Origin of the sequence: Rhodococcus sp. 14C212 (assembly GCF_011058195.1) — a bacterium.
In the GTDB taxonomy this organism is placed as follows: Bacteria; Actinomycetota; Actinomycetes; order Mycobacteriales; family Mycobacteriaceae; genus Rhodococcus; species Rhodococcus aetherivorans.
In genome coordinates this window covers 113,556-170,196 of the sequence record NZ_JAALEH010000003.1, presented here as the reverse complement: position 1 = coordinate 170,196, position 56,641 = coordinate 113,556, and the positions used below count along the sequence as shown (strand labels likewise).

At 68.7% G+C, this 56,641-nt stretch carries 56 protein-coding genes (1 of these 56 running past the window's edge); 15 read left to right on the top strand and 41 right to left on the bottom strand.

Features of this window, described 5'->3' with window-relative positions:
• The 5 genes from G6038_RS02925 to G6038_RS02905 form a co-directional block, all read left to right on the top strand.
• On the top strand, nt 1–760 hold the 3' portion of the coding sequence (locus G6038_RS02925; RefSeq protein WP_165035829.1) for a glucose 1-dehydrogenase. Its footprint begins 35 nt before the window's first position; the window shows 760 of its 795 coding nt (coding positions 36–795); its start codon lies beyond the left edge, outside the window; the stop codon is at nt 758–760.
• A 20-nt stretch (nt 761–780) separates the two neighbouring features.
• Nucleotides 781–1,218: a hotdog domain-containing protein gene (locus G6038_RS02920; RefSeq protein ID WP_165035828.1), complete on the top strand. Its 438-nt coding sequence runs from the start codon at nt 781–783 to the stop codon at nt 1,216–1,218.
• 348 nt (nt 1,219–1,566) lie between these two features.
• On the top strand, nt 1,567–2,058 hold the full coding sequence (locus G6038_RS02915) for a nuclear transport factor 2 family protein (protein ID WP_165035827.1): 492 nt from the start codon (nt 1,567–1,569) through the stop codon (nt 2,056–2,058).
• Nucleotides 2,059–2,091: 33 nt separating this feature from the next.
• Complete coding sequence (locus G6038_RS02910; RefSeq protein WP_165035826.1) at nt 2,092–2,835, top strand: acetoacetate decarboxylase family protein; 744 nt, start codon at nt 2,092–2,094, stop codon at nt 2,833–2,835.
• 343 nt (nt 2,836–3,178) lie between these two features.
• Nucleotides 3,179–4,447: a cytochrome P450 gene (locus G6038_RS02905; RefSeq protein WP_165035825.1), complete on the top strand. Its 1,269-nt coding sequence runs from the start codon at nt 3,179–3,181 to the stop codon at nt 4,445–4,447.
• A 127-nt stretch (nt 4,448–4,574) separates the two neighbouring features.
• On the opposite strand, the gene G6038_RS02900 is transcribed toward G6038_RS02905, so the two are convergent.
• Nucleotides 4,575–5,819, bottom strand: coding sequence for a cytochrome P450 (locus G6038_RS02900; protein ID WP_165035824.1), 1,245 nt, complete (start codon nt 5,817–5,819; stop codon nt 4,575–4,577).
• Nucleotides 5,820–5,864: 45 nt separating this feature from the next.
• Nucleotides 5,865–6,698, bottom strand: coding sequence for a mycofactocin-coupled SDR family oxidoreductase (locus G6038_RS02895; protein ID WP_165035823.1), 834 nt, complete (start codon nt 6,696–6,698; stop codon nt 5,865–5,867).
• A gap of 192 nt (nt 6,699–6,890) precedes the next feature.
• Here G6038_RS02895 and G6038_RS02890 point away from each other — a divergent pair, with 192 nt between their 5' ends.
• Entirely contained in the window at nt 6,891–7,805 is a 915-nt protein-coding gene (locus G6038_RS02890) for a formylglycine-generating enzyme family protein (protein ID WP_206024203.1), read from the top strand.
• A 117-nt stretch (nt 7,806–7,922) separates the two neighbouring features.
• Here G6038_RS02890 and G6038_RS02885 read toward each other — a convergent pair whose 3' ends face one another.
• The 5 genes from G6038_RS02885 to G6038_RS02865 all read right to left on the bottom strand — a co-directional run bounded on the left by G6038_RS02885 (nt 7,923) and on the right by G6038_RS02865 (nt 14,012).
• Nucleotides 7,923–8,792, bottom strand: a complete 870-nt coding sequence (locus G6038_RS02885; RefSeq protein WP_240918264.1) for an ABC transporter permease — start codon at nt 8,790–8,792, stop codon at nt 7,923–7,925.
• 57 nt (nt 8,793–8,849) lie between these two features.
• On the bottom strand, nt 8,850–9,617 hold the full coding sequence (locus G6038_RS02880) for an ABC transporter ATP-binding protein (protein ID WP_346772733.1): 768 nt from the start codon (nt 9,615–9,617) through the stop codon (nt 8,850–8,852).
• A 75-nt stretch (nt 9,618–9,692) separates the two neighbouring features.
• Nucleotides 9,693–10,532: a mycofactocin-coupled SDR family oxidoreductase gene (locus tag G6038_RS02875; protein WP_165035820.1), complete on the bottom strand. Its 840-nt coding sequence runs from the start codon at nt 10,530–10,532 to the stop codon at nt 9,693–9,695.
• 56 nt (nt 10,533–10,588) lie between these two features.
• Nucleotides 10,589–12,874 (bottom strand): arylsulfatase, encoded by a 2,286-nt coding sequence (locus G6038_RS02870; RefSeq protein ID WP_346772732.1) that lies wholly within the window; start codon nt 12,872–12,874, stop codon nt 10,589–10,591.
• A 112-nt stretch (nt 12,875–12,986) separates the two neighbouring features.
• Nucleotides 12,987–14,012 carry an ABC transporter substrate-binding protein gene (locus tag G6038_RS02865; protein WP_165035818.1) on the bottom strand — a complete coding sequence of 342 codons (1,026 nt, stop codon included), beginning with the start codon at nt 14,010–14,012 and terminating at the stop codon, nt 12,987–12,989.
• A gap of 217 nt (nt 14,013–14,229) precedes the next feature.
• On the opposite strand from G6038_RS02865, the gene G6038_RS02860 reads away from it, so the two are divergent.
• Nucleotides 14,230–15,681: a PLP-dependent aminotransferase family protein gene (locus G6038_RS02860; RefSeq protein ID WP_165035817.1), complete on the top strand. Its 1,452-nt coding sequence runs from the start codon at nt 14,230–14,232 to the stop codon at nt 15,679–15,681.
• A 4-nt stretch (nt 15,682–15,685) separates the two neighbouring features.
• Here the strand turns inward: G6038_RS02860 and G6038_RS31780 are convergent, their stop codons facing one another.
• The 19 genes from G6038_RS31780 to G6038_RS02770 all read right to left on the bottom strand — a co-directional run bounded on the left by G6038_RS31780 (nt 15,686) and on the right by G6038_RS02770 (nt 36,544).
• Nucleotides 15,686–15,820: a hypothetical protein gene (locus G6038_RS31780; RefSeq protein WP_276613798.1), complete on the bottom strand. Its 135-nt coding sequence runs from the start codon at nt 15,818–15,820 to the stop codon at nt 15,686–15,688.
• An 84-nt stretch (nt 15,821–15,904) separates the two neighbouring features.
• Nucleotides 15,905–17,596, bottom strand: coding sequence for an FAD-dependent oxidoreductase (locus G6038_RS02855; protein WP_165035816.1), 1,692 nt, complete (start codon nt 17,594–17,596; stop codon nt 15,905–15,907).
• Between the two features lie 24 nt (nt 17,597–17,620).
• Nucleotides 17,621–18,148 carry a nuclear transport factor 2 family protein gene (locus tag G6038_RS02850; protein ID WP_165035815.1) on the bottom strand — a complete coding sequence of 176 codons (528 nt, stop codon included), beginning with the start codon at nt 18,146–18,148 and terminating at the stop codon, nt 17,621–17,623.
• Between the two features lie 41 nt (nt 18,149–18,189).
• Nucleotides 18,190–19,017, bottom strand: coding sequence for a mycofactocin-coupled SDR family oxidoreductase (locus tag G6038_RS02845; protein WP_165035814.1), 828 nt, complete (start codon nt 19,015–19,017; stop codon nt 18,190–18,192).
• Between the two features lie 255 nt (nt 19,018–19,272).
• Entirely contained in the window at nt 19,273–20,547 is a 1,275-nt protein-coding gene (locus G6038_RS02840; RefSeq protein WP_165035813.1) for a cytochrome P450, read from the bottom strand.
• Nucleotides 20,544–21,620 (bottom strand): LLM class flavin-dependent oxidoreductase, encoded by a 1,077-nt coding sequence (locus G6038_RS02835; RefSeq protein WP_165035812.1) that lies wholly within the window; start codon nt 21,618–21,620, stop codon nt 20,544–20,546. The genes G6038_RS02840 and G6038_RS02835 overlap by 4 nt, the downstream gene beginning before the upstream one ends.
• A complete protein-coding gene (locus G6038_RS02830; RefSeq protein WP_346772731.1) occupies nt 21,605–23,275 on the bottom strand; it encodes an AMP-binding protein in 1,671 nt (556 codons plus the stop codon). Before G6038_RS02830 ends, G6038_RS02835 begins: the two co-directional genes overlap by 16 nt.
• Nucleotides 23,272–24,753 (bottom strand): aldehyde dehydrogenase family protein, encoded by a 1,482-nt coding sequence (locus tag G6038_RS02825; protein ID WP_165035811.1) that lies wholly within the window; start codon nt 24,751–24,753, stop codon nt 23,272–23,274. The genes G6038_RS02830 and G6038_RS02825 overlap by 4 nt, the downstream gene beginning before the upstream one ends.
• Nucleotides 24,750–25,070, bottom strand: coding sequence for a hypothetical protein (locus G6038_RS02820; RefSeq protein ID WP_165035810.1), 321 nt, complete (start codon nt 25,068–25,070; stop codon nt 24,750–24,752). Before G6038_RS02820 ends, G6038_RS02825 begins: the two co-directional genes overlap by 4 nt.
• Nucleotides 25,067–26,389 carry an acyclic terpene utilization AtuA family protein gene (locus G6038_RS02815; protein ID WP_165035809.1) on the bottom strand — a complete coding sequence of 441 codons (1,323 nt, stop codon included), beginning with the start codon at nt 26,387–26,389 and terminating at the stop codon, nt 25,067–25,069. The genes G6038_RS02820 and G6038_RS02815 overlap by 4 nt, the downstream gene beginning before the upstream one ends.
• 127 nt (nt 26,390–26,516) lie before the next feature.
• Nucleotides 26,517–27,728 carry a CoA transferase gene (locus tag G6038_RS02810; protein ID WP_165035808.1) on the bottom strand — a complete coding sequence of 404 codons (1,212 nt, stop codon included), beginning with the start codon at nt 27,726–27,728 and terminating at the stop codon, nt 26,517–26,519.
• 73 nt (nt 27,729–27,801) lie between these two features.
• Nucleotides 27,802–29,283 carry an aldehyde dehydrogenase family protein gene (locus G6038_RS02805; protein WP_165035807.1) on the bottom strand — a complete coding sequence of 494 codons (1,482 nt, stop codon included), beginning with the start codon at nt 29,281–29,283 and terminating at the stop codon, nt 27,802–27,804.
• Between the two features lies 1 nt (nt 29,284).
• Nucleotides 29,285–29,752, bottom strand: coding sequence for a MaoC family dehydratase (locus G6038_RS02800; RefSeq protein ID WP_029546556.1), 468 nt, complete (start codon nt 29,750–29,752; stop codon nt 29,285–29,287).
• Nucleotides 29,752–30,642: a CoA ester lyase gene (locus G6038_RS02795; protein WP_165035806.1), complete on the bottom strand. Its 891-nt coding sequence runs from the start codon at nt 30,640–30,642 to the stop codon at nt 29,752–29,754. Before G6038_RS02795 ends, G6038_RS02800 begins: the two co-directional genes overlap by 1 nt.
• 9 nt (nt 30,643–30,651) lie before the next feature.
• A complete protein-coding gene (locus G6038_RS02790) occupies nt 30,652–31,818 on the bottom strand; it encodes an acyl-CoA dehydrogenase family protein (RefSeq protein ID WP_165035805.1) in 1,167 nt (388 codons plus the stop codon).
• A gap of 20 nt (nt 31,819–31,838) precedes the next feature.
• Nucleotides 31,839–33,509 carry an AMP-binding protein gene (locus G6038_RS02785; protein WP_165035804.1) on the bottom strand — a complete coding sequence of 557 codons (1,671 nt, stop codon included), beginning with the start codon at nt 33,507–33,509 and terminating at the stop codon, nt 31,839–31,841.
• The gene (locus G6038_RS02780; RefSeq protein WP_165035803.1) at nt 33,509–34,534 is read right to left on the bottom strand and encodes an LLM class flavin-dependent oxidoreductase; all 1,026 of its coding nucleotides are present in this window, start codon (nt 34,532–34,534) and stop codon (nt 33,509–33,511) included. Before G6038_RS02780 ends, G6038_RS02785 begins: the two co-directional genes overlap by 1 nt.
• Before the next feature lie 28 nt (nt 34,535–34,562).
• Nucleotides 34,563–35,336: an SDR family oxidoreductase gene (locus G6038_RS02775; RefSeq protein WP_206024181.1), complete on the bottom strand. Its 774-nt coding sequence runs from the start codon at nt 35,334–35,336 to the stop codon at nt 34,563–34,565.
• A gap of 44 nt (nt 35,337–35,380) precedes the next feature.
• A complete protein-coding gene (locus G6038_RS02770; protein WP_165035802.1) occupies nt 35,381–36,544 on the bottom strand; it encodes an acyl-CoA dehydrogenase family protein in 1,164 nt (387 codons plus the stop codon).
• 258 nt (nt 36,545–36,802) lie between these two features.
• On the opposite strand from G6038_RS02770, the gene G6038_RS02765 reads away from it, so the two are divergent.
• The 4 genes from G6038_RS02765 (at nt 36,803) to G6038_RS02750 (ending at nt 40,194) form a co-directional block, all read left to right on the top strand.
• Entirely contained in the window at nt 36,803–37,357 is a 555-nt protein-coding gene (locus G6038_RS02765; protein ID WP_165035801.1) for a nuclear transport factor 2 family protein, read from the top strand.
• Nucleotides 37,358–37,452: 95 nt separating this feature from the next.
• Complete coding sequence (locus tag G6038_RS02760; protein ID WP_165035800.1) at nt 37,453–38,628, top strand: thiolase family protein; 1,176 nt, start codon at nt 37,453–37,455, stop codon at nt 38,626–38,628.
• Nucleotides 38,629–38,655: 27 nt separating this feature from the next.
• The gene (locus tag G6038_RS02755) at nt 38,656–39,420 is read left to right on the top strand and encodes an SDR family NAD(P)-dependent oxidoreductase (RefSeq protein ID WP_043802011.1); all 765 of its coding nucleotides are present in this window, start codon (nt 38,656–38,658) and stop codon (nt 39,418–39,420) included.
• Nucleotides 39,421–39,429: 9 nt separating this feature from the next.
• Nucleotides 39,430–40,194, top strand: a complete 765-nt coding sequence (locus G6038_RS02750; RefSeq protein ID WP_165035799.1) for a crotonase/enoyl-CoA hydratase family protein — start codon at nt 39,430–39,432, stop codon at nt 40,192–40,194.
• A gap of 137 nt (nt 40,195–40,331) precedes the next feature.
• Here G6038_RS02750 and G6038_RS02745 read toward each other — a convergent pair whose 3' ends face one another.
• The 9 genes from G6038_RS02745 to G6038_RS02705 form a co-directional block, all read right to left on the bottom strand.
• Nucleotides 40,332–41,495 (bottom strand): ABC transporter substrate-binding protein, encoded by a 1,164-nt coding sequence (locus tag G6038_RS02745; protein WP_165035798.1) that lies wholly within the window; start codon nt 41,493–41,495, stop codon nt 40,332–40,334.
• Nucleotides 41,496–41,512: 17 nt separating this feature from the next.
• The gene (locus tag G6038_RS02740) at nt 41,513–42,238 is read right to left on the bottom strand and encodes an ABC transporter ATP-binding protein (RefSeq protein WP_165035797.1); all 726 of its coding nucleotides are present in this window, start codon (nt 42,236–42,238) and stop codon (nt 41,513–41,515) included.
• The gene (locus tag G6038_RS02735) at nt 42,222–43,040 is read right to left on the bottom strand and encodes an ABC transporter ATP-binding protein (protein ID WP_165035796.1); all 819 of its coding nucleotides are present in this window, start codon (nt 43,038–43,040) and stop codon (nt 42,222–42,224) included. The genes G6038_RS02740 and G6038_RS02735 overlap by 17 nt, the downstream gene beginning before the upstream one ends.
• Nucleotides 43,037–44,023, bottom strand: coding sequence for a branched-chain amino acid ABC transporter permease (locus G6038_RS02730; RefSeq protein ID WP_165035795.1), 987 nt, complete (start codon nt 44,021–44,023; stop codon nt 43,037–43,039). The genes G6038_RS02735 and G6038_RS02730 overlap by 4 nt, the downstream gene beginning before the upstream one ends.
• Nucleotides 44,020–44,910 carry a branched-chain amino acid ABC transporter permease gene (locus tag G6038_RS02725; RefSeq protein WP_165035794.1) on the bottom strand — a complete coding sequence of 297 codons (891 nt, stop codon included), beginning with the start codon at nt 44,908–44,910 and terminating at the stop codon, nt 44,020–44,022. The genes G6038_RS02730 and G6038_RS02725 overlap by 4 nt, the downstream gene beginning before the upstream one ends.
• A 96-nt stretch (nt 44,911–45,006) precedes the next feature.
• Nucleotides 45,007–46,191 carry an ABC transporter substrate-binding protein gene (locus tag G6038_RS02720; RefSeq protein WP_165035793.1) on the bottom strand — a complete coding sequence of 395 codons (1,185 nt, stop codon included), beginning with the start codon at nt 46,189–46,191 and terminating at the stop codon, nt 45,007–45,009.
• A 105-nt stretch (nt 46,192–46,296) separates the two neighbouring features.
• The gene (locus tag G6038_RS02715; protein ID WP_165035792.1) at nt 46,297–47,547 is read right to left on the bottom strand and encodes an MFS transporter; all 1,251 of its coding nucleotides are present in this window, start codon (nt 47,545–47,547) and stop codon (nt 46,297–46,299) included.
• A complete protein-coding gene (gene fdxA / locus G6038_RS02710) occupies nt 47,544–47,861 on the bottom strand; it encodes a ferredoxin (RefSeq protein WP_100059118.1) in 318 nt (105 codons plus the stop codon). Before fdxA ends, G6038_RS02715 begins: the two co-directional genes overlap by 4 nt.
• A 49-nt stretch (nt 47,862–47,910) precedes the next feature.
• The gene (locus G6038_RS02705; RefSeq protein WP_346772730.1) at nt 47,911–49,137 is read right to left on the bottom strand and encodes an MFS transporter; all 1,227 of its coding nucleotides are present in this window, start codon (nt 49,135–49,137) and stop codon (nt 47,911–47,913) included.
• A gap of 117 nt (nt 49,138–49,254) precedes the next feature.
• Here G6038_RS02705 and G6038_RS02700 point away from each other — a divergent pair, with 117 nt between their 5' ends.
• Nucleotides 49,255–50,013 (top strand): M50 family metallopeptidase, encoded by a 759-nt coding sequence (locus G6038_RS02700; RefSeq protein WP_165035791.1) that lies wholly within the window; start codon nt 49,255–49,257, stop codon nt 50,011–50,013.
• Here G6038_RS02700 and G6038_RS02695 read toward each other — a convergent pair whose 3' ends face one another.
• Nucleotides 50,014–50,676, bottom strand: a complete 663-nt coding sequence (locus G6038_RS02695) for a cyclase family protein (RefSeq protein WP_165035790.1) — start codon at nt 50,674–50,676, stop codon at nt 50,014–50,016. It lies immediately after the preceding gene.
• Between the two features lie 65 nt (nt 50,677–50,741).
• Complete coding sequence (locus G6038_RS02690; RefSeq protein ID WP_165035789.1) at nt 50,742–52,169, bottom strand: FUSC family protein; 1,428 nt, start codon at nt 52,167–52,169, stop codon at nt 50,742–50,744.
• A gap of 72 nt (nt 52,170–52,241) precedes the next feature.
• Between G6038_RS02690 and G6038_RS02685 the strand changes: the two genes are divergently transcribed.
• Entirely contained in the window at nt 52,242–52,754 is a 513-nt protein-coding gene (locus G6038_RS02685) for a MarR family transcriptional regulator (protein ID WP_165035788.1), read from the top strand.
• 9 nt (nt 52,755–52,763) lie between these two features.
• Here the strand turns inward: G6038_RS02685 and G6038_RS02680 are convergent, their stop codons facing one another.
• A complete protein-coding gene (locus G6038_RS02680; RefSeq protein WP_346772729.1) occupies nt 52,764–53,237 on the bottom strand; it encodes a hypothetical protein in 474 nt (157 codons plus the stop codon).
• Nucleotides 53,238–53,311: 74 nt separating this feature from the next.
• Nucleotides 53,312–54,124, bottom strand: coding sequence for a DUF72 domain-containing protein (locus G6038_RS02675; RefSeq protein ID WP_165035787.1), 813 nt, complete (start codon nt 54,122–54,124; stop codon nt 53,312–53,314).
• 108 nt (nt 54,125–54,232) lie between these two features.
• Here G6038_RS02675 and G6038_RS02670 point away from each other — a divergent pair, with 108 nt between their 5' ends.
• Nucleotides 54,233–54,826: an HdeD family acid-resistance protein gene (locus G6038_RS02670; protein ID WP_165035786.1), complete on the top strand. Its 594-nt coding sequence runs from the start codon at nt 54,233–54,235 to the stop codon at nt 54,824–54,826.
• 22 nt (nt 54,827–54,848) lie between these two features.
• Here the strand turns inward: G6038_RS02670 and G6038_RS02665 are convergent, their stop codons facing one another.
• A complete protein-coding gene (locus G6038_RS02665; protein WP_165035785.1) occupies nt 54,849–55,259 on the bottom strand; it encodes a PPOX class F420-dependent oxidoreductase in 411 nt (136 codons plus the stop codon).
• A gap of 156 nt (nt 55,260–55,415) precedes the next feature.
• On the opposite strand from G6038_RS02665, the gene G6038_RS02660 reads away from it, so the two are divergent.
• Nucleotides 55,416–55,736 (top strand): GYD domain-containing protein, encoded by a 321-nt coding sequence (locus G6038_RS02660; RefSeq protein ID WP_010594059.1) that lies wholly within the window; start codon nt 55,416–55,418, stop codon nt 55,734–55,736.
• 285 nt (nt 55,737–56,021) lie between these two features.
• Here the strand turns inward: G6038_RS02660 and G6038_RS02650 are convergent, their stop codons facing one another.
• A complete protein-coding gene (locus G6038_RS02650) occupies nt 56,022–56,621 on the bottom strand; it encodes a TetR family transcriptional regulator (protein WP_206024197.1) in 600 nt (199 codons plus the stop codon).
• Between the last annotated feature and the right edge of the window lie 20 nt (nt 56,622–56,641).

Sequence of the window (56,641 nt, the reverse complement as noted above, 5' to 3'; positions counted from 1 at the left end):
GTTCGACCCCGCCCGCGCGTTCGATCTGACCGACCGCACCGCGATCGTCACCGGCGGCAGCCGCGGCCTGGGCCGCGCCATGGCCTTCGGGCTGGCTCGCGCCGGCTGCGACGTCGTCATCGCCAGCCGTGACCTGGCCTCCTGCCAGGCCACCGCCGACGAGATCACCGAGGAAACGGGACGCAAGACGCTTGCGCATTCGTTCCACGTCGGCAGATGGGAGTCGATCGAGGAACTCGTCGAGGCGGCCTACGGGCACTTCGGAAAGATCGACGTGCTGATCAACAACGCGGGCATGTCCCCGCTGTACGACAGTCTCGACACCGTCAGCGAAACGCTGTTCGACAAGGTGATCGGGGTGAACCTCAAGGGTCCGTTCCGGCTCGCGGCACTCGTCGGAACCCGCATGGCGCAGGGCGACGGCGGATCCATTATCAACATTTCCAGCGCCGGGTCCGTCCACCCCCGGCCGGACATCCTGCCCTACGCCGCCGCCAAGGCCGGACTCAACGCGATTACGATCGGCATGGCGCACGCGTTCGGTCCCACGGTGCGCAGCAACGCGATCATGGCCGGCACCTTCCTCACGGACGTGAGCAACTCGTGGGACATGGAGGCGTTCTCCCAGCGGGCGCAGCGCTTCGCCGCCAAGCGCGGCGGACAGCCCGACGAGATCGTCGGGGCCGCCCTCTACCTCGCGAGCGACGCCTCGAGTTTCACGACCGGCTCCATCGTCACCGTCGACGGCGGCCACCCCTGATCCGCTCGGAAGGACAAGACATGACCACCGCCACCACCGCCGTCACGCAGCAGCGCTTCCAGCTCGCCTACGGCGACTGCGACGCCGTCGGCATCTCGTACTTCGCCATCAACTACCCGTGGATGGAGCGCACGTACAGCGTCTGGCTGCACTCGTTCGGCCTCGACAGCCACACGATGCTCGACACCGTCGGCGTCTACACCGTGGGCCTGAAGTCGGAGTGCCAGTACATCACCAGTTGCGAGGTATTCGACGAGCTGACCTGCACGGTCGTCCTCGACCACCTCGGCACCACGTCGTACGCGCTGGGATTCGACTTCGAGCGCGGCGACGAACTCGTCGCCCACGGCAAGATCACGTTCGCCGTGCGCGGCGCCGACGGAAACAAGGCGCCGATCCCGGAGCGGCTGCTCGCCGCCCTCCGCACGCTGGAGCCGCCGAAGACAACGGAACAGTAGCTCCCCCGAGCTGAAGGGGGCGTCCACTCCACCGAGTGGACGCCCCCTTCGGCGTCTTCGGGATTCTTGAAATCCATTGACACTCCCCGAATTCCGTATACAGTCCTCAACATCGGTGATCTGGATCACTTCGACTCCAGTGCCGAACCGTCCGCGGAGGCGCTCGCCCCTGAGCGACGCAACTCCCGCTCGACAGTCGATTCGACGATCAGCAGAGGCCCGAGCGACTGCAGGAGAGCCCCCGTCCCATCACCGCCGATGCGCGAGCATCGACGACGGCTTTCCCCGGGACGGACCTGTCGACCGGCGCGGGAGCAGCCCGCCCCGGAATCACGAAAGCGAATGGACATGGGAACCAACGAAAAGAAGGTCGTACAGAACTGGCTCGCCGCCGTCCGCGGCGATTCGGAGGGAGTGGGAGACGCGTTCACCCGCTACTTCCACCCCGATGCCACCTGGACCCTGATCGGATCCACTCCCATCTCGGGCACCTACAAGGGTCTCGAGTCCATCCAGAACGACTTTCTCGGCGCGAACTTCCGCGGCGAGGAGCGCGAAGGCCCGTCCGTGCAGGGCCTGAGCCAGGAATATGGCATCAAGCCACTCGAGGTCGAGGACGTCCTCTCGTTGGAGGACGGGCGCGTCGTCGTATTCTGCCGTTCGGATGGCATGGGCCGCAACGGAGTTGCGTACAAGAACCAGTACTGCTGGATCGTCACCGTCCGCGACGACAAGATCGCGGCCATGCTCGAGTTCTGCGACACCGCCCTGATCGAGCAGGCGCAGTTCGACAAGATGATCGTTCCCCGGGGTACCACCACCCCCGTCTACGCACGCTGATTCGCCACATTCCCCTCGACGCAAGGAGCAATCATGGCCAAGCAGGGACGACTCACCCGGGAGAAATTCGGCTACACGATGCCGGTGGACGAACCGCTCTACCCGAAGCCGCCCGTCTACTATCGCGACATGGAGACCATCACGGTCGCCTACGAGACCGACGAGAACGCCGCGCTCGACCTCCTTCCGGAAGCAGCGGGTTTCGAACTCACTCTCCCCGCGACCGTCCGCATCGTCATCGCCAAGATGCCGTTCACCACGTTCGGCGCGTACGAGGAGGCATACCAGTTCCTCGACTGCACGTGGGAGGGCGAGCCGTGCATCTATCCCGTCCGCATCCTGCTCAACCAGGAGTCGGCACTCGCCGCCGGCCGTGAGATCTGGGGCAACCCCAAGAAGTTCGGCCACATCGAGTGGCAGCAGGAAAGCGAGGTCATGCAGGGAATCGTGGAACGTCCCAAGGGAAGCCGCATCTGCACCGTACAGATGAAGCCGGAGCGTCCGGTCGACCTCGAGCCCTATGACATGAAGCCGATGGGCCTGCGGGTCATCCCGAACCCCGAGGGTGGGGATCCGTCGCTCGCGGATCTGGTGCTCAACTCCTGCCGTGTGACTCCGAAGCAAGCATGGTCCGGGCGCGGCTCGATCTCGTTCGGTGTGGAATCCGAACTCGATCCATGGCACGCTCTGCCGATCAAGCGGATCACAGACGCCCTCTACGTTCGCTCGGACATGGATGTCGCGCCGACAGCGAAGGTCGTCAAACGGTTCTTCTGAGCACGCGCTGCGGGCTCGATCATGTGCAGCCGGCTCGGATCGGTCGACGAGTACGACGCGGTGCTCGCCGACCACCGCCGGCGTGGCAGCACCATCGAGCCGGACGGCGGATTCGGTGCGGGCGCCCACTCCTCACGAGTGGGCGCCCGTTCCTGTCGAGAACTCGTTTCACCAAAATGCGTTGACATCATTCGAATCGTATTTATAGTTATCAGCACCTAGTGATCCGGATCACTTTCCATCTCCGGCCCCAGACCCTCGGCGGAGCGGCACGACCCCCGACCGGTGCCAACCGGCACCGATCCTGCTCGACCCCTCGATTCGACGATCAGGAGATCCCAGAGTGACCGCAGTCGATCCCCGACCCATCGCCCCCGACATCCTCTCCCCCGAGTTCCTCGACAACCCGTACCCGCTCCACCGCGTGTTGCGCGACCACTACCCGGCCCTGCACCACGAGGGCACGGAAAGCTACCTGATCAGCAGGTACGTCGACTGCGCCGAGGCCTTCCGCAGCCCGAAGTTCTCCAGCCGCAACTACGAATGGCAGCTCGAGCCCATCCACGGGCGCACCATCCTGCAGATGGAGGGACGCGAGCACTCCACGCACCGCGCGCTGCTCAACCCGTTCTTCCGCGGCAACGGACTCGAGAAGTTCATGCCGGCCATCACACACAACGCGGCCGACCTGATCGGCGGCATCGTCGCCCGCAACGCCGGCGAGCTGCTCGGCGCGGTGGCCGGACAGGGCGAGGCCGAACTCGTCTCCCAGTTCACCAGCCGGTTCCCCATCAACGTGATGGTCGACATGCTCGGCCTGCCCAAGAGCGATCACGAGCGGTTCCGCGGCTGGTACTTCTCGATCATGGCCTATCTCAACAACCTGGCCGGAGACCCCGAGATCAACGCCGCCGCCGAACGCACCCACGTCGAGCTGCGCGAGTACATGCTGCCGATCATCCGCGAACGGCGTTCGGGCGACGGCGACGATCTGCTCTCGCGCCTGTGCCGCGCGGAGGTCGACGGCGAGCAGATGTCCGACGAGGAGATCAAGGCCTTCGTCAGTCTGCTCCTCGTCGCCGGTGGCGAGACGACGGACAAGGCGATCGCCAGCATGATCCGCAACCTCATCGACCATCCCGACCAGATGCGGGCCGTCCGCGAGGACCGCAGCCTCGCCGACCGCGTCATCGCCGAGACGCTGCGGTACTCCGGACCCGTCCACATGATCATGCGCCAGACCGAGGACGAGGTGCAGATCGAGGACTCGACCATCCCCGCGGGAGCGACGTGCATCATGATGCTCGCGGCCGCCAACCGCGACGAGCGCCACTTCTCGAATCCGGACGAGTTCGACATCTTCCGAACCGACCTCAACGTCGACCGCGCATTCAGCGGTGCGGCCAACCACGTGCAGTTCATCCTCGGCCGCCACTTCTGCGTGGGTTCGATGCTCGCGAAGACGGAGATGACCATCGCGCTGAACCTCGTGCTCGACACGATGGACTCGATCGAATACCAGGACGGCTTCGTACCGCGCGAGGAGGGCCTGTACACCCGCAGCATCCCCGAGCTGCGCGTGAAGTTCGAACCGACCGGGAAGCTCGGCTGACATCCCGCCGGATCGCCGGCCCTCCGCGTATGCGATCCGCATGCGCGGACGGCCGGCACAGCCGCGTCGGCGAAAGTCGGCACTGCCGCCTCGGCAAGAGTCGGCACTGCCGCGTCGACGAAAGCCGTTACTGCAGCGTGTAGTCCGTCAGAACCCGGCGACCGGGCGTGAAGGTGGCCGGGATGCGCTGGTAGCCGGTGTTCACGCCCTGCCGTGGGTACGGCTGTAGCGCCTCGAGGTCGACGTCGTAGTCCGGCATCCGTTCGAGCACCTGGCTGATCAGAGCGTGCGACATGTACCGGCCGAGATGCGAACCGGCGCAGCGGTGCACACCGATGCCGAAGGCGGTGTGCCGGTTGGGCCACCGTTCGATGTCGATTTCGTCGGGCTTGTCGAACAGTTCCGAATCCCGATTGGCCGAGGCCCAGGACAGCAGCACCCGGTCGCCCTTCTGCATGGGGCAGCCGTGGAACTCGACGTCGTGTGTCACGGTGCGTGCGAGCGCCTGCGTCGGCGAGAAGTACCGCAAGAACTCCTCGATGGCGTGGTCGAGGAGATCGGGGTGGTCGATGAGACGCTGCCGCACGTCCTTGTGGCGGCTGAGCCAGACCAGCGAGTTGCTCACCAGGGACGCGGTGGTGCCGACACCGCCGGAGATGAGCAGGTCGACGATCGCGAACACGTCGTGATCGTTCATCGGGCTGCCGTCGACCTCCTGCTGGACGAGGTAGCTGATGATGTCGTCCTTCGGATTCCGCCGCCGTTCGGTGATGGTCTGTTCGATACGTCCGGCCAGGTACGGGAAGTCGACCTCGACCGCGCGGGTGTGCTCGGGGGTGCCCGGAATTCCCGCGAGCACCTGGAAGTGGGCGTTGGAGTAGCGGCGCCACTCCGAGACGTCGAGGCCGAGCCACTCCACCGTGACGATCGAGGGCACTCCGATGACCGACGTCAGGTCGCACTCCCCGCGCTCGATCACGCTGTCGATGAAGCCCGCGACGTGCCGGTCGATGGTGGGTTTCATCTTCTCGACGGCGGCCGGCGCACTGACCGGGTTGACGATTCTGCGGTACTTGCGGAACTCGGGGGGATCGAGCTCGATCGGAATGTGGTCGTGATGGGGGGTTTTCGGGATCACTACGGACAGTCCCTCGCCACCGTACTCGCTGCGCGCCGAGGAGAACGTCTCGTCGTCGCGGGCGGCGTCGAAGACCGAGCTGTAGTCGGAGAGCACCCAATAACCGCCGTGTGCGGGAGTCCAACCGATCTTGACGGTTTCGCGGATCTTCCGGTAGGACTCGGCCGGGTCGGCCGAGTGCTCGGGCGAGTTGTGGTCGAAGTGGACGACCGGACAGCGGGCGGGGCTTTCCATCGTGCGTTCCTTCCGGGACGGGATTCGCCGGCGGCGAATCGGGTTCTAGGACTTGGCGAGCAATCCGGCGTCGATGGGCAGGACCACGCCGGTCACGTACCGCGCCTCGTCGGAGGCCAGCCAGACCAGGGCATTGCTGATGTCGACGGCCTCGACCCAGGGAACGTCGAGTTCGTTGCGCCGACGGCAGTGGTCGACGATGTCGGCCTGCGTGGGCGACTCGAGGTCCGGACGGTAGATGCGGTACATGGCGTCGTTCTCGATCATGTCCGTCCGGACGGTACCGGGGTTGAGGGTGTTCACCCGGATGCCGTGCTCCCCCAGCTCGTTGGAGAGGGTGCGCATGAGGCTCACGACACCCCCCTTGCTGGCCGCGTAGTGCCCGAGGTTGCGGCTCGCCCGGATCGCGGCGACGGAGCTGGTGAGCACGATCGCTCCGCCGGTGCCCTGCTCGATCATGCGCGGCACGACGGCCCGCACGGTGTGGAAGACGCCGGTGAGGTTGACGTCGATGACGTTCTGCCACTCCTCGTCGCTGAGGTGCCAGGTGGGCGTGAAGCTGACGATGCCGGCATTGGCGCTGACGATGTCGATGTGCCCGAACTCGTCGACGGCGTCGGAGACGAGGAGGTCGAGGGCCGCCTGGTCGCGCACGTCGACGACACGGGACAGGCAGCGGCGACCCGCGGCCTCGACGAGGCGTCTGGTCTCGGCGAGGTCGTCGGTGGTGGCGAGCGGATAGGCGACCGTGTCGACGTCCTTGCAGGAGTCGAGGATCACGACGTCGGCGCCCTCCTCCGCAAGACGGACGGCGTTCGATCGTCCCTGGCCCCGGGCGGCGCCGGTGACCAGCGCGACCTTTCCGGCTACTCGTCCCATGAGTGCTCCCGTTCTCATTCTATGCATATTGTGACGAACCGCACTTTAATGCTTATCATGATTATTAGCTAGAGGGTCGGCAAGGGGCAAAAGTCCCGAACGGCCGTAAACCAAGGCCCTGAGGGAGCACTCATGAAGCCGTCGTCATCCGGGAGTTTCGGCACATCGGGACGAGCCCGGCCCGTCGACACCATGCAGCACATCCCCGGCGGCGATTTCCGGATGGGATCGGACCACTTCTACCCAGAGGAACGGCCCGCCCACCAGGTCGCCGTCGACGAGTTCTGGATCGACATCCATCCGGTGACCGTCGCAGAATTTCGCAGGTTCGTCGAGGACTCAGGGCACGTGACCACCGCTGAAATCGCCCCGGACCCGGCCGACTTCCCGGCCGCACCCGTCGGACTGCTCGTGCCTGGCTCACTCGTCTTCGATCCGCCGAATCATCCGGTCCCCCTCGACGACTTCACACGGTGGTGGTCGTGGATCCCGGGAGCCGATTGGCGGCATCCCGAGGGCCCCGGCAGCACAACGGAAGGCCGCGAGGACCACCCGGTCACGCACGTCTCCTTCGACGACGCACTCGCGTACGCGAGGTGGTCCGGCAAAGATCTGCCCACGGAGGCCGAGTGGGAGTTCGCAGCGCGCGGCGGTCTCGAGGGCAGGAATTTCGTCTGGGGCGACGACGATCCACCGACCGGGGGCCCGCGCGCGAACGTATGGCAGGGCGAGTTCCCGTGGCAGAACCTGGAGGAGGACGGCTACTACCGAACCTCCCCGGTGCACGCCTTCCCACCCAATTCGTATGGACTGCACGACATGGCGGGCAACGTCTGGGAGTGGACCCTCGACTACTTCACCGGCGACCACGCCAGCGGAGGAAAGAACGTCGCGCCCGCCTCTGCATGCTGCATACCCCGGAACCCTCGGAATCTGGTGGCAGAGCAACCCGTCGACGCACCCCGCCCGCGACGGGTGATCAAGGGCGGCTCTCACCTCTGTGCGCCCAACTACTGCCTGCGCTACCGCCCGGCTGCCCGGCAGGGACAGAGCGAGGATACGTCGACCGGACACATCGGTTTCCGATGTGTGATCCGGGCGAGCTGACGGCATGCGAAAGCCCCCGGCTCAGTCCGTATGGACACCGGCCGGGGGCGTCGCACTGTCCTGCTCACGCCGCGCGATCGCTCGAACCACTTGTGTCGGCGTCGGTAATCGTGTCGGTCACGATTGATCGGGTTGCCATCGCAGAAGGGCGCTCTCGAGGCGGGTCATCCCGGCATTGATCAACCCCGCTACCACAGCCAGGACGATCAGTACCGCGTACATCTCTGCGGTCTGGAACAACCCGGCGTATTTCTGCAGCAGCTGCCCCACCCCGCTCCGGGACGCAATCAGCTCCGCCGTCACCACGCCGAGGATCGAGTAGATCAGTCCCAGACGCAGGCCGCCGAAGATCGACGGGACTGCCACCGGTACGAGCACCTTGGTGAACATCTGGCGGCGTGTGGCACCCAGCGTGCGGGCGAGGACAGCGACGTCGACATCCACCGATCGCACGCCGGCTCGGGCCGCGCTGATCACCATGAACACCACGATGGAAAATGCCAGAGCGATCTTCGAGCTGATACTCAGACCGAAGGCCACCACGAACACCGGGGCGAGCGCGATCCGGGGCATCGCGTTGATCGCATCGAGGAACGGCGCAACGATCTTCTCTACCGACGGCAGCAGTGCCAGACCGATGCCGATCACAACCCCTACGACCGAGGCCAGCACGAAGGCGAGCACCGCCGCGACCATCGTGTCGGCGAGATTGAGCCAGAGTTCACTGCCGGTGACCGCGCTTGCGAGGGCATGCCCGACCTCGACGGGACTGCTCGACACAGTGCGATCGATCAATTGCAGGCTCACCACGAGCTGCCACAGCCCGATCAGTGCCGCAGCAAAACCAACCCGCATGGCGAGCAATGTGAGCGGGTGCCGCCCGATCCGAGCCTTCCTGGTGCCGGCAGAGAGAGTGCTGTTCGACGAACGTGACCGGCCGGTGACACTGGGGCTGGGGGTTCGGGGGCTTTCCACTGCTGTAGTCATTTTCGACCCTTTCCCGACGGCCCGCATTGCGCGAGCCGCCGGAATCGTTCGGAAGTGTTACGCGGGGACCTGCTCGGAGTTCTCCGCCGGGGCGTGCAGCGCGTCGACGAGCTCCTTGTAGATGCGCCGGTATGTGGGATCGAGGGTGATCTCGTCGACGTTGCGCGGTCTGGGGATGTCGACGATGTGCTCCGCGGCGATCCTTCCTTCGGCGAGCAGGACGATCCGATCCGCCATGAGGATCGCCTCCGTGAGGTCGTGCGTGACGAACACGACGCTCTTGCGATCACCGGCCCACAGGTCCAGGAACTTCCGCTGGACGTCACCGCGGGTCTGGGCGTCGAGCGCTGCGAACGGCTCGTCCATGAGCAGCAACTTCGGATCCAGGGCCCATGTCCGTGCCAGAGCCACACGCTGACGCATCCCTTGGGACAGCTGCCACGGATACAGACCGGCGCTGGCCCGCAGGCCCACGAGATCGAGATACTGCAGGGCACGTTCACGCCGCTGTCTGCGCGGCATCTCGGGATGGCGGATCTCCAATCCGAACTGCACGTTCCGGACCGCCGAACGCCACGGGAGCAGGGCGTCCCGGGCGAACATGTAAGCGACATCGTCGCGTGCCTCGGCCGGCGTGCGTCCGAGGATGCCGACTCGTCCCGTGAAGTTCCGTATCAGTCCGGCAAGCAGATTCAGGATGGTGGTCTTGCCGCAACCGCTCCGTCCGACGAGGACGAGAAACTCTCCGTCGTGCACTTCGAGGGAAACACCGTCGAGAACCCGGTTCGCCTCGCCCGTCCCGTGCCGATCGAACTCGACGGTCACGGCGTCGAGTTCGACTGCCCCATTGCTACTGTTGTCTTTCGGTACCACTGCTCATCACTCCTTCTCAGCCACCGGCTACTTGACGTGTGCACCCGCATCGACGGGCAGCGCGACGCCGGTGACGTAACGCGCCTCGTCACTTGCGAGGTAGAGCACGGCACTGCTGATGTCGGCGCTCTCCACCCACGGGACGGGCAGTGTGTTCAACGACATGAATCCCGGCATCGCCTTCTCCTGGGTAGGTTCCGGGTCGTCCGGCGCGAACATGCCGTAGGTGCCGGGATTCTGGATCATCATCGTGGCAACGTTGGTGGGGTGGATCGTGTTGACCCGGACCCCGTAGGGACCCAGCTCGTTCGCCATGGTCCGCATGAGCCCGACGATGCCGTGCTTCGCCGCGACATAGTGTCCGACCTGCTGGATTCCTTTCAGGCCGCCGATCGAACTGGTGAACATGATCGAACCACCGCGTCCCGCCTGGATCATCGTCGGAACCGCTACTTTCGCGGTGTGATACACACCTGTGAGATTGACGTCGATCATGTCCCGCCACTGGTCCGCCGTCAGTTCCCAGGACCGGCCGTACGTGGCGATTCCCGCATTGGCGACGACGATGTCGATTCGCCCGAGTTCCGCGACGCCGGCGTCGAACGCTGTCTGCAGGCCGTCCAGGTCACGGACGTCGGCCGTGCGGGCGACGATGCGTCGTCCGAGCGCTTCGACCTGCCGCACCGTCTCCTTCAGCTCGGCCTCGGTGGCAAGCGGATAGTAGGGGGTCACGGTGTCGATGTCCGCACAGATGTCGACCGCGATGATGTCGGCACCTTCCTCCGCCAACCGCACGGCGTGGCTGCGTCCCTGCCCCCGTGCCGCACCGGTGACGAAGGCGACCTTGCCCTCGACTCGTCCCGTCATGTCGTTGCTCCTCGTGTGATGATTACTCGGTGTGATGGCTGCTCGGCCGGCGCCGGTCAGTGGGTCGCCAACGTGGCGCGCAGGCGCTGTTCGACATCGCCGGCGCCGTCCTCGGTGGCGAAGGTGACGTACTCGACGGTCCCGTCGAACACGCTCGACTCGTCCGCTCGGTACTCTTCCGAGACAGGCGTACCGCGATCGCGCCCGATGCTCAGGACCTCGTCCACAGAGAAGACGTACGGCACCGTGCGCTCGATGCGCCCCTCGCCGACACATGTACCGTCGACGAGAATCGAGCCCGAGCCGCCTCTGCCGACGCCGCCCCCGTCGTAATCGAACACGAACTCGATCTTGTGCCTGCCCGGGGCGACGAGGTCGGTGCGCACGTAGTACCTTTCGACGTCGCACAGGTTGTGGCAGAAGATTATTCGTCCATCGATGCAGTACAGGGCCCAGCCGCCGAAGCGTCCACCCTGGGCCGCGACGACACCGTGTGGCGACTTCGGACCGCTGTCGATCGAGGCGGTGATCCGGAAGGACGTGTTCTTCAGATTCGGCACGGAGTCCTCACGCAGGCGATCGGTGCCGGGACGGACGGTCAGCTCGGTGCGTCCGCTCATCAGCGTCCGCCTGCCGGCAACTGCCGGGTCGAACCGTTCCGAGAGCCGGTCGTCGAGCGGGAAGACCTGGTAGCGGGTGGCTTCCGCGACGAACAGCCGCTTGAGTTCCTCGAGCTTGTCGGGATACCGGTCGGCCAGATTCACCGCCTGCGACCAGTCGGTGTTCGTGTCGTAGAGTTCCCACACGTCGTCGTCGAAGTCGACCGCCTCGATCGCCGCCATCGTCCACGGCGTGCGGTGTTTGGTCACGGCTGTCCATCCGTGATGGTAGATCCCCCTGTTGCCGAACATCTCGAAGTACTGGGTGGTGTGGCGATCGCGCGCGGACTCGTCGTCGAAGCAGTACAACATCGACACGCCCTCGTAGGGGCGCTGGGCCACTCCGTCTACCGTCGTCGGTTCGGGCAGGCCCGCAGCCTCGAGGATCGTCGGGGCGACATCGATGCAGTGGTGCCACTGATTGCGGATTCCGGGCGTGGTGAGAGCCTCGGGCCAGTGCACGATCATGCCGTTGCGGGTTCCGCCGTAATGCGAGGCGACCTGCTTGGTCCACTGGTAGGGGGTGTCCATGGCCACGGCCCAGCCGGCCGGGTACAGGGCATAGCTCAACGGGCCACCGACGTCGTCGAGCCGGTCCACGAGATCCGCGGCGGTGATGTGGACACCGTTGACGCCGGCCATCTCGTTCATCGTGCCCTCGAGACCACCTTCGGCGGAGGCACCGTTGTCACCCAGGATGTAGAACACCAGGGTGTTGTCGAGTTCCCCACGTGCGTCCAGTTCGGCGATCATCCGGCCGACCTGTTCGTCGGTGTGCTCGGCGAAAGCCGCGTAGGCCTCCATCAGGCGTTCGGCGACGACCTTCTGAGCGTCGTCCAGTTCGTCCCAGTGCGGCACTCCGGGCGTCCACGGGCCGAGCCTGGCGTCCTGCGGGACGACACCCAGTTCCTTCTGCCGAGCCAAGGTGATCTCCCGCTGGGCGTCCCATCCCGCGGAGAATTCACCGCGGTAGCGGGTCCGCCAGTCCCGCGGCAGGTGGAACGGGGTGTGACAGGCTCCGAAGCTCAGATAGCAGAACCACGGCTTGTCGGGGTCGAGTGTGCGTACCGATTCCGTCCATCGAATCGCCTGGTCCACCAGGTCCTCGGAAAGGTGGTACCCGTCGGCTTCCGTCCCCGGAGTCTCGATCGGAGTGGTGCCGTCGTAGAGGTTGGGCGTGAACTGATTGGTCTCTGCCCCGACGAATCCGTAGAACTTGTCGAATCCCTCTCGGGTGGGCCAATGGTCGAAGGGACCGGCCACGGTCTGTTCCCACGGCGGCGTCTGGTGCATCTTGCCGAATGCGCCCGTCGCGTACCCGTTGTACGAAAGAGTCTGCGCGACAGTCGCACAACTCCGCGGACGCAGGGCGTTGTAACCCGGCGACGAAGTGGCGGTCTCCGGTACCCCGCCCATTCCGACCGAATGGTGGTTGCGGCCGCTGAGGAGCGCTGCCCGCGTCGGTGAGCACAGCGCCGTGGTGTGGAATCGCGAGAACCGGGCACCGTTGTCGGCGAGAGCTTCGGCTGCCGGCATCCGGCACGGACCGCCGAACGCGGACGACGCACCGAAACCTACGTCGTCGAGGAGGATCACCAGCACGTTCGGTGCATCCTCCGGGGGCCGAACAGGCGAGGGCGCCTCGTACTTCGGCTCCTGCTTGCGCACGTCGAATGCCGGCACGTGCCTGTCGGTCGAAATGTCGATCGGTAGCGAGTAGCGGTTCACTGTCTTCCCTTCGTAGCGGCACACTCGTGGACTGCGGTGCCCGGTGACGTTCCGTGAGCTGGATCCGTCAGCGATCCGCACCTGCCAGTACCAGACCGTCGTAGGTGAAACCGTCGGGCAACAGTCCCTCGTCGACGTACGCGGCGGAACTGAGCTCCACGGTCTCGCGGTCGAGCGCGACGTCGTATTGGTCGATGCTGCGGTAGAGCAGGTCGGTGGCCTCGGGGCCCAACCCCATCGCCTCGGTGATCGCGCTCTTGACCGCCTCCTCGTTCGCCGGATCGAGAATGAACAGTCGGGCGTCCTCGAGGCCGTCCCGGAAGGCGAGGAGGTCTTCGGCGTTCTCACCGTCGAGGGCGTCGGCCCGCGATACGTAGCCCGAGACGACGGCGTCGCGGAGCGAAGCCGGTCCGTCGCCCGAACGAAGGTCGAAGACGATCTGTCCGATCCCGGCGTCGAGTGTGACGGCGGCACCGGAGCGGTCACTGACTACGATGTCCGCGGACCCGACCTGCAGGGCGGAGACCGCCGGTTGTCCCGTGGCGACAGCGACGATCGCGACGTCCCGGTCGGGGTCGAGGCCGGCTTCGCGCACGATGTTCCGGGTGAGGATGTCGTAGGAGCCACCGAGGGCGGGAACACCGATCGTGGCACCCCGCCAGGTGCGAACGGCCTCGATCCAGTTGCCGTCGCGACTCGCCGTGATCGGGCCACCCTCCTTCGCGACGGCGGTGTACTGGAACGTGCAGCAGGCCGCGAGCATCCGCATCTGAGCACCGGAGGCGCCCTGGTTGTACTGCGCAACGGTGACCGGCGTGGTGAATGCGACGTCGAGCTGTCCCTCCGCCACGGCTGTGGTCATCGCCGGGATGGAGGTGAACTCCATGAACTCCACGGCAACGCCCCGTTTTTCGAAGATTCCCTGATCCTGGGCGACCAGAGCGGCCAGAATGCTCATCTTGCCTTGGTATCCGAGGGTGATGTCGTCGCCGGCGTTCGCTGCCCCGAGCTCGCCCACGCCGCCGCATGCGGCGGCGGTGAGCAGGGCACAGAAGGCTCCGGCGAGTCGGACCATCCGTCGCGTCTTCGACATATCTGACTCCTCATTGATGTTCGGGACCTGCATTCGGTTGTGGAAGTAAGCGCTCACCAGCGAAAACGAGCGGCGGGATGAGGTGGACGAAGTGCTCGAAAATCTCTGCGTATGATTATGCTCACACCCGAGAAGAAGGGGTCAACGGTCCAGTGAGGGATGACTGGCCTGGATTCGAGAACCACGCCGGTCGGACACGTCGAAAGGGAGAAGACACGTGGTCGGAGTGCGAGTCATCGGGGCCACGACCCTGGTCCGGGAACTCGGGACGTGCTCGGTCGAGATCCGTGCGCGTACGCACAGCCGAGGAGCGACCTATCTGAAGCTGAGCGACGGTATCCGTTCACTGGTGCACGACGGACGCATCTGCCTGGGCTCGGCTCTGCCCAGCGAACGCGATCTGGCGGTCGCTCTGTCGGTGAGCCGGAGCACCGTCACCTCGGCATATGCCGATCTCCGCAGGGACGGCTATCTGCTCAGCCGGCAGGGCGCTCGCAGCGTCGTGGCGTTGCCGACGGGCCGCGCGGAGGCCGGCAGCGTCATCTTCCGACAGGTCACCGACGCGGCGCAGAATGCGAGTCTCGACCTCGCACATCTACTTCCGGACACGCCGGTCGACAGCATCATGCAGGCGTATTCGACCGCGCTGACACGGTTACCGGCGCTGTTGAACTCACACGGAATGGACCGCGCCGGACTGCCGGAGCTGCGGTCGCTCGTCGCGCGCCGGTACACCGAGCGAGGTCTCGACACCACGCCGGAACAGATCATGATCACGGCGGGCGCGCAGCATGCCCTCACACTCGTGCTGAACTGTCTCAGCAGTCCCGGCGACCGCATCCTCGTCGAGCACCCCACCCATCCCACGGCGCTCATGGCGATGACGCAGTCCAACCTGCAGGTCGTGCCGATCGCGCTGGACCCGGACGACACGACGTTCGGCGGCTGGGACCTCGCTGCCATCCACGACGCCGCGCGCCAGTCGGGCGCGCGGCTGGCACACATCACCCCCGACTTCAATCAGCCGACAGGGATGTGCCTGACACGGGAGGGCCGCGAACAGTACGCCCGAATCGCTGCCGAGTCGGGAACCACGCTGATCGTGGACGAAGTCCCGTCCGAATTGTGGCTCGAGACCCCTCCACCGCCACCGATGGCGGTGTTCGCCGAACAGAGCGGGTGCCCGTCGATCTGTTTGGGCTCGATGTCGAAGACATTCTGGACAGGACTGCGAATCGGGTGGATCCGCGCCGATCCGGCCGTTGTTTCCCGGTTGATCGGGTACCGGACGGGATTCGATCTCGGCACGTCGCTACCCGATCAGCTCGCTGCCGCAGAGCTGCTGTCGGCTCCCGACACTCTCGAACGTCGGCGGGAATCATTGCGCGAACGCCGAACGGTACTGCTCGATGCGATGGCGCGGACTCTGCCCGAATGGCGGGTGTATCCCAATCACGGGGGTATGACGGTATGGGCGGAAATGCCGCGCCCGGTGTCGACACGATTGTGTACCGCTGCGTTCGAGCGCGGCGTGCTCCTCGTCGCCGGGCCCCAGTTCGGAGTGCACGCCGCGTTCGAACGTCATCTCCGGCTGCCGTATACGCGGAGTCCGGAGGAGATCCGGTCGGCGCTGGACATCGTCGCCGACGCGTACCACTCCCTCCGCTGAATCGTCACACCGACGTCGGCTCCATCAGGATGCCGTCGGGTTCGGACGGGGATCCGACCGCCCGCGCCGCGGCCCGGCCCGTCCGGTAGCCGAACACCATTGCCGGACCGAGCGTTCCGCCGGCTCCGCCGTAGACCATCCGGAGTCGCGCGCACGCCGGTCAGCCGCGACAGCAACGGCTGTCGCGGCTGACCGGTGGCCGCGCGGATGTCCCCTTGATCCGTCAGGCGAGCGACACCGGCCGCAACGGCGCCGCAGCCGTGTCCGCCGACGGCTCGGCCGCGCGGACCGCCCCCCGCGCCGCGGCCCGGCCCGCCCGGTAGCCGAACACCAGTGCCGGACCGAGCGTTCCGCCGGCTCCGCCGTAGACCATCCCGGTGGGGGCCGCCATGACGTTGCCCGCGGCGAACAGCCCGGGGATGACCCGATCGTCGACGTCGAGGACCGCGCCGTCCGCGTCGGTGCGCGGACCGCCCTTCGTGCCGAGCGTGCTGCTGTGGATCTGCACCGCGTGGAAGGGGGCCCGCGCGACGGGTCCCAGGGTGGATTCCACGCCGGGATACCTGTTCTTGTCACCGACAAATCCGTCGTACACGCTCTCGCCGCGGTGGTACTCGCTGTCGTGGCCCCGACGCACGTCCTCGTTCCAGTGGACGACCGTCGATTCGAGGGTGTCCGCGGGGACGTCGATCTGCCGTGCCAGATCGGCGAGAGTGTCGGCGCGCACGACCCACTCCGGGGCGTCGGTGCCCGGCGCGGCCCCGAACGCGCCGTACTTCTCGACGTGGTCGGCGTCGAAGATCAGCCAGCACGGCTGGTTCAGGTAGTCGAAGTCGTGCGCGTCGAGCTGGTGGAACGCCCCACCGAGCGCGTTGTAGTTGGTCGCCTCGTTGGTGAACCGCCGACCGAGCCGGTTGACCATGATCGAGTGCGGCGCAGTGCGCTCCCGGTGCACGAGCTGGACGGCCTGGGCACCGTTCGCCCGTTGCCCGGGCAGCACCGCGACCGGCGCCCACCAGGCCTCGCGCATGTTGCCGAGCTGCGCGCCGACGCGCATCGCCATGCGCAATCCGTCCCCCGTGCACGTGGGCACGGTGGCCGGGTGCGCCATCGGTCCGCGCAGGAAGTCGCGCCGCAGCCGCTCGTCCCATTCGAAGCCGCCGGTGGCGAGCACGACGCCGTGCTCCGCGCGCACGTCGTGCGGCCCGCCCCGTCCCTCGAACCGCACGCCGGTGATGCGGCCGGACTCGTCCTGGATCAGCCGCACGCCCCGCTCCCCGGTGTGCACGGCGACACCCTCGTCGAGGCAGCCCTGGAGGAGGGCCGCGATCATGCCGCGGCCCAGGCCCTCCACGCGGTCGCGCTCCCGCTGCTCGAGCACCTCGGGGGGAAGATGGCCGGTGCCGCCGCCGATGGGGGTCTCGGCGACCGTCATACGGCGCGGAACCCCGACGAGCTTGTCCTCCCATCGGCCGAGGTCGATGAAGCTGAACAGGTCGGGCTCGAGGGAGCGTCCGCCCTGCGGCATGCCGCCGGGCCGCTCGGGGTGGTAGTCGGGGTAACCGGCGACGAGGCGCATCTTCAGCGGCGTGGTGTCGAGCCAGTCGAGCAGTTCGGGAACGGTGTCGACGAACGCCTCCGCCAGCTCGGGCAGGATCATCCCGTGCGACAGGGATTCGAGGTAGGCGAGGGACTGCTCGCGCGAGTCGACGATCCCCGCCTCCCGCGCGTACCGGTTGTTCGGCAGCCACGCCACGGCGCTCGACAGGCACGTGGTACCGCCGAGCAGTTCGCCCTTCTCGAACACCCCCACTCGGGCACCGCACCGGGCGGCCGACAGGGCGGCGCTCAGTCCGGCGCCCCCGCTGCCGAGCACGATGACGTCGTAGGCGTCCGATCCGTCGTTGTCTTGCATCGCAATTCCCTCTCTCGGGGTGGTTCAGTCGAAGGTGGGTGACGGACTCGGCCGGAGTCGTCCGTCCTGTTCGGCGGGGGCCGGCGGACCGGGTGCGGTCGCAGCCGTGAGGACCGTCCCGTACGCGGCGGTCGGCGTCGCGTACCGGACCTCGAGCCGGCGTTCGCCGAAGTGCCAGCGCCCGTTCCGTCTGACGTAACGGTCGTGGTACCGCAACGCGAGAATGCTCTGCACACCCGCCTGCGCGAACTCGACGTGGGAGGGCACGACCCCCTGCGCCGTGTCCTCACCGGTGAAGTCCACCGTGCCGGGGTGCGGGGTGTGCACGCTGACCCCGTCGTATCCGTCGAGCGCGGCACGCACGTAGGCGACGATCGCGTCCCGCCCCCACAGCGATTCCGACAGACCGTGGAACGCTGCGTCGGGCACGTACAGTGCGGCCAGCGTCCGCATGTCGTGGTCGTCGACGGCCAGGGCGTACCGCGTCGCCAGTTCGCGGATCTCGAGGACATCCTCCGTGCGTCGTGGGTGGCGGCCCCGGCCGTCGAGCATGTCGTGTCCTTCCGTCGCGGAGCGTGTTTCGGGGCCTGTCACTACTTCACCAGGGCGCCGGCGTCGATCGGCATCGTGATGCCGGTGACGTAGCGGGACCCGGCTCCGGCGAGGAACAGGACGGCGTTGCTGACGTCGTCGGGCTGCACGAACGGGACGTCGAGGGCATGCATGCCGTGCAGCAGGGGTTCGACCTGTTCCCGGGTGGGCTGCGGCTCGTCCGGGAGGAACAACTTGTAGATCGCGTCGTTCAGCAGCATCCGGGTCTCCACGTTGGTCGGCAGGACCGCGTTGACCCGGATACCTTCGGGGCCGAGTTCGTTGGCGAGACTGCGCATCACGCCGAGAACGCCGTGCTTGGCCGCCGCGTAGTGGGCGTTGTTCGGCAAGCCTTTCAGGCCGGCGATGGAGCTGATCAGCACGATGCTGCCGCCGCGGCCGCCGGCACGCAGGTGCGGGACGGAGGCCTTCACCGTGTTCCACACGCCGGTGAGGTTGATGTCGATCATGTCGCGCCAGATCTCGTCGGTGAGATCCTCGACCGGGTAGCTGCCGGCGATCCCGGCGTTGGCGACGACGACGTCGAGGCGGCCGAACCGCTCGACGCCCGTCGCCACGGCCTTGGCGACTGCGGCCGAATCCCGCACGTCCGCTTCGGTGGTCACGATCTGCCGCCCCTCGGCCTGTACCAGTCGGACCGTCTCGTCGAGGTCCGACCGGGTGGCCATGTCGTACGGGGCGCCCTGCACCGGAGCGCACAGGTCGATCGCGATGATGTCGGCCCCCTCCCGGGCGAGGCGCACCGCGTGGTTGCGTCCCTGCCCCCTCGCCGCACCGGTGACGAAGGCGACCATGCCGTCGAATCCCATGACGTGAACCTCTCTCTCGACCCGATCTTCGATTCGCGTCACGGACCGGGCGACCGCTTCTGCGGGGAGGTCGGCCGGGCTTGTGTGCAGAGCGGTGGATCGCGAGACGGGAGAAGAACGGTAGCGGAAGGAATCTCTGCATATGATTATGCTCACATCGGACCCGGGAGGTCAATGGTCGATTCGGGGAACGCCCCGGCTTCGCGGTCCACCCGTCCCGTTCCGCCGGCGCGAAATCCCTTGAAGGGGAACCCGTCAGATCGAGGAAGGGCGTGCGTTCCCAGCTCGGGAGCCGATACGCGGCCCGGGCGTGAAGCGCGCGGGAATTCGCTTCCAACCGGGATTGACCGCCTGGTGCGCGAACGGGACCACCTGGTCGTGCAGGATTTCGTAATCCGGCATGCGGCGCAGGATCTGGCCGAGCATCTCGAGGGACAGCGCGCGGGCGATGTGCGCCCCGGCGCACCGGTGCACACCCATGCCGAACGCCGTGTGCCGATTCGGCCACCGCTCGATGTCCACGGTGTCCGGGTCGTCGAACGCCTGCGGGTCGCGGTTCGCCGACGCCCAGCCGAGGAGCACGCGATCGCCGGTGCGGAAGTCGTGCCCGCGGAACTCGACGTCACGAGTCACCGTGCGGGCCAGGGCCTGCGTGGGCGAGAAGACGCGCAGGAACTCCTCGATCGCGCGCGGCAGCTTCTCCGGGTGCTCGGCCAGGGTGCGGCGCAGCTCGTGGTTGCGGTCGAGGTACATCAGTGTCTGGCTGACGAGGGAGGCGGTGGTGCCCACGCCGCCGGAGATCAGCAGCTCCGCCATGGCGAACACCTCGTCGTCCGTGACGGACCGGCCGTCCACCTCCGAGCCGACGAGGTGACTCAGCACGTCGTCCCGCGGACGTACGCGCCGCTCGGCGATCGCGGCCCGCAATTGTTCCTCCATCCACGGGAACTCGACGGAGATCGCGTGCTCGAACTCCGGCGTGCCGGGCAGGTCGGAGAGCGCGGCGTGATGGGCGTGCGCGTAACGCTCCCAGTCCTCCGGCGGCAGGCCGAGCCAGTCGATCGTCACCACGGCCGGCACGCCGATGACCGTCGCGAAGTCGCACGCGCCGTCCTCGACGACCTGGTCGATGAACCACGTCGTGTACTTCTCGATCGCCGGCCTCAGGTGCTCGACGGCCGCGGGGGAGGTCAGCGGGTTGATCAGCTTGCGGTACTTGCGATGTTCCGGAGGATCGAGTTCGACGGGGATGTGGTGGTTCACCGGCGTCTTGGGGATGACGGTGGCCAGGCCGTCGCCGCCGTAGGGACACCGCGCGGACGAGAAGGTCTGATCGTCGCGGGCGGCCTCGAACACGCCGTCGTAGTCGGTGAGCACCCAGAAGCCGCCGTGACGGGTCGACCGGACCACCGGCCCTGTCGCCCGCATCCGCCGGTAGGAGCCGACCGGATCCTCGGCGTGCGCGGCGGAGTTGTGGTCGAAGTCGACCACGGGACAACGCGGTTCGGTGCTCCGGTCGTCGAGCGTCATCGGACTTCTCCTGTCGGGCTCGTATCCGCGATCGCCGAGGGGTCCGCCATGGTGCGGGCGTCGATCGAGACGATCTCGCGCATTCCGGGAACGATGTCGCGGCCGAGGTCGTCGAGGTACGCGACGACGTCGTCGGCCGTCATGTCGGGCCACTGTGCGCGCACGATCACCGGATCGACCGGCACCTGCGCCGCGAGAGCGCGCAACTGGCCGAGACAGTCGTCGGGGGTTCCGACGATCGCCTCCTCGGCCGCGACCTGCCGGAATCGTTCGGTGAGGGCGGTGGCATCGCGGGTGTCCAGTTCCCGCTGCGCGTAGGCAAGCAGGCGGTCACGCGCCATGGATTCGAAGCGCCGGAACGCATCCTCGGTGGTGGCGCCGGGAACGATCTCGCGGCGCAGCGGGTGCCGCGCCACCGGTGGCCGCCCGTGCTCGAGGCGCGCCGCGGCATAGACGCCGAACATGCGATGCATGTCGTCGGTCCGGGTTTCGGGCGTCACCGGCCACGCGTCGCCCAGTCGTGCGGAGCGCCGGACGCCGGAATCCTTCAGTGCACCGATCCAGATCGGCGGATGGGGGTCCTGCCAGGGTCGGATGTGGGTCTTGACCCCGTCGAGCCGCCAGAACCTGCCGTGGAAGTCGACCTCGTCCTGCGTCCACATGAGCCGGATGATCTGCAGCGCCTCGTCCATCATGGCGAACCGCCGGTCGAAGTCGACGCCGAACGCGGCGAACTCCTCGCGCCGGTATCCCGCGCCGGCGCCGACGATGAGATTGCCCCGGGTCAGGATGTCGAGGGTGGCGAGTTCCTCGGCGAGGGCGACCGGATGGAACAGCGGCACCTGCACCACCATCGTGCCGATCTTCACGCCGGGGTCCAGCTCGGCCGCGATCCGCGCCAGGGTCGGGATCGGCTGCAGCCAGCGCAGGTTGCCGTAGATGTAGTGGTGGCCCATCACGATGTGGCGCACGCCGTTGCGTTGCGCGGCCTCGACCTGGCGCAGCAGTCCGTCGAGGTGCTCGCGCGGCGACAGCGAGGAGTGCACGTCGCCGAGGATCACGCCCAGGTCCATGTCTTCCCCGCTTCCGTCGACGGCTCGCGCAGCCAGTGCCGCAGCTTCGCCTTGGCGACCTTGTTCAAGGTGGCGCGCGGGAACTCCGGTACCAGGTGGACCTCGCGCGGTCGTTTGAAGTCGGACAGCAGTTCTGTGCAGGCCCGCTCGATCTCGGCCGGCAGGCCGTGGGGTGCGGCGCCGTCCGGAATCACGAAGGCGACCGGGACGTCGCCGAGCATCGGGTCCGGTTTCGCCACGACGGCGGCCTCCCGGACCCCGGGCACCGCCGCGACCACGCGTTCGATCTCGGCGGCGGCGACGTTCTCACCGCCGACCTTGAGCATGTCCTTGGACCGCTCGACGAACCACAACTGCCCGGAGCGGTCCTGGCGCACCCGGTCTCCGGTGCGGAACCAGCCGTCGGGGGTGAAGGCCTCCCGCGTCGCGTCGTCGTTGTGCAGGTACCCGGCGAACAGGGACACACCCGGTGTTCCGCGCACCCACAGGTCACCCACCGTGCCGGGCGCGACGGGACGACCGTCGTCGTCGACGACCGCGACGGCGTACTCGGGGGCCGGGCGTCCCATCGCCCCGTCGGGGTCGGGATGGGCCAGTTCGCTGACGACGGGGTGCGACACGGTCTCCGTCATGCCGAACCACCCGGTCATGCGGATCCCGTCGGCCACCGAGTGCTGCGTCGCGCTGCCCGACCAGTGCCGGTAGCTGTGGTCGGCCGGAACGGGAGCACCGTCGAGGGCCCGGAGCATGAACGACACCACCGATGCCCACGTGCACCGGTGCCGGAGCGAGACGTCCCAGAAGCGGGACGCGGAGAACTTCGGGGTCAGCACCACGGTGGCCCCCACCCAGAGCAGTCCCAGGAACGAGTAGCCCAGGGCGTTGGTGTGGAACAGCGGCAGGGTGATCAGCCCGACGTCGGTGCCGCGCAGGCCGGCGTGGGCGGCGTTGACCTGTGCGGCCCAGAGGCAGTTGGCGTGCGTCCAGACCACGGCCTTGGGCCGCGCCGTCGTCCCGGAGGTGTACTGGATGCTCGCGGGTGCGAGCGGATCGATGGACACCGGCGCGGGTGCCCCGGCCGTCCGTCCGAGCGCGCCGAGGCTGCCGGACGCGCCCTCGGGCACGGTGCCCGCCGGTGCCGCGGCCTCGAGGGTCTCGGTGCCGCCGGTCGTCGCGATCCATTCGAGCCCGGGCATGGCGGCCCGCGCGGCCTCGGCCGACCGGGTTCCGATCAGCGCGGCCCGGGGGGCGCAGTGCCGGTCGTAGTAGGCGAGTTCGTCGGCGCTGCTGCGGGTGTTGAGGCACACCGCGACCGCGCCGGTCGACACGATCGCCGCCCATCCGACGAGGAAGTCGGGGCAGTTGTCCATCAGCAGCACCACACGGTCACCGGGTGCGATGCCGCGCGCCTGCAGTCCGGCCGCGAGCCGGTCGACCGCGGCGGCGAATTCCGCGTAGCTCCAGCGCTGCGCCTCGGCGCCGGTGTGCGGCTCCCAGATGAGAAAGGCCTTGTCCGGCCGGCCGGTGCGCCACCGGTCGAGCAGCCACGGCACGGTGCGATCACCCGTCGTGGCGCGGATCGCGAGATCGGGTGCCGGTCCGTCGAGGATCGGGTACGCGGGAGCGTGTGCGGGCATTCGGGTTTCGATGGTCACGACGGCACCTGCCAGTTCAGGTGCTTGATCCGGAAGAACTCGGCGAACCCGTCCTCGCCCATTTCCACGCCGGTGCCGCTGCGCTTCGATCCGCCCCAGGGCACGTCCGCCCGCATCGGGCCGCCACCGTTGATCGCGACGGTGCCGGTGTCGAGGCGCTGAGCCACGGCCACCGCCTCGGCGTGGTCGCCGAAGACGCTCGCGTTGAGTCCGTACGGGGAGTCGTTCGCGACGGCGACCGCGTCGTCGACGTCCCGGTACGGCAGGACCACCGCGACGGGGGCGAACAGTTCCTCCCGGCAGATCTCGGCGGAGTTGTCCACGCCCGTCACCAGGGTCGGCGGCAGGAACCAGCCCTTGCCCACCGGCCGCTCGCCGGCAACCGCGATGCGGCCGCCGGCGGCGACGGCGCGGTCGAGATAGCCGCGCACGCGCGCGAGGTGCTCGGCGGAGATCAGCGGCCCCACCTCGGTGCGCTCGTCGAACGGGTCGCCGGCCGGCACATTCTCCTCGATGAATTCCGCCGCCAGATCGAGGAATTCGTCGATGCGATCGTGGGACACGAGGATCCGGGTGGTGGCTCCGCAGCCCTGCCCGGCGTTGCGGCAGAACCGCAGGATCGACGGTCCCACGGCGGTGGACAGGTCCGCAGACGGGAGAAGGATGTTGGGCGACTTGCCGCCGAGTTCGAGCACGACCTTCTTGTGGGTGGCCGCGGCCTGCGCCATCACGGCCGCGCCGACGGCGGAGGATCCGGTGAAGCTCACCATGTCCACGTCGGGGTGGGAGCTGAGCAGTTCACCCACGGCCGGTCCGCCCGGCACGAGATTCAGCACGCCGGGCGGCAATCCGGCCTCGTCGGCGAGGTGCATGAAGGCCAGGGCGGACAGCGTGCCCCGCGGCGAGGGCAGCAGGATCACGCTGCAGCCGGCGGCGAGCGCGGGGGCCACCTTCCACGAGATCATGTTCAGCGGGTAGTTGTACGGCACGATCGCCGAGACCACGCCGATCGGCTCGCGCAGCAGGAGGCTCTCGGACGACACGGCTCCGCGGATGCCGGGCAGCCGCTCCTGGTAGCCGCCACGGGGACCGCGCAGCGCCGCGTCGGCGAACCACCGGAAGTTGATCGCCGGCTGCGCCACCTGCAGGGTGCGGGCCAGGCCGACGGGCGATCCGACCTCCCGCACGACCAGCTCGGTGAGTTGCCCGGCGTGCTCGTCGATCAGGTCTGCCAGCCGCCGCAGGACCTTGGCGCGCTGGTCCGGGGAGCCGGCGCGCCATTCCCCGGCGTCGAAGCTGCGGCGGGCGGCCGTGATCGCGCGTTCGGTCTGCTCCCGGTCAGCGGCGGTCCACCGTGCCAGCGTCTCCTCGGTGGCGGGATCGATCGAGTCGAACGCCTCGCCGCGCCCGGTCTCCCATCTGCCGCCGACGTGCACGGACGGGCCGTGCGCCGCCCGGGCGAACAGGTCGTGGATCATCGCCTCTCCTCGCGTCCCGGAACGTCGATGTCGAGAATCAGGGACTGGTAGGACTTTCCGTGCGGGTCCACCCGCAGGGACTTGGAGACCCCGCCCGCGAGCGCGCGGGTGAGGACGAAGTTCAGGCAGCAGTTCACCGGGATCTCGTAGCGGGTCACCTCGCCCTCGACGAGGTTCCCGAACGCCTCGGCGACGACGTCCTCGGTGAGCACCGACCGGAGCCAGTCGTAGTCGGCGTCGTCGTGCGGGAACACGCAGATGTTGCTGGTGTCGCCCTTGTCGCCGGAGCGGCTGTACGCGACGTCACGAAGTTTCACGCGGTGGTCACCTCCACGGACAGGGGTACCTCGCTGCGGGGCAGCAGGGCGGGGGTCACGACGATGGCGGGGACGACCGAGGTGACCACGCCACCTCCGCCCGCGGGACCGAAGTACAGGTATTCGACCTCGTAGGCGGCGGCCTTGGCGACGTCGGGATCCAGGGCTCGTGCCGCGAGCCGTAGCCGCACCTCCGCCGGCTCGCCGCCGGCGATCCGGTCGCCGAAGAGGGTGTCGACGCCGTGCAGTTCGATCCGCAGTTCGTCGATCTGCGCCCGGATCGGTTCGAGGCGCCGGCGCACGATCTCCTCGGCGCGACGGGCGCGGTCGACGCAGCCCGGTCCGCCGTAGGAGATCTCGGCGACGGCCTTGTATCCGAGGTCGACGCCGACGAGCACCTTGAGGGTGTCGGGGCGGGCGGACCCGCGGGCGCCGGACAGGCGTACCCGGTCGGGGCCGACCTGTTCGATCCGGACGTCGCTGAAGTCGGCGGTCACATCGGGGGTGAGATAGCTTGCGGGATCGTGGATCTCGTAGTAGAGCTGGGTGCGGGTGGTGCGGAGGTCGACGGCCCCGCCGGTGCCGTCGAGCTTGGTGACGATCAGCTCGTCGTCGTCGATCTCGGCCAGGGGGAAGCTCAGGTTGTGCGGGTCGGGAACGACCCGGTACGGCGGATCCTCGAAGTTGCCGCCGGTGCTGTGGACGCCGCACTCGAGCAGGTGCCCGGCGAGGGTCGCGGTACCGACGCGGTCCCAGTCCTCGAGCGACCATCCCAGCTCGTGGCAGATCGGCCCGACGAACAGGGACGGGTCGGCGATCCGGCCGCCGAGCACGATCTGTGCGTCCTGTCGCAGGCAGTCGACGATCGGATCGGCTCCGATGTAGGCGTTGGCGGAGACGATCCGGTCGGCGAGCGCGCGCGTGGTGGTGCCGAGTTCGGGGAGCGCGACGTCGGCTTCCGTGACGGCGTCCCGCACGTCGTCGCCGCGGATGATGCCGATCCGGGTCCCTCCGAGCCCCAGAGCGCGCAGATTGACCGCGAATTCGGCCGCCGCGGCGTCGGGATTGGCGGCGCCGAAGTTGCCGACGACGCGGCCTCCCGATTCGAGGAAGCGGCGCAGGATCGGCACCAGGGCGGAGATGCGCTCGTCCTGGCCGGTCGACGGATCGCGCAGGCGGCGGATCTGGGCCAGCGCCATCGTGCGTTCGGCCAGGCAGTCGAAGCCCATGTACCGCACCCGGCCGCTGTCGGCCATGGCGGCCGCTGTCTCGAGCCGGTCGTTGGCGTAGGCCGACCCCGAGCCGATACTCAGCTGCATTGCTACCTCGTCTCGTTGCGTGCGTCGGCGAATCCGGAGCGCGCGGGACACCGGAATCCGCGCACGCCGTGCCGTAAGCGGATTCCGGTTCACCGCATCGATTTTCGGACTGCGGCCCGTGCGACTCTCAGGACTTGCCGATCACGCCCGCCTCGGCGAGCGCCGCGAGCTGGTCCCCGCTCAACCCCAGCCGGTCCGAGAGCACCTCGGCGGTGTGCTCGCCGATGGTGGGCACACCGTCGTAATCGGGACCGTCGTAGCTGCCGAGGTGCAGCACCGGCCCCGGCATCAGCACGCCCTTCATGATCTCGTTGCCCGTGATCTCGACGAGGGTGCGCTCCTGGAAGTGGGGGTCGGCGACGACGTCCGCGGCATCGTTCACCGGTGCGCTGACGACCTCGAACTTCTCCAGGGTCTCGAGCACGCTCGCCCGCGGCATCGAGCCGACCCATTGCTTCACCATCGCCTGCACCTCGTCGTTGTGCTCGAGACGCGCGGCGTTGGTGGCGTAGCGGGGATCCTCGATGATCTCGGGCCGCCCCATCGCGGCGAACAGCCGCTTGGCGATGCCCTGGTTGGACGCCGCGATGGACAGGAAGCGCCCGTCCTGGGCCTCGTAGATGCCGCGCGGGGACGCGGCACCGGTGGCGTTGCCGATGCGCTGCTGGATCTCGCCGAGCGCGGTGTAGCGCAGGAACATGTCGCCGATGATGAACATCAGCGGCTCGTACAGGGCGACGTCGACGACGTCGCCCTGCCCCGTCCGCTCACGCTTGTACAACGACATCGCGACACCCATCGCGGCGGACAGCCCGGCGATGGAATCGGCGAACCCGAACGGCGGGGAGGTCGGCGGCGAGTCCGGCCAGCCGTTGACGTGCGCGAAACCGCTGGCCGTCTCGGCGACGGTGCCGAATCCCGGCAGGCTGCGGTTGGGTCCGGTCTGCCCGAACCCGGACACCCGGGCCAGCACGAGCCCCGGGTTGTCCGCGCTCAGCACGTCGTAGCCCAGGCCCCACTCCTCGAGCCGGCCGGGACGGAACGACTCGACGACGACGTCGACCTCGGCCGCGAGCCGGCGCACCAGGTCGCGGCCTTCCGGCGAACGCAGGTCGATGCCGAGGGACTTCTTCCCGGCGTTGAGCCGGGAGAAGCCCAGCGACAGGCCCTCCTTCTGCGGAACCCATTGGCGCGCGAAGTCTCCGGTCGTCGGGTCCTCGACCTTGACCACCTCGGCGCCGAAGTCGCGGAGCATGCGCCCCGCGGTGGGGGCGGCATACATGGTGCCGAGCTCGAGCACCTTGACTCCCGCGAGCGGACCCGCAGCGGATGCGTTCATCGTCGTCTCTCCTAGCCTTGTCGTCCGGTTCGGCCCGGCCGAATGCGATGTTGCCGAATGCCCTGCCGGCGAATCAGATCCGCCACTGGATGTGCTTGACCTCGAGGTACTCGCGCATCCCCCACTCACCGAGTTCGCGGCCGACTCCCGAGCGCCCGTAGCCGCCGAACGGCGCGTCCGGCCGCATGGCACCGCCGCCGTTGATCCACACCGTTCCGGCGCGGATCTTCTCCGCGACGCGGCGCGCCTCGACCGGGTCGTCACACCACACGTTCGCGGCGAGACCGAAGGGGGTGTCGTTGGCGAGGCGGATGGCCTCCTCGGTGTCCTTGAACGGCAGGATCACCGCGACGGGACCGAAGATCTCTTCCTGCACCGCGCGCGCGTTGTGCGGAAGGTTGCCGAGCAGAACCGGATTGACGAACCAGCCCTTCTCGGGCAGCGGCTTGGTCACCTCGAGCAGCTTCCTGCCGCCCTCGGCCGCCGCGCTGTCGATGAAACCCTGCACGCGGCCCTGGTGGTCGGGCCGGATCATCGGGCCGATGTTCGTCGCACGGTCCCACGGGTCGCCGACGACCATCTGGTCGAACGCCGACGCGCCGGCCTCGAGGAACTCGTCGTAGACCGAGTCGTGCACCAGCAGCCGGGCGAGGGCGGCGCAGCCCTGACCGCCGTTGCGGGACCAGCGCAGGTGCATCTCGACGGCGATCTTCTGCACGTCCACACCGGGCAGCACGATGTTCGGCGACTTGCCGCCGAGCTCGAGGGTCACGCCGGCCAGGTTCGCCGCGGCCTGCTCCATGATCTTCGCGCCCACGCCGTCGGAACCGGTGAAGGACACCCGGTCCACGTCGGGATGCGAGGACAGCCGCTGCCCGACGTCCGCGCCGCCGATGACGACGTTCATCACGCCCGGCGGCAGGCCCGCCTCGCGGATGAGATCGCCCAGGAACAGGGTGGTCAGCGGGGTGCGCGGGGACGGGAGCAGCACCACGGTGCAGCCGGCCGCGAGCGCGGCGCCGAACTTGAAGATCGCCAGGTTCAACGGATAGTTGTACCCGGTGATCGCCGCGACGACGCCCACCGGCTCGTACACGACGTCGCTCATCGTCGGCACCGGCTTGTCGTACTCGCCGAGATGGACGGTGCGGTCGGTCTTCGCGGCCTCGGCGGCCCACCGCAGGTGCTCGTCGACGGCCATCTTGACCTGCAGGTACTCGGCGAGCGCGACCGGCGTGCCGACCTCGTTGACGATCGAGGGCAGCAGCCGGTCGGCGGCCTTCTCGAGCACGTCGGCGAAGCGGTGGATGTGGCGGGAGCGCTCCTCGCCGCTCAGGGCGGACCACGCCGGGAAGGCGGCGCGGGCGGCGGCGACGGCGGCATCGACCTGGTCGGTGGAGGCGCCGCCGACGGTGGCGATGACCTCCTCGGTGGCCGGGTTGTAGACGTCCCACGTCTCACCGGCGGGCTCGACCTCCCGGTCGCCGATCAGCAGGGTCCGGGTTTCGGGAACCCAGTCCTTCAACGGGAATTCGGTTTCGGGCGCTGCAGTCATCTCAGGCACCTTCCTCGGTGGTGGGGCGCTTGGCCATCAGGCCGACGCGCTCGAGCAGGCAGACGAGTTCGTCGCGCTGGTTGAAGCCGCGGTGTTCGAACCACACGATGCCGCTGTCGGTGCGGCTCTCGGATTCACGCTTCTTCAGGATGGTGGTCTCCGCGCGCAGGGTGTCGCCGTGGAAGACCGGATTCGGGAACTTGACCTTGTCGTAGCCGAGGTTCCCGAGCGTGGTCCCCATGGTCAGCTCGGGAACGTGGAACGCACCGATCAGCGCGACGGTGAACAAGCTGTTCACCACCCGCTGCTTGTGGATCGTCGTCTTGCAGAACTCCTCGTCGAGGTGCAGCGGCTGAATGTTCATCGTCAGCGAGGTGAACAGCACGTTGTCCATCTCGGTGACGGTGCGGGTCATCGAGTGCTTGTAGTGCTTCCCGACCTCGAACTCCTCGAAGTACAGACCGCGCATCACCGTTCACCTCTCCGTAGGATCGCCTCGGCTCGTTCGAGCCATTGAATTGCCTTGTCGTAGTGGGCCTTGTCGATGTGCAGGCCGCGATACCGCAGCGCACCGACGCCCTCCGCCTCCGCCTTCTCGTAGGCCTCGGCGAGCCCGCGGTAGAACTCCAGGTCCTGCTCCGACGGGCTGAACACGTCGTTGACGGTGGCCACGTGGGAGGGGTGGATCGCAACCATCCCGCGGAACCCGAGCTGCCGGCCTCGCACCGCGAAGTCGCGAAGCCCGTCCAGGTTCTCGAGATCCTCCCACAGGCCGGTCAGGGCGTGGATGCCGGCCTCCCGGCAGGCGAGCAGCACCCGGCTGCGCAGGTAGAGGGTTTCCAGCCCCTCGGGGGTCCACTCGTAGCCGACCTCGCGGGCGATGTCGGCGTGCTCGGCCGACGGGCCGATCATGGCGCCGACGCGCGGCGACGCCGTGGCCACCTCGAGACAGTTGTGGATGGCCTTCACCGTCTCGACGGGCACGATGTACTCGAGCCCCGCCACCCCGTTGCGCAATTCGAAGTGATCGAGCAGCGCGTCGTAGCGCAGGACGTCGGTGGCCTGCTCGATCTTCGGGGCGAAGATGCCGGTCAGGCCCGGCACGACGACCGCCTCGAGATCGGCCCCGGTCAGCCGGGTGGCGAGCGGGTTGACGCGCACGAACAGCCCGACGTCCCGGTTGGATTCGCGCACCCGCGCGATGGACTCGGCGACGGTCGCGCGGGCCGCCGCCTTCTCCGCGGCCGGCACGGAGTCCTCGAGGTCGAGTACGACGCAGTCGGCGCCGGCCGCGACGGCCTTGTCCACCCACTTCGGGCGGTGCCCCGGGACGAACAGGATCGAACGATACGGCTGCACGTCGTCCTCCTAGTAGCTTCGCGGCAGGCCGAGCACGTGTTCGGCCGTGTAGTTGAGGACCATCTCCTGGCTGATCGGCGCGATCCGCATGAGCCGCGCCTCCCGGAAGTACCGCTCGACGTGGAACTCCTTGCCGTAGCCGAAGCCGCCGTGGGTCTGCAGGGCCACGTCGGCGGCGTAGAAGCCGGCCTCGGCGCACAGGAACTTCGCCGCGTTCGCCTCCCGGCCGCACGGCAGGCCCTGATCGACCATCCACGTCGCCTTGTCCAGGACCGCCTCGGCGGCGTCGAGGCGGATGCGGGCCTCGGCGAGCTGGAACGCGATGCCCTGGTTCTGCCCGATGGGGCGGCCGAAGACCTCGCGCTGCTTGGCGTAGTCGACGCCGCGGCGCAACGCCGCCTCACCGATGCCGAGGGCGGCGTTGGCCGAGATGACGCGTTCGGCGTTGAGGCCGCCGAGGATGGTGCGGAAGCCGTGCCCGACCTCACCGACGACGTCCTCGTCCGCGACGAACAGCTCGTCGATGAACAGCTCGTTGGTGTCGACGGCGTTGCGGCCCATCTTGGGGATCGGCCGGATCTGTACCTTGCTGCGGTCCATCTCCGCGAACATCAGCGTCATGCCGGCGGTGCGCTTGGCGTTCTCGTCGCGGGGGCTGGTGCGGCACAGCAGGAGCATGCGCTCGGCCTCCTGCGCCTTGGTGATCCACACCTTCTTGCCGGACACCAGCCAGCCGCCGTCGACCTTCTTGGCGAAGGTGCGGATGTTCGTGGTGTCCGTGCCGGCGTCCGGCTCGGTGACGGCGAACGAGGTGTGCAGCTCGCCGGTGACGACGCGCGGCAGGTACTTGCGCTTCATCTCCTCGGAACCGTGGTGGATGATCGGCTCGAATCCGAAGATGCCGATGTGCACCGCGCTGCACCCGCCCATGCCGGCGCCGGACGCGGCGATCTCCCGCTCGACGATCGCGGCCTCGGTGACGCCGAGGCCGCCGCCGCCGTACTCCTCGGGGACGGTGAGACCCATCCAGCCGCCCTCGGCCATGGCGTTGTAGAACTCCCACGGGAACTCGTGGGACTCGTCGTGCTCGGCCCAGTATTCGTCGGGGAACCGCTTGCACAGATCGTGGATCCCCCGCCGGATCTCCTCGTGGGTCTCGTTCTTGCTGTAGTCCATCTCGGTTGCCTTTCCGGCCGTCAGACCGCAGGAACCGCGGTGCGGTCGCTGTCGGAGACCGCGGTGCGGTCGTAGGTGTCGGGGGTGATGCCCTCCTCGCGCAGGACCGCCTTGCGGACCTTCTCCGACGGCGTCTTGGGCAGTGCACCGACGAATCGAAGGTAGCGCGGGATCGCGAAGGCCGGAATCCGGCCGTCGCACCAGGCCAGGATCTCCTCCGGGCCGACGTCGCCGGTGCCGACCACGGTCGCGAGCACCTCGTCCTCGCCGCCCTCGACGTCGGCGGGGACACCGATCACCGCGCACTCGACGACGGCGGGGTGCCCGAGCACCGCCTGCTCGATCTCGTAGGAGCTGATGTTCTCGCCGCGACGGCGCAGCGCGTCCTTGTACCGGTCGACGAAGTAGAACCAGCCGTCCTTGTCCTTCTTGAGGGCGTCGCCGGTGTGGAACCACAGGTTGCGCCACGCCTCGAGCGTCTTCTCCGGCATGTTGTAGTACCCCATGCTGCACGTCCACGGCTGCACCGGCCGCACGACCAGCTCGCCGACCTCGCCGACCTCGACCTCGCGGTCCGTCTCCGGGTCGACCAGGCGGATGTCGAACCACTCGGAGGCCGCGAGCCCCGCGGCGCCGGCCGGCCGGGGCACCCCGTAGGGCGCGACGATCGGCGCGCAGGTCTCCGTCAGCCCGAACGCGTCGACGAAGGCCTCGATGCCGTAGCGCTTCTTGAAGTCCTCGACGATGGAGCTGGCCGTCGGCGCCGCGTACACGCAGCGCAGGCGGTTGTCGAGGTCGTTCTCGCGCGGCGGCTGCTTCCACGCGAAGTCCATCATGACCCCGACGAAGTTGGTGACGGTGACGTCGTCGTCGCGCACGTGATCGATCCAGCGGCTCGCGCTGAACTTCGAGCGCACCACGGCCCGCGCGCCGGCCACCAGGGCGGGGTAGACCGCCATGAACTGGGCGTTGCCGTGGAACAGCGGCGTGGTGGTGAGGTAGGTGTCCTCGCGGGTGAGCCGCGTGAAGCACACCACCTCCTGCGCGAAGAAGTACAGCTGCGAGTTCGGCATCGCCACGCCCTTGGACGGGCCGGTGGTCCCGGAGGTGAAGAAGATCGCGCCGAGGTCCTGGGGCCGTGCCTGCGGCAGCTCCTGCACCTCGCCCGCCTCCAGCGCCTCCCACGCCTCGGCGTCCCAGCCGTGGGCGCGCAGCAGGTCGAGTGCCAGGTCGCGGTTTCCGGCGCCCGAGTCGACCACCCAGAACTTCTCGATGCCACGGGCATGCTCGGCGATCGCCACGAACCGCTCGGCGTAGGTGTCGTCGATCACCGCCCACCGCGGCTCGACGGTCACCACCTGGTGGCGGAGGAATTCGCCCTCGTAGTTGGTGTTGATCGGCACCTCGACGAGTGCGCCGACCGCCGTGCCGAACCAGGAGCGCACGAGCTGGGACGAGTTCTGCGCCATGATGATCACCCGGTCACCCTGGTGCGCGCCGGCCCGGTACCAGGAGCTCGCGATCCGTTCGGCGGAGGAGAGCATCTCGGCGTAGGTGAAGCGCCGATCCTCCTCCGGCGTGACGAGGAACTCCGAATCCGGCTGGGACGCAGCGTACGTGCGCAGCACGTGGCCCAGCGTCCAGTCCTCCGGGTCGGCGAAGGTCGGTTTCAGATCGGTGTAGGTCTGCATCAGGACAACTCCCGGTTTGCGGGGATCGCGGTGATCGACGGAACGATTTCCTTGCCGAGACGGGAGATGGCGGCGATGGTCTCGTCCGCGTCCATCGTCGGCCACTGCGGACGCATCAGCAGCGGGTCGACCGGCATGGTGGTCACCAGGTCGGTCAGCTGGGCGACGACCTGTTCGGGATCGCCGACGACGGCGTGGCTCGACACCGCCTTCGCGAACTCGTTCTCGAGGTCGGTGCCCTTCATGACGTCCAGGCCCTTGTTCGCGTAGGTGAGGTAGCGACCCTGCGCCACGCGGGCGTACTCCTGCATCGCCTGCTCGCGGGTGTCGGCGACCAGCACGTTGCGGCGCAGCGGCTGCGGACCGAATTCCTTGCCACGCTCGGCGAAGAGATCCCGCACGACCCGGAAGCGTTCGAGCACTTCTTCTTTCGGGGTCTCCGGCGGCGTCGCGTAGGCGTCACCGTACTTGCCGGCGCGGCGGACACCGCCCATCGCGTGTGCGCCGATCCAGATCGGCGGGTGCGGATTCTGCACCGGGAACAGGTGCGGCCTGACGCCTTCGAGCTGGAAGTACTTGCCGTGGAAGGTGACTTCTTCCTCCGTCCACAGCTTCTTCATGATCTGCAGCGACTCGTCGAACCGCCCGGCCCGCTGCTTGAACGGAATGCCGAGGTAGTCGAACTCCTCGGGCCGGTAGCCCAGGCCGGCACCGAAGATCAGCCGCCCCTCGGTGACCACGTCGAGCGTGGCGATCTCCTCGGCCAGCATCACGGGGTGATACAGCGGCGCGATCATGATCTGGGTGACGAGCTTGATGTGCGGCTCGACGTGCGCGGCGAGGCGCGCGAGCAGCGGAACGGGCTGCAGCCACCGCAGTTCCCCGTAGAGGAAGTGCTGGCCGATCGCGATGTAGGTGAAGCCGTTCTCCTGCGCCGCGTCGACGATGCGCAGTACGTCCTTGAACTGCTGTGCGGGGCTCACCGACTTCGGAACGTCGCTGAGCAGCAATCCGACCTGAACCATGGTCCTGTCCCTCCGGTCGAAGTGGTCGTTACTGAGCGGTGAGTCCGCCGTCGACCGGAATGGTCACGCCGGTGATGTAGCTGGCATCGTCGCTGTTGAGGAAGGCGATCACCGACGCGATCTCCTCGGGCTGAGCACCCCGGCCGAGCGGAATGGTGGCGACGAAGTCCTTGGTCAGAGCCGAGACGTCGGCGCCGGGCTCGCGCCCGAAGAACTGCGAGAGCATCGGCGTGACGACCTGGCCGGGGCAGATGACGTTGACCCGGATACCGTCCTTGGCTCCGACGAGCGCGAGGGAGCGGGCGAACGGGACGAGCGAGCCCTTGGTCATCGAGTAGATCGGGCTGAACGGCGAACCGATCAGCGCGGACGTCGACGACGTGAGGGTGACCGAGCCCTTGCCCTCCGCCTTCTTCAGCAGGTCGAAGCCGAGGGTGGTGGAGTAGTAGGCGCTCTTCACGTTGACCGCGATGTTCTTCTCCCAGTCGGCGTCGCCGATCTCGAGGCCGCCCGGGCCGGGCATGCCGACCTGCGCGTGCAGCGCATGGAGCACTCCGTGGTCGGCGTCGATCTTGCCGAACAGCGAGCGGAGATCGTCGTTGTTCGTCGCGTCCACCCGCATCGGAGTGGCCTGACCGCCCTCGGCCCGGATCTCCTCGGCGACGGTGACCGCACCGTCCTCGGACAGGTCGGCGACGTACACGTGGCCGCCCTCCTGGGCGATGCGATGGCTGATCGCGCGGCCCATGCCCGAACCACCGCCGATGATCGCGGCAATACGTCCCTCGTAACGACCCAGCATTTCGTTCACCTCGTTCTCGAGAAGTTCTTCGTTGATGTGCAATGTCAGGCCCGCTGATCGAACGTGCGGCCCAGTAGCTCGGAGACGATCCGGGTGCGCTGCATGGTCGGCGTGCCGCCCGCCAGCGCCCATCCGTGCGAATCGCGGTGCAGCCGCTCGATTCCGAACTCCTCGGTGTACCCGTTGCCGCCGTGCAACTGGATCGCCATGTCGGTGACGCGCTTGGCCATCTCGTTGGCCGTGCACTTGGCGAGGGAGACCTCGAGCGGATCGGGCAGGCCGTCGGCGATGTTCGCGACGGCGCGGTCGCGGAGCAGCCGAGCGGCCTCGACCTGCAGGACCATGTCGGCCAGGGTCATCTGGACGGACTGGAACTCGACGAGCGGCTTGCCGAACTGGTAGCGCGCCTGCACGTAGGTGATGGTGCGGTCGAGCGCCTCCTGCCCGATGGCCAGGCTCATGGTGGTGTTGCCCAGGCGCTCGATGGTGAACGCGCCGAACAGCTTCCTGAAGCCGCCGGCCTCGGCGACGACGTTCTCCTCCGGAACGACCACGTCGTCGTAGAAGATGTCGGCCGACGGGATGCCGCGGAAGCCCATGAGCTTTTCGCGTGCGCCGTAGCTGATGCCGGGACGGTCGGCCTCGACGAGGACGGCTCCGATGCCCTTGGCGCCGGGCGCATCGCCCATGCGGCAGTAGGTGAGGTAGACGTCGGCCTCGCTGCCGTTGGAAATCCACCGCTTCATGCCGTTGACGACGACACCCTTGTCGGTGCGCACGGCCTTGGTGGTCATGTCGGTGGCGGCGGAGCCGGCGTCGGGCTCGGAGATCGCGACGGCCATGGTCTTCTCGCCGGCGACGATCTGCGGCAGGAACGTCTTCTTCTGGTGTTCCGTGCCCAGGCGGGCGATGGCCTGGGCCGGACCGGTGTTGGATTCGAAGATCTGGAAGGCCGCCGGCCGGCACACCTTCGCGAACTCCTCGATCACCGCCAGGGCGTGGGACAGCGGGGCGCCGGACCCTCCGTACTCCTCCGGCAGCGAGATGCCGAGATAGCCCAGCTCGCCGAGGAAGCGACGCTCGTCGTGCGGGAACGCGGTGCGCTCGAGATCCCACTGCGCAGCCTTCGGTGCGTAGCGCTCCCGGGCTACGGTCGCCGCGGCCGCGCGGATGTCCCGGAGCTCGTCGTCGACGTGCGATGTCGCCATGTCCCCACCTTTCTGTGTTCATCATTAACCTAAAGCGCCCGCCGGATGTGGTCAAGGTCACTCAGTTCGATGACTCACATACTAACCATGATAATGATTAAGAGGCAATCGCTTCTTTGGCCGACGGGTGTCGTCGGGGGCCGGAAGGCCCTTCACCTGCGAAATCCGTGAGGCCGCCGGTGCCGTCCTGGCCTTCCCGCGCCGCCACCACCTATTGTGCAATACATCACAATCGTTATCACTTTTCGTGGAGGTCACATGACGACACTCGACTCGTCCACCACAACGCTGGAGGAGCTGGCCCGGCGCCTCACCCGGCTCGAGGACCGTGCGCGCATCCAGGACCTCGTCGCGGCCTACGCCATCGCCGTCGACGACCACGACCTCGAAACCCTGCTCTCGCTGTTCACCGAGGACGGCGAGTTCGAGCGCGCCGGCTCCATCGCCCACGGGCGCGAGGAGATCCGCGAGTTCTACGTCGCCGCCATGGACCGTTACAGCCTGACCCTGCACTCGCCGCAGAGCGACCAGATCTCCGTCGACGGGGACCGCGCACGCGGATTGCTCACGGGCCGCGCCGAACTGGCGCTCGACGGGACGTTGATGATGGCGGCCTACCGGTACTCCGACGAGTACGCCCGCGTGGACGGCCGCTGGTTGTTCCGGCGCCGGGACCTGCGGTTCATGTACGCAGTGCCGTTCGAGCGGATGAATGCGGGCCTGTGCACGACCGAGCGCATCCAGTGGCCGGGCACCCATCCCCAGCGCGCCGACTTCCCCGAAACTTTGCCGACCTGGTCGACCTATCGATGAGGGCCCTACCGGTGTGACGCGGGCCATACGATCAGGCGAGCAATGGTTTATAGTAACCATCATCATGAATTGATTTCCCGAGTGGAGGAACGCCCATGACCCGCGCTGTCATCGTCGACGCCGTCCGATCCCCCGTCGGACGTGGAAAGGCGCAGGGAGCGCTTGCCGGCCTGCACCCCACCGATCTGCTCGCCCAGGTCCTGGCCGGGCTCGTCGGACGCAACGACCTCGATCCCGGCCTGATCGACGACGTCCTCATCGGCTGCGTCAACCAGTCCGGTGAACAGTCCGCCACCCCCGGGCGACAGGCCCTGCTCGCGGCCGGATTTCCCACGCACGTGCCGTCCGTGACCATCGAACGCAAGTGCGGCTCCGGTCAGCAGGCCGTCGACTTCGCGGTCCAGGGCATCACCGCCGGCGCGTACGACATCGTCGTCGCCGGTGGCGTCGAATCGATGAGCCGGGTCCCGATGGGATCGGCCGCCATGGGCAAGGACCCGCACGGGCCCACCGTGCGTGAACGCTTCCCCGACCTCGTCCCGCAGGGCATCGCCGCGGAGCTCGTCGCGCAGAAGTGGGCACTGAGCCGGGCCGAGCTGGACGAGTACTCGGCCCGCTCGCACGAACGCGCGGCACACGCGCGCGCCGCGGGCTGGTTCGACGGCGAGATCGTCCCCGTCACCACCCCCGACGGCGTGGTCACCGCCGACGAGACCATCCGGGAGGGCACCACCGCCGGCAGGCTCGCCGGTCTGCCCGCGGCCTTCGACACCGACACATGGCGCGAGCGCTTCCCCGACCTGGACTGGAAGGTCACCGCGGGCAACTCGTCGCAGATCTCCGACGGCGCGGCCGCCCTGCTGATCATGTCCGAGGAGAAGGCGGCCGCGCTCGGCCTGCGCCCCCGCGCCGCGATCGTGGCCTCGGCCGTCGTGGGCGACGATCCCACCCTCATGCTCACCGGCCCCATCCCCGCCACCGAAAAGGTCCTCGCCCGGGCCGGCCTGTCCGTCCGGGACATCGCCGCCTTCGAGGTCAACGAGGCATTCGCCGCCGTCCCACTCGCCTGGCAGCGCGAGATCGGCGCGTCCGACGACGTCCTGAACCCGCTCGGCGGCGCCGTCGCCCTCGGACACCCGCTGGGCGCGTCCGGTGCCCGGCTGATGACCACCCTGCTCAACCACCTCGAACGCACCGGCGGGCGCTACGGCCTGCAGACCATGTGCGAAGCCGGCGGAATGGCCAACGCGACCGTCGTCGAACGACTGTAGAAATCCGCTTCCGACTCAGGAGAGAACATGGACATCACCCAGGGATCGGCGGTTGTGACCGGCGGGGCCTCCGGCCTCGGCCTGGCCACCGTCAAGCGCTTCGTCGGCCTCGGCGTGCCGACGGTGATCCTCGACCTGCCCACCTCCGACGGCGAGGTCGTCGCCAAGGAACTCGGCGAGCTCGCCGTGTTCGCCCCGGCCGACGTCACCGATCCCGACGCGGTGAACCGCGCGCTCGATGCGGCCGAGGAACGCGCTCCGCTCCGGGCCGTCGTGCACTGCGCCGGCCGCGGCGGTACCGTCCGCGTCGTCGAGAAGGACGGCACCCCCGGTTCGCTGGACATGTACGAGAACCTGATCCGGATCAACCTGATCGGATCGTTCAACGTGCTGCGCCTGTCGGCCGCCCGCATGGTGAACAACGAGCCCGTCGACGGCGAACGCGGCGTCATCGTCCTCACCGCGTCGGTCGCGGCGTGGGAGGGCCAGATCGGCCAGATCCCCTACGCCTCCGCCAAGGCCGGTGTCGTCGGTATGACCCTCGTCGCCGCCCGTGATCTCGCCCGGAAGCTCGTGCGCGTCAACAGCATCGCGCCGGGCACCTTCGACACACCGATCCTGTCCCGGTTCTCGCAGGAGATCCGCGACGGACTCGCCGCCCAGACCCCGCACCCCGCCCGCCTCGGGCAGCCCGACGAGTACGCGAAGCTCGCCCTGTCGATCGTGGACAACGCCATGATCAACGGCGAGACGATCCGTATCGACGGCGCGATCCGCATGCAGCCCCGCTAGGAGACAGCCATGGACACCCCCGTACACGTCGAACAGTCCGACGGCGTGCAGATCATCACGATCAACCGGCCCGAGGTGCGTAATGCGATCAACACCGAGACCGCCGTCGCCGTCGCGGCAGCCCTCGACGAACTCGACGCCCGCGACGACCTCGTCGCCGGCGTGATCACCGGCGCCGGCAAGACCTTCTGCACCGGGATGGATCTGAAGGCCTTCCTCGCCGGCGAACGCCCCTCCGTCGAGGGTCGCGGCTTCGCGGGCATCACCGAGAAGTCCCCGGCCAAGCCGCTCGTCGCGGCGGTCGAGGGACACGCCGTGGCCGGCGGGTTCGAGATCGTGCTGGCCTGCGACCTCATCGTCGCTTCCGAGACAGCCGTCTTCGGCCTGCCCGAGGTCAAGCGCGGCCTGCTGGCCGGTGGCGGCGGACTCCTGCGGCTGCCGCGCCGCGTCCCGCACCAGCTCGCCGTCGAATGGTGCCTCACCGGTGAGTACTTCTCGGCACAGACCGCGTACGAGGCGAAGCTGCTCAACCGCCTCGTGCCCGAGGGGCAGGCGCTGACCGAGGCGATCGCCCTGGCGAAGACCATCGCGAAGAACGGCCCGCTCGCACTGCGCGCCACCAAGCAGATCATCGCGCAGGCCCGGGACTGGTCCAACGACGAGGAGTTCGAGCGCATGCGCGAGATCTACGAGCCGGTGCGTTCCTCCGCCGACGCGAAGGAAGGCGCGCTGGCGTTCAAGGAGAAGCGCGAACCCGTCTGGCAGGGACGCTGACCCAGCGGTACGACGAGCGGGGCCCGAGGAATTCCTCCTCGGGCCCCGCTCGCGTTCGTGCGCCGAAGGACCGAATGACCGAATGTCACACCGCTTCGCTCAGATCGAAGCGGTGTGACATTCGGCCACAGAATGAATCAGGCCGACGGCGTGGAGACGACGACCTCACGGCTGCCGTCCCATTCGACGAGCACGCCCGGGGTGCGCATGTCGTGACCCTCGAACGTGATCTCGCCCTGTGCACCGTCGAATCCTTCGGCGGTGACCTGCTCGAGCCCGCGCTGGATGTCCTCGCGCGATGCCCCGCCGGAGGCCTTGATCGCCCGCGCCAGCAGCCACGCGGCGTCGAACCCCTCGGCCGCGTAGTTCAACGGGTCCTCGTTGTACTTCGCCCGGTACGCCGCCACGAATTCCTGGGACGACGCCGCCGGCTGGTCGAGAGTGAAGTTGGCGGTCCAGAACATGCCGGCGCCGTCAGCCCCCGCCGGGACGAGGTTCTTCGCGCCTGCACCGGTCTGGCCCAGCACCGGTCCCGTGTATCCGGCCTGGCGCAACTGCCGCATGGCCGTGGCGTTCTGGGCGCCGGTGAGCAGCATCGCCACGGCGTCGGGGCGTTCCCCGGCGATCTTCGTCGCCGAGGACGCGAAGTCCTGGGTGGTGTTCTGCACGGACGTGGTCGAGAGGATCTGGTATCCGTGCTCCGCCTGCCCCTCGGGAAGGTTCTTCTCCGCCATTTCCGCGAGGGCCGGGTTTGCCGCGTTGAACAGCACGCTGACCCGCTCGGCGCCGATGTCCTCGAGATGCGCCAGGGAGGTGCCGATGTGCGTGGTCTGCGGCGGGGTCGCCCGGAAGGTGTAGTCGCCGCCGAGCACACCGTCGCTGGCGGACTGCGTGTAGACGGTCGGCAGCTTCGCCCGGTCGACGAGCGGCGAGATCGCGATCGCCTGGGCACTGGAGATGCCGCCGAGCAGGGCGCTGACCGAGCGGTCCGCGGTCGCTTCGGTCGCCTGGCTCACCGCGGTCTGCGTGTCGCTGGCCGCATCGCGACTCTCGAGCACGAGCTTCGACTCACCGAGGAACCCACTGCTGTTGACCTGTTCGACGGCGAGCTCGATACCCCGGAACTGGGGCAGGCCACCGAAGGCGGTCAGACCGGTCTTGTCGGTCACGGACACGATCTTGATCTCGCCGGGCATCTCGCCGGACCCCACGGTTCCGCCGCCGCCCGAGCCGCACGCGGTGGTCAGGGCGAGCCCGGCGACACCGGCCAGCGCGGCGACGGCAATACGCTTGTTCTTCATTCTCTTCCGTTCTCGGTTCAGTTGTCGGTTCCGGTGAGCGCGGCTTCACCGAGGAAGGCCAGCACCACGGACGAGTGGTTCCGCGCCTCGTCGACCGGTCCGGAGTACACGGATTCGCCGCGGTTGACCACGACGACGTCGTCCGCGATCTTCATGCCGGCCTCGGCGTTCTGTTCGACCATGAGGACGCCGATGCCACGGTCGGCGATGGTGCGCACGCTGGCCATGACCCGGTCGACCACGGCGGGGGCCAGACCCATCGAGGGCTCGTCCATGAGGATGTACCCGGGCTGCGACATGAGGCTGCGGCCGAAGGCGAGCATCTGCTGCTCGCCGCCGCTGAGCAGGCCGGCGGGGCCGGACTGCCGCTCCTCGAGGATGGGGAACATCTCGAACACGGTCCGCATCGATTCCTCGCGGGCCTTCTTCGATGCCACCAGGCCACCGATCTTGAGGTTCTCGTACACGGTGAGCGACCCGAACACCTTGCGGCCCTCGGGAACCAGGGAGATGCCCCGCTTGAGGATCTTGTGGGCGGGCCACCCCTTGATCGACTCACCGTCCAGAAGTACGTCCCCGGAACTGGGCGTGGTCAGCCCCGCGACGGTGCGCAGGGTGGTGGTCTTGCCGGCGCCGTTGGCGCCGAGGACGAGCGTCACCCGGCCCGGCCGCGCGGTGACGGACACCCCGCGCACCGCACTGACCTTGCCGTAATCGACGTGCAGATCACGAATCTCGATCATCGTTGTCCTGCTTTCCGAGATAGGCCTCGCGCACCGCCGGATCACGCACCACATCGGCGGGGGAACCGGAGGCGATGAGCTGTCCGGAGTTCATGGCGAAGAGGTGATCACAGACGTCCACCATCATCTGCACGTCGTGTTCGACGATCAGCTGGGTGAGTCCTTCCGAGCGCAGGTCGGACATCAGCCGGCCGATCTCCTCGCGCTCGAAGCGGTTCATGCCGGCGGTGGGTTCGTCGAGCAGCAGCAGCTTCGGCGACATCACGATGGCGCGGGCGATCTCCACCCGGCGCTGCAGGCCGTACGAGAGCTGGCCGGGGCGCAGCTTCTCCTTGCCGTCGAGGCCGGTGCGCTCGAGTGCGGTGCGCACGGCCGCCTCGGCGGCGTCGCGTTCGGTGCTGTCGACCCGTCGCCACCAACGTCGCGGTCCCGCGACCAGATCGTGCCCGAGCTCGACGTTCTCGTGCACGGTGAGATCGTCGAGGAGGCGGACGGTCTGGAAGGTGCGCCCGATGCCGAGCCGGGCCACCTGCTCCGGTTGGACGCCGGAGAAGTCCCGCCCCTCGAAGTACATCGATCCGCGGGTCAGGGGGGTGAGCCGGGTGACGGCGCCGAGCAGGGTGCTCTTGCCCGACCCGTTGGGGCCGAGGATGCCGGAGATCAGGCCGCGCTCGAGGCCGAGGGTGATGCCGTCGACGGCCTTGATGCCGCCGAAGTGGACCGCAAGATCCTCGATGCGCAGCACCTGGTCCGGAACCGGCCGGCCGGGAACACTTTCCTGGGGAGCGGCTTCGGTGGTCATCGCGTTTCTCCTGTCGAGACGGAGTGGGCACCGGTGCCGGCGAGTTCGGCGCCGAGTTCGGCGGCGGCCTCGTCGTCCGCCGCGTCGGCGAGACGTTCCGCGGCCGCCTCGTCCTCGAGCGCCGCGCTGTCGCGACGGGCGGCGCGCCGGCGGTACAGATCGGTGACGACGCCGGTGATGCCGCCTGGCATGAAGATCGCGGCGATGGCGACGATGATGCCGTAGACGATGCTCTGGTAGGTGCCCACCTGCTCCAGCATCATCGGAAGCCACGTGAAGATGAGGGCGCCGATGAGCACACCGAGCCAGGACCGGGAGCCACCGACGATGATGATCGTCAACGCGAGCACGATCAGCGGGAAGCCGACGTTCTCCGGGGCGATGGCCGTCATCATCAGGATGTTCAGGGCGCCACCGAGCGCGCCGAGCACACCGCTGATCACGAAGGACAGGCGGCGGTAGCGGGCGACGTTGATGCCCATGGCGGAGGCGAGCTCCGGATCTTCGCGGACCGCCTCGATGCGCCGGCCCATGCGGCCGCGCTCGCTGAGGATCATCGCCGCGACAACGGCGGCGCAGACGATCGCCAGGTGCGGGACGGAGATCTCCGGGGTGGTGAGAACGCCGAACAGGCCGACCGAGCCACCGGTGAGCTCACCCCCGTTGTGGGCGACGACGGTGACGATCATGACGAACGCGACGGTGGCCATGGCCAGGTACAGACCGGCGAGGCGCTGCAGGATCAACGAGAGCAGGTATCCGGTGACCGCGCAGATCGCGACGATGGCCGCGGTCGCGGAGATCGCGTCGAACCCGTAGTGCAGCACGAAGATTGCGGCACCGTAGGAGCCCATGCCGTAGAACGCGGCGCCGGCGAAGGAGAACACTCCCATCCGGAACTGGATCTGGATGCTCAGCGCGAGCAGCAGGACCGTGAACGTGCTCTGGATGAGGACGATGTTGGAGAAGTAGAAGTCGCTCATACCCGTCGCACTTCCTTCCTTCCGAAGATGCCCTGCGGCCGCAGCAGCAGAACCACGAGGATGAGGCCGAAGCCGACGGCGTCGACCCAGCCACCCCCGGTGTAGCGGAGCACCAGGACCTCGGAGAACGCGAGCACCATCGCGCCGAGCGCGGCGCCTCCGGTGCTGCCCACGCCGCCGAGGATGATGATGGCGAACGCCTTGATGAGGAGGGTTTCACCGCTCTCGGCGGTGATGGCGCCGAGGTTGTAGGTGAGCAGGGCACCGGCGAGGCCGGCGAGGCCGCCCGACACCGCCATCGTCAGCAGCGACAGCTGGCGCCGCTTGACGCCCATCAGTTCGGCGGTCTCCGAGTCCACGCCGATGGCCCGCAGGGCGAGCCCGTGGCTGGTGTTCTTGAGCCAGAAGGAGATCGCCAGCGTGAGGATCAGGGCGCAGCCGAGCACGATCAGGCCCGTGCTCGTCAGCCGCAGGCCGCCGAGGGTGTAGACCGACGTCTCGTACGAGCTGCCCACGAAGCCGAACGGCTCGCTCAGCGTGCGGAACTGCACGACGGCTACCGGGATGGTGCCGATTCCGATGCCGCCGATGAGGATCTGCAGTTCGGCCGTCCGCTGGTTCTTGGCCCGGCGCAGGATCGGCTGGAAGGCGAAGACGTCGATGGCCGCCGAGAGCGCCGCCCCGACCACGACGGAGATCAGGCAGACGGTGACGAGCCCGAGACCGACGTTGGACACGATCTGGGAGGCCACGAACGCGGAGAACATGAAGATCCCGCCGTGGGCGAAGTTGAGGATGTCGATCGTTCCCCAGGAGATGCTCATTCCCAGGCAGAAGAGCAGGTAGATGGAGCCGAGCACGAGCGCGTCGATCACCAGCTGTGACATGACGCCTGCCTTCCTCCGGCCGGGCTGACCCGGCGGCGGTGCGATGTTCCGGTCATTCGTCGAACTCCTTGGTGCACAGGTGCGGAGCGGTCCGCACTACTTCGCCGATTCCTGGTCGTCGATCAGCACTTCTTCCGTGCCGTTCCATTCCACGAGCACGCCGTTGACGCGCATGTCGTTGCCTTCGAAGCGCACCGGGCCGAGCGCGCCGTCGAAGCCCTCGGCCACGACCTGCTCGAGACCGCGCTGCAGGTCGTCGCGGGACGCACCGCCGGAGTTCTTGGCAGCGTGGGCGAGCATCCAGGTCGCGTCGTAGCCCTCGGCCGCGTAGTTCAGCGGATTCTCCCCGTTGTACTCGGCGCGGTACGCCTCGACGAACTGCTGCGACGACTCGTCCTTCTGGTGGAAGCTGAAGTCGGTGGCCCAGTACATGCCCGCGCCCGCGGCGCCGGCGGGTGCGAGGTTCCCCGCGCCGGCGGCGGGGTTGCCCACCACGGTGCCGGTGTAGCCGGCCTGGCGCAGCTGCGACATGGCGGTGGAGTTGCCGGCGCCGACGAGCAGGACGATGACCGCGTCGGGCTTCTCGCCGGCGATCTTCGTTGCGGTGGTGCCGAAGTCCTGCGTGGTGGCCTGGACGGAGGTGCTCGACAGGATCCGGTAGCCGTACTTCTCCTGGCCCTCGGGGATCGTCTTCTCCCCGAGTCCGGCGAGCGTGACGTTGCCCGCGTTGTAGAGCACGCTCACCGTCTTCACGCCCTGCTGCTGCAGCCGCTCGAGCGCCTTGACGAAGTAGGTCTCCATCGGAGCCGTCGCGCGGTAGGTGTAGTCGCCGATGACGACGCCCTCGCTGCCGGACTGGGTGAAGATCGTCGGCAGCCCGGCTCGTTCCACGAGCGGGGCGATCGCGACGGCGTGGGCGCTGAGCACCGGTCCGAGCAGGGCGCTGACACTCTTGTCGGTCAGCGTCTCGGTGGCCTGGCTGACCGCGGTCTGCGTATCGCTCGCCGAATCGCGCTTCTGCAGAACGATCTTCGAGTCGCCCAGGTAGTTCTGCTCGTTGATCTCCTGGATCGCGAGCTCGATGCCCTTGAGCTGGCTGTTGCCGACGTACGCCGTGGTGCCGGTCTGGTCGGTCACGGAGACGACCTTGATCTCGGCCGGCAGGTCACCGTCGGCGACGGTGCCGTTTCCGCCGGAACCGCAGGCGGCCGTGAACAGGACGCCGAACGCGCTCGCGGCTCCGAGCAGACGACGCCGGGCTTTCCGGTCGACTCGAGACATGTGTGCACCTTCCGGTCGAATGATATGCATCATTAGTCGTGATGCCCGTCACAGTAGAGCCACGCCGACGAAATGTCCAGAGGTCGATCTGGATATGCGCAGGAATTATTTGCGGGCGGGGACGCGTACGGGGTCCACGGCGACGGCCGGTGTCCACCGACCCCGTCCCACCCCCGCGACGGCCACACAGAACAGGACAAAAATCGTTACCGCACCGGCGGATCCGTAGGAGTACCCCCACACCGACGAGAAGGCGCCGGCCACCAGGATCATCACCGCCGCGAAGCCGTACGACGAACACGCGTACAGCGACGTGCTCCTTCCCTGCTCCACCGGCGTCATGCCGGCGGTGAGCAGCATGAGGCCCTGCGCATACGCGAAGCCCTGCCCGATGCCCCACAGGAAGCTGCCGGCCAGTACCGGCCACAGCGTGTGGGCGACGAGACCGGCGGCGACCAGCACGCCACCGCCGGCGAGCAGGAGCAGACACACCTGGGGCCCCGGGGAGCGGCCTGCGGCCCGGGCCAGGTAGGGGCCCGACCAGGCCGTGACGAGCAGGATGATGGCGGCGAGGACACCGATCACCAGCAGCTCGGACCCGATCCCGTCCCGCAACGCCGACGGCAGCACGCCGACGGCGATTCCGCCGACCGTCCACCCGGCCGCCCCCAACCCGTAGGCGGGCAACCTGTTCCGGTCGAACGCAGCGCCCGCGCCGGATGGGACGGGCCCCGCCGGTCGCGCGGACTCGTCGTGGCGGAGCGCGGAGAGCCGGCGTCTGTTCACCCACAGCGCGGCGGCGAGCAGCAGTCCCGAGAGCACGAGGGAGACGGCGTGCAGCCGATAGATGAGAACGGTGGGCTCCGGCAGCAATTGGGCGACGGTGGCCGCGGCGATCAGGCCCAGGAACGAGCCGGCGATCGCGCCGGTCGCCGCAAGGGTGCGGCCCGCGTCGCCGCGCGCCGCCACGGCGAGCGTGGCGGCGGATCCGGTGGCGAGCCCGACACACGTTCCGGTCAGGGCACGGCCGACGAAGAGCAGCCAGGCGGTGTCGGCGCCGGACCACAGGGCGACGTCCCCGAGAAGCCCGACGACGAGCGCACCCGGCAGGACTGCCCACGCGAACCGTCCGAGCGCGGTCCTGCTCACGAGCAGGAACATCGACACCAACGCGACGAAGTACGTCACGAACAGGGCGGCCAGCACGAACGGGGACAGGCCGAGATGGTCCTCGTACAACGGGAGGATCGGGCCCGGAATGTTGGACCCGACGACGGCGAACGTGAACGCGGCCGCCACCGCGGCCCCCAGGAGCACCGGGCCCCGGCCGGGCCGCGGCGCCCGGACCGCGATCATGCCCGTACGGGCAGACTCTTCACGAGCGGTGGGTCGTAGTCGGTCCTTCCGATCTTGGAAGCGCCGCCCGGCGAGCCGATCTCGGCGAAGAAGTCGGCGTTGATCTGCGTGTACCCGGCACGGTCCTCGGGGACGTCGTCCTCGAAGAAGATCGCCTCGACGGGGCAGACCGGTTCGCAGGCGCCGCAGTCGACGCATTCCTCCGGATTGATGTACATCATCCGGCCGCCCTCGTAGATGCAGTCCACCGGACACTCCTCGATGCACGCCTTGTCGAGGACGTCGACACAGGGCTCGGTGATGGTGTAGGTCACTGCGCACTCCTCCGATTCGATGACCGCGTGATTTAAGTCATAATCATATTCATTGATTGTCCGGTGTCAATGGGGTGTCCGCTCCGAGGGCCTCGACGACCGGCCGGCGGCGCACCACCGCGACCCCGGCACCGCAGACGCAGGCCAGGAAGAACCCGCAGAAGGCGTAAGTGGCCGGGCGCAAGCCGATTCCGTCCGCCAGGAACCCTAGCCCGAGGATCCCCGACCCGACGGTGGCGTATCCGGCGAGCCACACCATGGACACCACTTCGGCGGTCCGCCCCTCCGGCGCATACCCGCGCGCGAGGGTGAGCCCGGCGAGCTGCGCCAGGCTCTGCCCCAGACCGGCCGCGATCGCGGCCACGACGATGACGGGCACCGAGGCGGCACCGACGGCGACGGCGATGAGCACCGCGGCCAGCGCGGAAACCGAGAGCCCGACCACCGCGACCCGATAGATGTCCATCCGGCGGACGAGGAACTGCGCCCCGGCCCCGGCCCCGAAGACCACGAACGACACCGCGCCGGCCAGGGTTCGCGTGTCGTTGCCGAGCAGGTCGGCGATCAACGCCGGGCCGAGGGAGATGAACAGCCCCGCCAGCGCGAAGGGGCTACCGGCCACGGCCATGGCCAGCAGCACGGTTCCCGCGATCTCGCGCGGGACGCTCGGCAGCTGCACCCAGCGACCGCCCACCCCGGCCGGGCGACCGCCGACGGCGGTCAGCGGTATCGCGGCGGCCGCCAGCGGAACGATCAGCACCAGGAAGACCAGGCGCGTGGGCGCCGGCGCGACGTCGGCCAGCACCCCGGAGAGCAGCGGGCCCACGGCCGACCCGGCGACGGGTGCCGCGCTCGCGTACAGGGCGGCGCGCGCTCCGCGGCCGGGGCCGAACGCGTCGGCGATCGCCGCCGACCCCGCCGCGCCGAACGCCCCGGACGCGAGGCCGATGAAGAACCGCCCCGCCTCGAGCCACAGCGGCGTGCGGGCCGTCGCGAACACGAGGCAGGCCACGATCGCGAGGCCCAGTGCGGGCAGCAGGACGGCCCGCCGCCCGAATCGGTCCGAGGCGCGGCCACCGAACACCAGCGCCACGACCGACCCGACTATGTAGCTGACGAAGATCAGGCTGACCGTGCTGGGCGGAAAGCCCATCTCGCGCTGCCAGACCACATACAGCGGAGCCGGAGCGTTGCTCGCCGCGAACACGAGGAACACCGACAGCGCGATCCACGACGGCCGGGCCACCCGGCGCCTCTCCAGAACCTCGACCGACACCCGGCCTCCCTATTGATATGAATGATTAGCCCCTATAGAGGGTGGCATATTCCCGGCGCCCGTGGAGCGAATCGGCGGACCGTACGATGGCGGACTCCCGAGAGAAAGGTGCCGTCCGTGGACCCCGAGGCCGATCCGTCCACGCCACTCGAGTCCTTCGGGTCGGCTGTCCGCGCCGGATGGCACGCCGTCTCCGCGGTGAGCGAACCCGCGCCGCCCCTGCTCGTCGCCCTCACCGCCACCGTCGCGCTGGTGCTGGTGACGGTGCGCCCGCTGTGGCTGGTGACCCGGCACGTGATCACCCAGGCACACGAGGGCTCGCACGCGCTCGTCGCACGGCTCGTGGGCCGACAGCTGGCGGGCATCCGCCTGCACAGCGACACCTCGGGCGTGACCGTGTCCTCCGGCAACCCACGAGGGCCGGGCATGATCGCCACCGCGTTCGCCGGGTACACCGGCCCGGCCGCACTCGGATTCGTGGCCGCGACCCTGCTCACCGTCGACCGACCGGCGGCGGTGCTGTGGTCCGTGCTGGCCGCGCTCGCCCTGCTGATCCTGTTGATCCGCAACTTCTTCGGATTCGTCTCGGTGCTGGCGGCCGGCGCGGTGATCGGGACCGCCGCGTACTACGGCGACGAGCTGGTGCGCTACACCGTCGCGTACCTGACCACCTGGGTGCTGCTGTTCGGCGCCACCCGGCCGGTGCTCGAACTGGCGCGCACCCACCGGCGCGGCCGCGGGCAGGGCTCCGACGCGGATCAGCTGCGGTGGCTCACCCGGATGCCGACGGCGGTGTGGATCGTGGCGTTCGCGGTCGTCACGCTCGGTACCGCGGCGTACGGCACCGCACGCATCGTCGCGACGCAGGTGCCCTGATCACGGCTCGAGCGCGATCGCCACGGCCCGCACCGGGGCGCCGTCCGCGTCCCGCAGCCGCAGCGGAAGAAGACTGATCAGCGGATCGGGAAAGTCGACGAGTTCGAGGTTGCACAGGTTCTCGCACACGATGCCGCCGGCCTCGGCGACGAGCCGATGCGCGGGGTAGTCACTGCCGAGGGCGGAATCGATGCTCGGGGCGTCGAGGCCGATGGTGCGCACGCCCCGCCCGAGCAGCCACCGGCACGCGTCCTCCGACAGGCAGGGGTGCTCGAAGTAGGCATCGGTGTCGTAGTGCTCGGCCCACCCGGTATGCACGAGGACGATGTCGCCGGGACCCGGGTCCGGTCCGCCGGCCACTCCGTCGACGAGGTGCTGTCGCGTCACCGCGGTGCGCGACGGCAGGCCCCGGACGTCCAGCACGACTCCCCGACCGACGAAGCGGTCGAGCGGAACCTTGTCGATCGGCGCGGCCCCGGCGCGCATGTGCAGCGGGGCGTCGACGTGCGTTCCGGTCTGCGAGCCGATCTCCACCCGCAGCAGGTTGTACCCGTCGCGCTCGAGCGTCGCGTGCGGCGTGAGCACCGGCACGGGATCGCCCGGGTAGACCTGGGTGTCGCCGGAGACGGTGCGGCTCAGGTCGACGATCCTGCGCACGCGCATGCCCCGATGCTAGCGGGTGACCCACGATCCGGGTTCCACTCAGCGCGCCGGCGCGCGGGGCTCACTCAGCGCGCCGGCGCGGCCGTGAGGTGGTGCCGGTCGGAGCGGTCGATCGTCGCGGCCGCGACGAGCACGCCGACCACCACGCCGACGAGGGTGTCGGCGATCCGGCTCAGCGCGATCTCCGGCCCGACGGACGACCCGAGACCGGTGAGGAGCAGCGCCATCGCGGTCACCGCGACGGACGTCGCGGCGTAGTTCTTCATCACGTACAGTTCCGCCACCGTCTGCAGGACGACGATGGCCAGCGCGTACGGCCAGTAGTCGAGGGACAGCGCGAGCAGCGCGGCGGCGAGCACCGCGCCTGCGACGTTGCCGAGCAACCGCTGGATCGCGCGCTGCACGGTGTGCCGGTAGTTGGCCCCCTGTAACGCGGCCATCGCGCCCATCGTCGCCCACAGCGGGTGCTGCAGACCGGCGGCCTCGGCGAACCAGCCCGCGATCAGCGCGGCGAGCAGCACCCGGCCCGCACCGACGAGAAGCGCGCGATCACGCACCCGGGCAAATCCCTCTCGTACGAACCCGGCGGGCCGCTCGAGGACCGGCGCCCCCGCCGCATCGACGCGAGGAATCGCGATGTCGCGCCGCACCTTGCGCAGCTCGGCCTCGAACAGGGCGAATTCGGCGACGCGATCGGCCGCGACGCCGGACGCGGCCCCCTCGACGACCGTCTCGGCCGCGCCGAGCAGCGCGAGCAGTTCGTGGGTGTGCCGGTCCGCCCGGCGACGGGACCCGAGCGCGAGAACCACGTGGGCGCGGGCGATCGCGGCCCGGGCGCCCGGCACGGCCCGTTCGCCGTCGCGTTCGATCGCCGCCACCGCCGCCAGGGCCCGGGCCACGGCGAGCCGGGCGGGACCGTGCGGGTGATGCAGTGCGGGCAGCATCGCGACGGCCCAGCCGACGAGCGCGCCGAGGGCCGTCGCGACGACCACGTCGCGCACGTCCACGGCGGTGCGGGCGAATCCGGCGGCGCCGGCCGCGGCGAAGATGAGGATCACCGGGCCGGGGCCGGACAGCCGGAAGGCCCCGAGGATCCAGAAGGCGATCGCGGCCGCGACGGAGAGCACCGCGATCTGCGTCCACATGGCCGCACCGGTGGTCCCCACGGCGGCACCGAGTGCGGCGTACCCGACCACCCCGAGGCCGACCACCGCGACCTTGCCGGCCTGCTGCGAGTAAGGCTCGTACCGGCCGAACGCCGAGGCGAGTGCACCGAGGGCGGCGAAGCCGGCCAGATGCGGCAGATCCAGCAGCCCTCCCGCGACGAGGACTACGAGAACTGCCGCCCCGACGCGCAGCGCCGGAGCGCGCGTGGCGTCCGCACTGCGGAACTCGAGCGACTCGCGCCACGCCGTCGGCGAGAGGGAGTGCGCGAGGGCGATCCGCGAGTGACGGAGGCGGCTGCGGTCCGGGGCAGAGGTAGCGAGGGGCACTCCCCCAGTGTAGATACTTCACGTATAAATTAAATATAAATCGATTGTGAGACTCATCGCTAGAATGGGCCCATGACGGACGCCACCCAGCCCGAGGACTTCGTCGACCGCGTGCGGGTCGGCTGGGCCGAGACGCACCCCGACATCGACACGCGACCCATCGACGTCGTCGGCCGCATCACGCGGATCAGCTCCCTGGTGCTCGCCCAACTGGACCGCGAACTCGTCCCCAGCGGCGTCACGCGCCCCGAATTCGAGGTGCTCTGCGCCCTCGCCCGCAGCGAATCACCGCTGCGGGCCAGCGAAGTCACCTCCGTCACCGGACTGAGCGGCGCTTCCACCACCAAGCACGCGGACCGCCTCGTCGGGCTCGGCCTCGTCGAACGTCAGCGCTTCGAGCGGGACGGCCGCGTGGTCCTGCTCGCACTCACCGATGCGGGACGAGCCGTGGTCGACATCGAGTTCCCGCGCCGTGTCACCCGGGAACGCCACCTGCTCGACGGATTCACCGCCGGCGAACTCGACACCCTCACCGCCCTGCTTCGGCGCCTCACCCGCACGGTCGAGGCGCAGACCCGGCCCTGATCCGGGACGTCAGGGCAGCTCGATCGTCTCGGCGCGTTCGATCTCGCCCAGCGCGCGGCGCAGGTAGGGCTCGGGACCCACCCGGCGTGCCGCGAGCAGATCCGCGAGCACGACCAGTCCCGCGCGCAGGTACTCGTCGGGGCGAGCCTTCGGCGCGTCGGGATCGAACACCCCGAGCGTGCCGGTGAGCACCGAAACCAGCATGTCCGGCTGCAGCGACGGCAGCCACATCGACGCCGTGCGCGCGCTGCGCTCCAGCACCGTCTGCACGTCCTCGCCGGTCAGCCCGTCCGGATGCAACTCCTCGAGCAGTTCCCGCATCATCGTCGCGTGCACCCCGGCAACCTGCTCGTACGGCAACGCGGCGAGCTCGGTCACCGCGTCCTCCCACCCCGGCACCGACTGCGTCCGGGCCGCGGCGAGCGCGGTCGCCGTGTGATCCGCAATGTCGCGTGCGATCTCCGGCCACTGCGTTGGCCACACGATGTCCTCCTACGTTGTCCTCCCACGTTGCCGACGTGTCGCCGTCAGCCTGCCAGCCGGGACCGACATCCGTGTCACACCCGGCGTTGCAGCTCGAGCGCGTCCCACGGCGCGTAACCCTTGATGTCGTTGTCGAAGTACACGTACACGTCGCGCCCCTCGGAGCGCCAACCGCGGATCCGGGCCGCCCACACGTCCAGCGCCTCGGGGGCGTACCCGCTCGCGTACAGCTCGGTGTCGCCGTGCAGCCGCACGTAGACGAGGTCCGTCGTCGGCTCGGTGAGGAACGGGAACCGGCCCGCGGTGTCCGCGACGACGAGGGCGACGCCGAGCCGGCGGAGCAGGGCGACCGCCTCCTCGTCGGTGAAGCTCGGGTGGCGCACCTCGAGCGCGTACCGGATCGGCCGGTCCGTGTCGATCTCGGTCCACACCCGGTCCTCGCGCACCTTGTCCGTGTGCCGCGCCGCGAGCGCCGCGGCCTCGGCCGTCGAAGCGGGCAACCGCTCGACGAACCCGGCGATCCGCTCCGGCTCGAATGCCAAGGAGGGCGGCAGTTGCCACAGCACGGGTCCCAGCTTGGGACCGAGGGCGAGCACACCGGAGGCGAAGAAGTTGGCGAGGGCGTCGTCCACGTCGACGAGACGCTTCATGTGGGTGACGAACCGGCCGCCCTTGACGGCGAAGACGAACCGGTCCGGTGTCTCGTCCCGCCACCGCAGGAAGCTCGACGGCCGCTGCAGCGCATAGAAGGTGCCGTTGATCTCGATCGATCCGAATCGCTCCGCGGCGTACTCGAGTTCGCGGCGCTGCACCAGCCCCGCCGGGTAGAAGTCGCCGCGCCATTCGGCGTACCGCCAGCCGGAGATCCCGATCCGCACCTGAGCCATCGCTCCACGGTAACGCTCGTCACGACTGGGAATCGGATCGTCATTCGGCAGGCGGCAGGGGCGGCGCGGGCCTACGCTGTGCCCGAACTACGAGACCGCATCCTAGGAGTGGCCGTGTCCGAGAGAGCTTTCACCGCAAACGATCAGTTCAGTCCCCTGTTCAAACAGATGTGGTGGTTGGTGCTGATCCGGGGCATCCTCGCCGTGTTGTTCGGTGTCGTCGCCCTGGTATGGCCGGAGATCACCGTCTGGGCCCTGGTGGTGGTGTTCGGCATCTACGCCATCGTCGACGGCGTCGTACTCGTCTACCACGCGATTCGCGACCGGGCCCGCCTCGACGGCTGGGGCTGGTGGCTCGCGATGGGCCTGGTCTCCATCGCCGCCGGCATCGTCGCCCTCGTCTGGCCCGCGGCCACCGCACTCGTGGTGCTGTACATCATCGCGTTCTACGCGATCCTGTTCGGCGTCACGGGCATCATCGGTGCGCTGAGCTTCCGGAAGGTCCCGAACTCCGGGTGGGGATGGTCGCTGTTCGCCGGGATCCTGGCCGTCCTGCTCGGCGTCGTGCTCCTGATCTTCCCGGGCAGCGGCATCATCAGCCTGATCTGGTTGCTCGGTATCTACGCCATCCTGTTCGGCGTGCTGCTGATCGTCCTTTCCTTCCAGATCCGCAAGGTGGCCAAGGCGGCCGGGCTCGTGTGACCCGGCCGCCCGTGGAGCCGGGTCAGGCGACGTCCTTGAGCCGGCCCCACGCGTGCCAGCGGTCGATCTCGATCCAGGCACTCACCCGCGGCCGGTTGCGCACCCCGTAGGGCTTACCGGTGTAGTGCCGCGCGATGCGGTCGATGTCGGTCAGCTCCGAGTCGTCGGCGAACTCCGTGACGCGCCCCTGGATGCTCACGTGCGTCACCCAGTCCGCCGGGTCCATGGCGCTGAGACTGACCCGGGGATCACGCCGCAGGTGCCCGAGACGGGTGCGGCCGGCGTCCATGTTGACCAGGATGCGGCCGTTCTCGAACAGATACCAGGTGGGCACCGACACCGGATGTCCGTCGGCGCGCAACGTGCTGATCGTGGCGTAATTCGGCTGGGCCAGCATCTCGGCGACGGCCTGCGGCAGCGGGGCTTCGGGCACGGCGTGGTCCTTTCCTCGGCGGACGGTGGCGGATGTTCGATCACGAACCTACGCCGGTTCCGGCGGAAACCACCCCGCGACGGGGCCTGCGGGCCGACGATGGGATGGTCCACGAGCCCGACCATGCAATGGTCCGACAGCCGAGGAGCTGAGAACATGCCGAAGTACCTGTGGCAGGTCACCTACACCCCGGAGGGCGCGCAGGGGCTGCTCTCGGAGGGGGGGTCCGTCCGTAGTTCCGCCATCACCGAGATGGTCGAGAGTGTCGGTGGCAGCGTCGAGTCCGTGCACTTCGCGCTCGGCGGGCACGACCTCTACGTCATCGGGGAGGTGCCCGACGATCTCGCGGCGGCCACGCTCGAGTTCCGCACCCGGGCGTCGGGTATCGCGCGTTCCGTGCCGATCCGGTTGCTCACCCCCCAGGAGATGGACGACGCGGTGCACCGCAACGCCGCGTACCGGACGCCCGGGCACTGAGCGGGCCGCTCCCCGCCGGGTCGGACCGCCGGGTCACAGCAGGTCGAGGAACAGCCGCGCGGCGGTGGAGGCCGGGGCCGGTTCACGGCCCCCAGCGCCGGTGTGCGGTGCGGCGCCCCGGGTCGCAGCCCGATGCGGTGCAGGCCGCTGCGTCGCGCGATCGATCTCCGCGACGGCAGCGAGCGGATGGCGGAGCGCGCCCCTGTGGACGCGCAGGCGTGATCGCGACCGGACCCGTGACGAGCTGTGCCGCACCGGGATCCGATCGTCCTGCGCGCACCGTCGTCAGCTCGCGGCGGGACGGTCGCTCAGCACCAGCCGGCACACGTCCTCGACGTTGCGCAGCGCCTCGGCGAACCTGATGCGATCCGTCGTCCACAGCACCAGCGAGTTGAGCATGGTGCTGCCGATCACCAGCGACGCCAGCCGTGCCCGTTCCGCCGGAATCCCCTCCATGGCCTCGAAGACGGCCGAACGGTTGACCGCCGACCGCTCGACCAGCGTCTCCACCACATACGGATCCCGGGAGGTCTGCAACTCGACCTCCAGGCGGGCGAAGTGCGGCCCCCGCTGGAACGCCTTCATCTGCCGCACGTACAACCGGACGACACGCTCCACCACATCCTCCGCCGACGCCGGGGCATCGCGGTCCGGCCGGCGCCGGCGCTCGGTGGCGAGCCGCTGCGACAGGCGCTCGTTCCAGGCCACCATCGCGGCGGCGAGCAGTTGCGGCTTGGCCGGGAAGTAGCGGTACAGGGTGCCGAGCGCCACCCCGGAACGCACGGCCACGTCCCGCATCTGGATGCTGTCCGGGCTCGTTTCCTCGAGCATCTCGACGACGGCCTCGGTGATCCGGTCACGTCGCCGCAACTGCGCGGGCGTCATGTCGTCCGGGTTCATGGGCA

Bases quoted from the DNA above. Each gene is read 5' to 3' on its own strand.
- G6038_RS02920 (WP_165035828.1), top strand. From the start codon at position 781: ATGACCACCGCCACCACCGCCGTCACGCAGCAGCGCTTCCAGCTCGCC.
- G6038_RS02915 (WP_165035827.1), top strand. From the start codon at position 1,567: ATGGGAACCAACGAAAAGAAGGTCGTACAGAACTGGCTCGCCGCCGTC.
- G6038_RS02910 (WP_165035826.1), top strand. From the start codon at position 2,092: ATGGCCAAGCAGGGACGACTCACCCGGGAGAAATTCGGCTACACGATG.
- G6038_RS02900 (WP_165035824.1), bottom strand. From the start codon at position 5,819: ATGGAAAGCCCCGCCCGCTGTCCGGTCGTCCACTTCGACCACAACTCG.
- G6038_RS02895 (WP_165035823.1), bottom strand. From the start codon at position 6,698: ATGGGACGAGTAGCCGGAAAGGTCGCGCTGGTCACCGGCGCCGCCCGG.
- G6038_RS02890 (WP_206024203.1), top strand. From the start codon at position 6,891: ATGCAGCACATCCCCGGCGGCGATTTCCGGATGGGATCGGACCACTTC.
- G6038_RS02885 (WP_240918264.1), bottom strand. From the start codon at position 8,792: ATGACTACAGCAGTGGAAAGCCCCCGAACCCCCAGCCCCAGTGTCACC.
- G6038_RS02875 (WP_165035820.1), bottom strand. From the start codon at position 10,532: ATGACGGGACGAGTCGAGGGCAAGGTCGCCTTCGTCACCGGTGCGGCA.
- G6038_RS02865 (WP_165035818.1), bottom strand. From the start codon at position 14,012: ATGTCGAAGACGCGACGGATGGTCCGACTCGCCGGAGCCTTCTGTGCC.
- G6038_RS31780 (WP_276613798.1), bottom strand. From the start codon at position 15,820: ATGGTCTACGGCGGAGCCGGCGGAACGCTCGGTCCGGCAATGGTGTTC.
- G6038_RS02855 (WP_165035816.1), bottom strand. From the start codon at position 17,596: ATGCAAGACAACGACGGATCGGACGCCTACGACGTCATCGTGCTCGGC.
- G6038_RS02850 (WP_165035815.1), bottom strand. From the start codon at position 18,148: ATGCTCGACGGCCGGGGCCGCCACCCACGACGCACGGAGGATGTCCTC.
- G6038_RS02845 (WP_165035814.1), bottom strand. From the start codon at position 19,017: ATGGGATTCGACGGCATGGTCGCCTTCGTCACCGGTGCGGCGAGGGGG.
- G6038_RS02840 (WP_165035813.1), bottom strand. From the start codon at position 20,547: ATGACGCTCGACGACCGGAGCACCGAACCGCGTTGTCCCGTGGTCGAC.
- G6038_RS02835 (WP_165035812.1), bottom strand. From the start codon at position 21,620: ATGGACCTGGGCGTGATCCTCGGCGACGTGCACTCCTCGCTGTCGCCG.
- G6038_RS02825 (WP_165035811.1), bottom strand. From the start codon at position 24,753: ATGATCCACGACCTGTTCGCCCGGGCGGCGCACGGCCCGTCCGTGCAC.
- G6038_RS02815 (WP_165035809.1), bottom strand. From the start codon at position 26,389: ATGCAGCTGAGTATCGGCTCGGGGTCGGCCTACGCCAACGACCGGCTC.
- G6038_RS02810 (WP_165035808.1), bottom strand. From the start codon at position 27,728: ATGAACGCATCCGCTGCGGGTCCGCTCGCGGGAGTCAAGGTGCTCGAG.
- G6038_RS02805 (WP_165035807.1), bottom strand. From the start codon at position 29,283: ATGACTGCAGCGCCCGAAACCGAATTCCCGTTGAAGGACTGGGTTCCC.
- G6038_RS02800 (WP_029546556.1), bottom strand. From the start codon at position 29,752: ATGCGCGGTCTGTACTTCGAGGAGTTCGAGGTCGGGAAGCACTACAAG.
- G6038_RS02790 (WP_165035805.1), bottom strand. From the start codon at position 31,818: ATGGACTACAGCAAGAACGAGACCCACGAGGAGATCCGGCGGGGGATC.
- G6038_RS02785 (WP_165035804.1), bottom strand. From the start codon at position 33,509: ATGCAGACCTACACCGATCTGAAACCGACCTTCGCCGACCCGGAGGAC.
- G6038_RS02780 (WP_165035803.1), bottom strand. From the start codon at position 34,534: ATGGTTCAGGTCGGATTGCTGCTCAGCGACGTTCCGAAGTCGGTGAGC.
- G6038_RS02775 (WP_206024181.1), bottom strand. From the start codon at position 35,336: ATGCTGGGTCGTTACGAGGGACGTATTGCCGCGATCATCGGCGGTGGT.
- G6038_RS02770 (WP_165035802.1), bottom strand. From the start codon at position 36,544: ATGGCGACATCGCACGTCGACGACGAGCTCCGGGACATCCGCGCGGCC.
- G6038_RS02765 (WP_165035801.1), top strand. From the start codon at position 36,803: ATGACGACACTCGACTCGTCCACCACAACGCTGGAGGAGCTGGCCCGG.
- G6038_RS02760 (WP_165035800.1), top strand. From the start codon at position 37,453: ATGACCCGCGCTGTCATCGTCGACGCCGTCCGATCCCCCGTCGGACGT.
- G6038_RS02755 (WP_043802011.1), top strand. From the start codon at position 38,656: ATGGACATCACCCAGGGATCGGCGGTTGTGACCGGCGGGGCCTCCGGC.
- G6038_RS02750 (WP_165035799.1), top strand. From the start codon at position 39,430: ATGGACACCCCCGTACACGTCGAACAGTCCGACGGCGTGCAGATCATC.
- G6038_RS02745 (WP_165035798.1), bottom strand. From the start codon at position 41,495: ATGAAGAACAAGCGTATTGCCGTCGCCGCGCTGGCCGGTGTCGCCGGG.
- G6038_RS02740 (WP_165035797.1), bottom strand. From the start codon at position 42,238: ATGATCGAGATTCGTGATCTGCACGTCGATTACGGCAAGGTCAGTGCG.
- G6038_RS02735 (WP_165035796.1), bottom strand. From the start codon at position 43,040: ATGACCACCGAAGCCGCTCCCCAGGAAAGTGTTCCCGGCCGGCCGGTT.
- G6038_RS02730 (WP_165035795.1), bottom strand. From the start codon at position 44,023: ATGAGCGACTTCTACTTCTCCAACATCGTCCTCATCCAGAGCACGTTC.
- G6038_RS02725 (WP_165035794.1), bottom strand. From the start codon at position 44,910: ATGTCACAGCTGGTGATCGACGCGCTCGTGCTCGGCTCCATCTACCTG.
- G6038_RS02720 (WP_165035793.1), bottom strand. From the start codon at position 46,191: ATGTCTCGAGTCGACCGGAAAGCCCGGCGTCGTCTGCTCGGAGCCGCG.
- G6038_RS02715 (WP_165035792.1), bottom strand. From the start codon at position 47,547: ATGATCGCGGTCCGGGCGCCGCGGCCCGGCCGGGGCCCGGTGCTCCTG.
- G6038_RS02695 (WP_165035790.1), bottom strand. From the start codon at position 50,676: ATGCGCGTGCGCAGGATCGTCGACCTGAGCCGCACCGTCTCCGGCGAC.
- G6038_RS02685 (WP_165035788.1), top strand. From the start codon at position 52,242: ATGACGGACGCCACCCAGCCCGAGGACTTCGTCGACCGCGTGCGGGTC.
- G6038_RS02675 (WP_165035787.1), bottom strand. From the start codon at position 54,124: ATGGCTCAGGTGCGGATCGGGATCTCCGGCTGGCGGTACGCCGAATGG.
- G6038_RS02660 (WP_010594059.1), top strand. From the start codon at position 55,416: ATGCCGAAGTACCTGTGGCAGGTCACCTACACCCCGGAGGGCGCGCAG.
- G6038_RS02650 (WP_206024197.1), bottom strand. From the start codon at position 56,621: ATGACGCCCGCGCAGTTGCGGCGACGTGACCGGATCACCGAGGCCGTC.